Here is a 57671-nt window from a genome sequence, read left to right as displayed (position 1 = left end):
CCTGGTCAGTGGGCGCCGTCAAAGAGGCATCGGGTCGATGTCGCAGTCGGATCGCAACCCGCCGACCGCCGCGATCGTCCCCGGGTGGGTGTCGCCCAGTACTCGGCGATACCGGGTCACCGCGTCCGCGTGCAGGGTTTCCGCTTCTCGCGTCCGGCCGAGCTCGCGAAGGTCCACAGCCAGGTTCGTCTGTGCGGCCAGCGTCGTCGGATGGTCCTCCCCCAGCACTCGCTGCGCCCTGGCCAGGATGTCGGTGTCCAGCGTCTGCGCGGATTCCGCCGCACCAAGGGCGAACCGATCGCTCGCCACGTCGATCGCGCACACGATGGCGTGCGGATGATCCGGCCCGAGCCGGGTCCGGAACTGCTCCAGTGAGCGCTCGTCCAGCCGCAGCGCGGCCGCTGGGTCGCCCATCAACCGCAGGGTGACGCCAAGGTCGAGCGCGGCGGACAGGGTGTGCGCGTGCTGCTCGCCGAGGCTGTGCCGGTACAGGTCGAAGACGTGCTCGCCGAGCTTGTGCGCGTTCGGCAGATCACCCGAGTGCCGGATGTCGATCGAATGCGCCAGCGCGCAGGCCATGGCGTTCGGGTGCTGCTCGCCGTACCGGAGCCGGAAGCGGTCCAGTGCCTCACGTGAGACGTCCAGCGCGGTCTGGTGGTCACCGTCCTTGCGCCGGGCCACGGCCAGGAAGTGGTAACACAGCAGGGTGAACGCCCGGTCTTCACCGAGCAGCTCACGCGCGCGTTCGGAGACCTTCTCCTGTTCGACCCGGGCCCAGTGGTAGTCACCCAGCTCCCGCCGGGCGAGCAGCAGCGCGACGAGGGTGCTGATCGACGACGCGTTGTCGTAGCCGAGCACCTGCACCCGGCGGTCGTAGGTGGCTTCACCCAGCTCACGGGTTTTGCCGTAATCACCGGTCAGCAGCAGCGAAATGAGGTAGTCATGCGCCGAGTTGAGCGTCGCCGGGTCCTCCTCGCCGAACAGCGCGCGGGACTTCAGATAGGTCTGGCTGTTGAGCTCAAGCGCGGCGGCGAAATCACCACCGGCCTTCAGGTCGACCGCGACGGTGAGCTGCGCGTTGAGCGTTTCTTCCCGGTCGTCGCCGATGGTTTCCTTGTACAGCCGCAGGGTCCGGGTGTTGATCTCCCTCGCTTCGGCGTACTCGCCCAAGGTCCAGAGGTAGAAACCCAGCCGTTCGGCGGCCTGCAGCGTCTGGGAGTCCGCTTCGCCAAGGCGTTCCGACCAGGCTTCGACCGCGCGACGGGCGAGGATGAGGGCGCCCTGGTGATCGCCCCAGTGGTAGAGGAACCTCAGCAGGTTGATGACGAGCTGGCGGACCCAGCGGTCGTCGCAGTCGATCAGCTCCGAGGCGTAGACATGGGGCAGCACCTCGAGATACCGCGGCCACTGCTTCATCGACGTCGGGTCGTTGGGGTCGAGGTTGGCCAGCAGCATGTGCGCGCCGTGGCGCATGTCCGCCCGATGCTGCGCGGTCATGCGGTTGCGCAGCACGAGCTGGACCAGCCGGTGCAGCAGGATCGTGTCACTGCGGTGGTCGATCTTCGCCAAGCCGTAGCGGTTGATGTCACGGATCGCGCGAGACAGCCGCATGGGGTCGCGCAGCGCGGTGTCCAGTTCCGGGGAGACCGAAACGCCACGGACGCCGGTGAACAGGCTGCGGGTAATCGGTTCCGGGGCGAAGAAGGCGCATACCTGCAGCAGATGGTGCGCGGCCGGGCTCCGCGTCTTCAGCTCGTCGAACGACACATTCCAGGCTGCCGCGACGGACAGCTCGTAGTCACTCGGCGCGGAGGTGTCGAGGATTTCCGTGACCTTCTCGTCGAACAACCGCAGGTACTCCTGGACCGGCATCCCGGTCTCCGCGCGCCAGGCCGCGGCCTGCTCGATGGCGAGCGGCAGATCGCCCAGCTTCTCGGCGAGCTGGTCCGCGTCGTCATCGCCGATCTCGGGACCGCGAAGGCGGAGGAGTTCCTTGCTCTCCTCACGCTGGAAGACCTCGAGCTCCAGTGGACGCGCGATACCGCTCCAGTCCGGGTTACGCGAGGTGACGAGGATTTCGCCGGAACCGTTCACCGGGAAGAACGGCCGGACAAGGTCGGGGCTTTCGGCGGAGTCGAAGATCAGCAGCCACCGGCGGTACGGCCTGCCGAGGCGGAGCGCTTCACGAACAGCGGGCACCGCCGTGATGGCCTCCTCGCACCCTGGCAGGCGAAGGTGTTGCGCCAGTTCGGTGAGCGCCGTGCGAATCTGGGTCACTTCCGTGGCCTGGACCCACCACACGATGTCGTAGTCGGACAGGTGGCGGTAGACGTACTCGACGGCCATCTGGGTCTTGCCGATGCCGCCCATCCCGTGCAGGGCGGCGGGCAGCACGGCGGTGGTTCCCGCGTTGAGGCGCTTGCCCAGCTGGTCGAGCAGTTCCCGCCTGCCGGTGAAGTTCGGGTTGCGCGGCGGCACGGCGCCCCAGACGGGGGGCGCGTCGTCCGCGGACTGACGTTCGTGGCGGGCCGTGGTCGCCAAGGTGGCGAGCCCGCTGGACCGGAACAACGGCGTTTCGGCGCGGACTTCGGGCGGCTCCGGGACGGACGACGGCCGGGGTGCTGCTTCTCTCGCTAGGTCGGCCTGGTCGGGCGCCTGGGACATGGTGTCACTCACCGGTTCAGTAATAGTACTTTTCTTGGGGACATGACTTGATTCAGCGCTGATGGCGCGGTTATCGATCGAGTGCAAGCGGTCGGCGCGGGAGACGTACGGCCCGCTGAGCGCCCGCATGACCGCGCGTTCGAGTGCCACGTCGGCGGCGGTTTCCCTGGTGAGCACCGGATCCGGGGTGCTGTCGGGCTCGTCGAGCGCGTCCCTCATCCGGGTGAGCACGCTGCTCTGGCCGCCGAAATGCCTGGTCGCCACCCTGATGACGCGGGCGGTCTCGGACCGCCGGGCGCCGCCGAGCAGCACTTCCCTGACCAGCTCGGGAAAGTCGAACGCCGCCTGATCCCAGGGTTGTGCACGAACGGGTGCCTCGAGCAACCCGCTCGTGAACACCTCGGCGAGATGGCCGGGTTCGGATTCGGGCATCAGCTCGGCCTGCACGAGCCGGGCGACCGGCAGCGTGACCGGGACGGCGGCCAGCAGTCTCGCGAGCCGGGAAGCCGGTGGCGACGCGACGCTCAGGAAACTCCGCACCCGCTCGTCCGCCGACCGCTGCGGCGTTTCGGCCTCGTCGGCGTATTCGCCCAGCGCGACCTCGGGATCCTGGTGTGCGAGCAGCACCGTCGCGTTGACCGGGTCCGGGTGCGCGCCGGTCACCAGCCGCGCCCACCAGCCGAGCCAGCGCTCGCCGAGTTCGAGCACCGGGATGGGCACGGTGCCGGGCGGCACGGCGGCCGCCGGATCCGGCTCCAGCCAGGCGTCGGGCAACGTCAGGCCGTACGTCCGGTTGGGCCGCATCGCCGCCGCCACGGTCAGCCGTGCCCGGCGGGCGGGCGGCCCACCCCGGTTCCAGAGCCGCTGCGGAAGCAAGTTGAGCACCGCCACCGGTTCGACGGCGCCCCAGCGGGCCAGCAGGGGGGCGACCAGACCTCTTCGCCACGCCTCCCCGACACCGTCCGTGAGCACCAGCACGAGCCGCCTGCCCGACGGGTCGAGCAGTTCGTCAGGCCCTCGGGGCGGGGTATCCGGGGTGCCGCCCCGCAAGGTCGGCCCGCCGTCCTCGCCGGTGCCGAGTAGCCGGATCCCGATCGTGCGGAACGCGCCGAGTTGTTGCAGGAGCGCAAGAAACGCGGTGACCGTCGGCTTCCACAGCGCCATGGACGGACCGGTGTCCACCACCACGGTCAAGTCCAGCCAACGGCTCTTCACCGCTTTCGTCATCGGCAGCCAGAGCCCGTCCTGCACGGCTTGCTCGGCGGTGGCCTCTTCGTCGAGCTGCTGATCTTCTTCCCGCAGGGAAAAGATCTTACGTTTGAAGGGGCGGAGCGCACGAAGGATTCCCCTGGCACCAACGAGGAACGGCACCGGGGACGCCGGGAGAGGACCGGGTTCGTCGACGATCAGGTGCAGGGTTTCACCGTTATGGGTGCTGGTCTTGCCGAGCGGCAACAGATCGGGTTCCGCCGGAGTAGGTTCGCCGAGGACGTCGGCGCTCTCACGGACCGGACGCCCGCCATCCTCCGCCACCGGCGGGGAACCCGGCTCGGGCGCGGGCTCAAGGGATTGCCCGTTCGCCGTCCGCGACTGCTCGGGTTGGGGTGGCGTGGGTTCCGGTGGCTCGGGTTCCGGCCGGACCTCGCCGGTGACAGACGCGAGCCACACCGCGTCCGCGAGCTCCGACCAGATCAGGTCCTTGATGGCCGAGGCGTCCGCGAGCGGTGGTCCCGTCCTGGTTTCCGCCCCGCTGAAGGGATCCGGCCGGCCGGCGCCGGCGGAGCTGCCCACGACGTCACGGCACCATGGAGTTCAGCCGCCGCCACAGCGCGTCCACCAGTCGCGGCCAGGAGACGTCGTTTTCCCGGTAGGCACCGGAAGTCGCGAGGTAGACCGCGTCGAGCAGCTTGTCCGCGGGCAGGGGGCCACCGGCCTGGCCGCGGTTGAGGAACTCCCCGACCAGCCGCGTGCCGTGGCTGTTCTCCGGATCCACCAGGTGGGCGGCGACCATCGCGGCGAGCTGCTCGGCGTCGGGGTCCCTGGTCTCCAGCCGCAGGCAGCGGCGCAGGAACGCGGGCGGGAACTCGCGTTCACCATTGCTGGTGATGATCACGATCGGAAAAGCACGGCAGAGGACGCGCCCGCCCGCCACCGTGGCCGGGTGCTCGGGATCGTCGGTGAACACCTCGACCTCGGGGTCGCGGCCGCGGACCCGCTCCAGTTCCGGGATGACGAATTCGCCGTCCTCGAAAAGACTGAGCAGGTCGTTGGGCAGATCGGCCTCGCTCTTGTCGAGCTCGTCAATGAGCAGCACCCGCGGCAGCGTGCGCGGCAGGAACGCGGTGCCCAGCACCCCGAGCCGGACGAACTCCCCGATCGGGGGTTCCTTCATCGGCTCCGGACGCCCACCGGCGGCGGCGACCCTGGCCCCCGCGGCCTGCGCGCGGCCGATCGCGTCATAGCCGTACAGCCCCGATTTCAGCGTGGTGTGCGAGGTGATCGGCCAGCGCAGCACCCGCCCGAGCCGCAGCTCGCGGGAGATCCGGTAGGCGAGGCTCGATTTCCCGGTGCCGGGACGGCCGGTGACCAGCAAGGGGCGGCGCAGATACAGCGCCGCGTTCACCATGTCCACCTCGTGTGGGTCGACCGCGGTGGCGGACAGGTGGAATTCGACGCCGAGCCTGCGGCCGGCCTCGCCCTCGTCGGCCGGGACCACGTCGTTCACCGGGAGCGGACCGCCGGTGAAAGTACGCCACGGCGGCGCGGGCGGCAGCAATTCAGTGAGCTGGATGTCGTGCAGGGGACGGCCGGTGCCGCGATAGATCCACCAATCGGGCGCGTCGGCGCGGGAAGTCGGTGAATGGTCAGGATGCGCGGTCTCGCTCATCCGCGGCTCCCCCCGTCGGCCGCGGGTGGCCCGGTGCGGGGTCGAGAAACACCAGGCGACGTGGATCGTCCCATAATACCACCAAATCGCGCGCCGTATTCGTGCCGAATGGGCTAGCTGATTGCTGGAAAGCTGCCCGCCGTGAGACCTGCGCCCGCGCCGGTAAATCACCCAAACCGCCACTCGCGACGAACCCGCCGACCACTTCCCGCAAGGCTTCCGAGGACGCCTCGGGATGCCATAGTAGTGCCGGCAGTCCGGAGCGCAATGCCACCGTGAGCGCATCTCCATCGGGCCCGGGGTGTAATGGCGGCGACGACGCCAAGACCATGACGGTCCACTGCTGGTCACTCAGTACCGCGTCCAGCCGAAACGCCTTCTCGGCGGACATCTCCCCTTGATCATCCGCGCCGGGATCGGCGAACCCGCGATCGGCTGCTTCGAGGAAGTACACCCGGCCGGCCGACGGATCCGCCATATGGGACTCCCAGCGCTGATGCCAAACCCGATGCCATTGACGTGACGTCATCCTTTCCAGTGAGCGAATCACGATCGGGTAGTCGAAGCACAGTGGCTTCGGGTATCCCGAAGCCCGTTCCTTGCACCACAGGTGCACGGGCAGCGCGAGCAAGGGCCGCGGCAGAACGAATTCCAGCGCGACCTCCCCACGATGCTCGGACCACGCCCTTTCGGCCTCCACCACCAGATCGTCGACACACAGTTCGAGCTCGTCGACGGACACCAGCCGGATCTCCCCGCGCGGCGGCGGCCACTCGGCGGGATCCTCCTGCCGCCAGTGGGAAAGCAGGTACCGGTCCGCCGCCAGACCGTCGGGCTGGACGACGATCATCAGATGGAGCCTGGTGTTTGCCGGATCGGGTGACACCTCCTCCGTGCGCAAAGCCTCCAGTTCGGCGTCGAGCCGAAGCCTGCGCGCCTGGTTGCTGTTCCATTTCCGCAGTTCTGCCGCCTTGCCGGCGTCGAGTTCCCGCGCGACGAGTTCGAGCAGCGCCAGCGCGGGCGGCAATCCGCCGGGAGCGGCATTGAAGTCCGCGAAAAAGGAGAAGGCCTCCCAGGCGTCGGCCGGCCGGATCACCGTCTCCGGCCGGGGGGACATCCGCCGCACGAGTGAATCGAGGCGGGGTGCCGGGACACCGGTCAGCCATTCGTGTAAACGCGCCAAATCCGGAGCAGGCAGAAGATCATGAACGTGTGGTTCGTCCACGAGTTGACGCACCAGGTCGCATTCGGGGGAACCGGGACGCATCACCCGTACCACGTGCACGAGCGCATTCATACCGCCGTCGGCCTTCGCGCACGCATTGACGAGTTCGATCAGATGATCCCGCCCGGTGGCGTGGTGCGGAATCGTCAGCGGATACCCCAGATCCTCCCGAATCAGATCCAGCATCAGGGAACGGCTGGACAGATCGTCGGCGAGCCCGGAATCCGCCAGCGCGTTCACCACCGCCTCACGCACCACGAGTGCCGTCACCGCGCCAGCGCCGGATCGCACGCACGTCCCCCTTACCCCACCTGGTGGAAACGACGTGAGTTTACCCATCCAGCGGACCGCGATACCGGCGAACGAGCAGGCCGGAACCCACTCTGGCCATGTTTTGTCACAGAGTGCGGCGCGAATTCAGGCCGCGGGCCACTGCCGGACCAACGCGGCCAGCCGCCGGACCGGTCCGGAGTCGGGGTCGACCGCGCGCACGCACGCCAGCAGCCCGCTGAGCCCGTCGTCGTAGCGAAGACAGGTGCGCACCAGCGCGATCACGTGCAATCGGGGCTGCGCGTGGTGCGGCACGGCGGTGGCGACGTCCGGGTTCATCATGTCCAGCAGCAACTGCCTGCCGTGGGGCTCACGCACGAACGGCACCGCGAGCACGGCTTCGACGAGCTCCAGGAACGCGTCGGGGGACTCGGTTTTCCCGTCGGCCGCCGGGACATTTTTGTCGTGAGATCCACCGGACGACAGGCGCAGCCAAGCCTGCGTGCTTGTCTCCTTGACCACCACCGGAATCCGACGGTACGCCCCCGGTTCGGCTGCGGGATCGTGCGCGATCACGTCGTGATAGAACGAATCCGACGCGATCAGCGCCAGCGCCGCGCCGGACTGCTTGAGCGCCGCCTTCGCCTCGGGCGCATCGAGGATACGGAACGTGAAGTTGACGGCCTGGCTCACCGAACCCAGCTCGGTGTTGTGGACTTCGCCAGCGTGCAGCGCGACGCGAAGCTGCACGCTCGCCTCGGCGGAGTGCACCGCGTTGTACCGGTGCAACCGCGCGATCAACCTGGTGGGAAAGGCTTCGGCCAACACGCTTTTGGGCAGCTCGGGCGGCAACTGGACCAGCACGCCGTCGCCGGTGCCCTGCAACTCACAGGCGTCCCAGTCGAGCCCGGACTCCTTGAACGCGCCTTTCAGGACGTCGTAAAGACCGTCGTGCACGGCGAGCTGGTGTGTCATCGTCCTGGACGGGCTGGTGAAACCGGCGATGTCGGCGACGAGAATCGACCGGTGCACCGCGACTGAGTCCTGTGCCACCAGGGAATTGTTCCAGAGTCACCGCCGTTAAGCCATCTCCGGCGATATCGAACAGCGCCTGTTCGTACCGGCGGCCGAACTCGATCCGGGTGAGGTCGGCCAGCGACCACTTCGACGTTTCCTCATCCCATTTCGCCCGGTACGAGACCTCCCGCAGGTGCAGCTTCCGACGGCCGACCTTGCCAGGAGAGCCGATGTAACAGACATCCGGCACATCCCGCTCGACATGGATGGTCACCAACGGCCGTCCCGCGCCGAGCGCGGCCAGCAGCTCGCCTGGGTGGTCGAGCGGGATCTCGCCCGCCGGCGACGACGGCGGCCATTCGCCGTGCAGTTCCAGCGCACGCCGGATGAAGGCGCGAGCCGTCTGCTTCCCGGCGACGGAGATGTCGGCGATCCGCACCGCGGTGAACCCGTCGAGCACCAGCGCGGGGTCGAGCGTCGCGAGCAGCACCCACTCGGTGCCGACGTCGAGCACGTAGCCCTCGACCGGGTCCGCGCGCGGGATCACCCGTTCGATCCGGAGCAGCTGGTGCTTTTCTCGTGCCCGGCGTAGTCGCGCGTGGACGTCCATGGGGAAACAATCCCCCGTCCCGGTCCTATCGCGCAGCTGGTTTTCCTGGCGAAAACGCTCGCGCGCCGGGTCGGGACGTGCGATTCTCCGCGCGTGCCCAAGACACCCGGACTACATCTGGTCACCGAGGACGAGGACCACAAGGTCAGCACGATCGAGCTGTTCTTCGACCTCGTGTTCGTCTACGCCATCACCCAGACCACCCAGCTGATGGCCGACCACCTCAGCCTCCTCGGCATCGGACAGGGCCTCGCGATGATCGCCCTGCTGTGGTGGTGCTGGTGCGGGTACGCCTGGCTGGCCAACACCCTGCACGTCGACCACGGCATCGCCCGGCTCGCGATCTTCGGCGCCATGGCGGTGATGTTCCTGGTCTCGCTGACGATCCCGGAGGCCTTCACCGACTTCCCCGGCGGCCTGTACGCGCCGCTGATGTTCGTCGGCTGCTACTTCCTCGTGCGCCTGCTGCACCAGGTCGCATATCTGGGCGCCGCCCGCCACGATCCCGGGCTGCGGCGCGTACTGCTGCGCATGTTCGTCGGGCTGCTGCCCAGCGTGGCGATCCTGACCGCGGCCGCGTTCACGTCCGGGACGCTGCAGCTCGGCCTCTGGGGGCTGGCGCTGCTCGCGGACTACAGCAACGTGTACCTCGCCGGGCCCGACGGCTGGCGGATCAACTCGCCCGCCCATTTCTCCGAGCGGTTCGGGCTGATCGTGATCATCGCGCTGGGCGAGTCGATCGTGGCGATCGGCATCGGCATCGGCTCGTTCCCGATGTCCTGGCTGATCGCGATCGCGGCGATCTGCGGGCTGGCGCTGGCCGCCGCGATGTGGTGGATGTACTTCGACGTCGTCGCGATGGTGTCGGAGCGCAAGCTGGCCTCGGCGACCGGCCGCGAACGCGCCAAGATCGCCACGGACACGTACACCTTCCTGCACTTGCCTTTGATCGCCGGGATCGTGCTCGTCGCCCTCGGGCTCAAGAAGACACTGCTGTACGTCTCCGACACCGAGCACCACAACCCGTCGGAGGCACTGCACGGCGTCCCGATCTGGGCCCTGACCGGCGGCATCGCGCTGTACCTGGTCGCGCTGAGCGCGCTGCGCCGGCGCAACCTGGGCAGCTGGAACCGCCAGCGGCTGGTCCTCGCGGCCCTCCTGCTGGCGGCCACCCCGCTACTGGAACACATCCCGGCGACCGCGCTGATGGCCGTCACCGCCGCCGTCGGCCTGGGACTCATCACCGTCGAACGAATCCGGTTCGCGAAATGGCGCAGCGAGGTGCGGACACCTCACTCGTAAGGGGTCACACTGGCGCTCCCGACCGGCCCGGGTTAACCTACTCATGAGTAGGTAACGGGATGGAGAGGCGACAATGGCAGCCCCTAGGAAACGAGACGCGATGGGCGTCGGCCTGGCCGCGCTCACCCGGCTGGCCGGCAGCAAGGTCATCGACCGGGCCGGGCTGCGCAAGCCCGTCCAGAACCTGGTCAGCGCGAGCACCAGGAACGGCTTCCGGGTCGCCGGTGCGGCCGGTCGCTCGTTCAAGTCGGTCCAGAAGCTGGGCAAGCCAGCCAGGCTCACCCTGTCAGGTGATACCGGCCTGTTCGACCTCACCCCGAGCGAGGACCAGCAGCTCATCGTCGAGACGGTCACCGAGTTCGCGGCCGAGCAGCTGCGGCCCGCCGCGGCCGACGCCGACGCGAAGCTCCAGGCACCCGAGGGCCTGCTGAGCCGGGCCGCCGAGCTGGGCATCAGCCTGGTCGGCATTCCCGAGGAGCTGGGCGGCGTCGGCACCGAGCGCTCGGTGGTCACCAGCGCGCTGGTCGCCGAGGCGCTCGCGCACGGCGACCTCGGGCTGGCCGTCGCGGTGCTCGCGCCGTCCGCGGTCAGCACGGCGCTGGTCTCCTGGGGCGACGAGCAGCAGCAGGCGGACTACCTGCCCGCGTTCGTCGGCGAGAACGTCCCGGCCGCCGCGCTGGCGCTGCAGGAACGGACCCCGCTGTTCGACCCGTTCAAGCCGTCGACAAAGGCAAAGCGCACTCCGAAGGGCTACGAGCTCACCGGCGTGAAGGCCATGGTCCCGCGCGCCGCACAAGCCGAGCTGTTCATCGTCTCCGCGGACCTCGAGGGGCGCGGCCCGGCACTGTTCATCGTCGAGTCGACCAACGCCGGTGTCACCATTGAGGCCGAGCCCGCGATGGGACTGCGCGGTGCGGCCACCGGGAAACTCCACCTGGACAAGGTCTCACTGCCCGCGGGCGCACTGCTCGGCGGCGGCAAGATCGAGGTGTTCACCGAGTGCGTGCGGCTGTCCCGGCTCGGCTGGGCCGCCCTCGCGGCGGGCACCGGCAAGGCCGTCCTCGACTACGTCGTGCCTTACGTCAACGAGCGCACCGCGTTCGGCGAGCCGGTGAGCCACCGCCAGGCGGTCGCGTTCTCCGTCGCCGACATCGCGATCGAGCTCGAAGGCCTGCGCCTGGTCACCCTGCGCGCCGCGGCCCGCGCCGAGCAGGGCAAGCCATACGCCCGCGAGGTCGCGCTGGCCCGGAAACTGGCCGCCGACAAGGGAATGCAGATCGGCAACGCCGGGGTGCAGCTGCTCGGCGGCCACGGCTTCGTGAAGGAACACCCGGTCGAACGCTGGTACCGGGACCTGCGCGCCATCGGCGTGATGGAAGGCGTTGTTCTTCTTTAAGTGCCCTCCTCCAGGACTCTCGTGAAAGGCAAGACATGTTCAACCTTGAGGTTCCGAAGAAGGCCGGCGCACTGGTCAACCAGGCGTACCAGGCCGCGGCCGAGGTGTTCCGGCCGATCTCGCGCAAGTACGACAGCGCGGAGCACACCTACCCGGCCGAGCTCGACATGTTCGCGGCACTGCTGGACGGGCTCAACTCGTCCGGCGAGGGCGGCGCGGGCGCGGCGGGCGTACGTCGCGGCGACGACGACAACGCCAAGAAGGCGGCCAACCGCAACGGCGCCAACCTGAACATCGTGCTCGGCACGATCGAGATGTGCTGGGGCGACGTCGGCCTCCTGCTCTCGATGCCGCGTCAGGGCCTCGGCAACGCGGCGATCGGCTCCGTCGCCACCGACGAGCAGCTCAAGCGCTTCGGCAAGACCTGGGCCGCGATGGCGATCACCGAGCCGAGCTGCGGCTCCGACTCGGCCGCGATCACGACCACGGCGAAGCTCGAAGGCGACGACTACGTGATCAACGGCGAGAAGATCTTCGTGACCTCCGGCCAGCGCGCCGACTCCGTCGTCGTCTGGGCCACACTCGACAAGAGCAAGGGCAAGGCCGCGATCAAGTCATTCTTCGTGGAGAAGGGCACCCCCGGCTTCGAGGTCGTCCGCGTCGAGCACAAACTCGGCATCCGCGCGTCCGACACGGCCGTGCTGCGCTTCGAAAACTGCCGCGTGCCCAAGGAAAACCTCCTCGGCACCCCGGAGATCGACAGCGCCAAGAGCTTCGCAGGCGTCATGCAGACCTTCGACAACACTCGTCCCTTGGTGGCCGCGATGGGCGTCGGCGTCGCACGCGCGGCGCTCGAGGAGACCCAGCGAATCCTCACCGAGGCCGGTGTGACGATCGACTACGACAAGCCCGCCAACATCCAGCACGCGGCCGCGGCCGCCTTCATCCAGCTCGAGGCGGACTACGAGGCGGCCTACCTCCTGACGCTCGAATCGGCCTGGATGGCCGACAACCGCAAGCCGAACTCCCTGCAGGCCTCGATGGCCAAGGCGAAGGCGGGCCGCTCGGTCGTCGACATCACGCTCCGCTGCGTCGAGCTGGCCGGAACCGTGGGCTACACCGAGGAATCCCTGCTGGAAAAGTGGAGCCGGGACGCGAAGATCCTGGACATCTTCGAGGGGACCCAGCAGATCCAGCAGCTCATCGTGGCCCGCCGGGTGCTCGGTAAGTCGAGCGCGGAGCTCAAGTAGCTCCCGAGAGACGCGTCCGGCCCGCTCCCAGACGTGATGAACGGACCGTTCATCTCATGCGGGGCCGACTCGGGACCGGTCCCCCGCGAAGCTCCTACGCTCATCCGGACAAGAGCCCGGCGTCACGGGCCCGGAGTGGGAGGAGCTCGCCGTGGACGGTCCGGTGCCAGTAGTCCGTGCGGCCATGCCGGGGCGGGTCAAGGCCGCACTGGTGATCGTCTACTTCCAGGTCGTGGCCAACCTGGTCGGCGCCGCGCTGGCGGTCGCTGAGGTCGCCAGCCGCAAAGAGCACCACCAAGAGGTCACGGCACTCGCGCCCTTCCTGATCGGGGAAAGCGCACTCCTCGGACTCGCACTGTTGTTCTGCGCGGTGACGCTGCGCTCGTTCCGGATCAGGATCCGGCCCGCACTCGCGGTCCTCGAGGTGATCGTGGTGCTGGGCGCGCTGTACAACATCGCCAGCGGCGCGGCCCTCAGCGGTTTCGGGATCGCACTGGCCGTCGCCGCCATGGTGCTGCTGTTCAATCACCGGTCCACGGAGTGGATGTCCCAGTGATGCGCGAAGGGGCCCTTCCCGGCGGGAAGGGCCCCTGGCGACTGACTAGCTGGCGACCATCTTGCCGACGGCGTCGGCCTCTTCGATCTGGTTGGTCACGAACTTCCACGGCAACGTGACGTAGCCCTTGGTGCCCCAGCTCCTGCCCCACGAGTTGGCGACCTTCACGCCCTTGTCGCTGTAGCCGACAATCGTGACTTCGTGCCCGCCCAGCGAATCGCCGCGCAGTTCCGAAGCGGTCGGGTAATAGCTGTAGTTGGCCGCGGTCGACGAATTCAGGTCTTCAAAACTCTGATACACCTGGAATGCGAAAACCACCGGCATACCCTGCGCCAGAGAGTTCTTGACGTCGTCGACGAGCGCGCTGCCGGTGTTCAAACTCGTCGAGCCCGAAAGCTTCCAGTGCGCGGCGTTGCTCTTCTCGGCCTTGTCGGGCTGAGTGGTGTAGTCGAAGTCGCCCTGCCAGTAGTCGGACTTGGTGTCCAGGCCCTGGCTTTTGAGAATCTTGAAGTGCTGCGCGGCGTAACTGCCATTGTCGTTGCCCCGCGCGATCTGGGCGTAGGTGTACATCGGCGCGTGCGGGGCGCCCTTGATGCCCTGCTCGTTCTCCATGATCGTGATGGAAGTCCAGTCGATCGCCCAGGCCACACACGATCCGACCTGACCCTGGTCGCCGATCGAGGGCAGGTAGTTGCTGAGGTCGACACTCGACGGCAGTGCCGCGGCCGACTGGGTGGCCGCGGCGCGCAGCGGGAGGGCGTCGTGGGTACGAGCGCGATTCTTGTCGACCAGCGCGCCATAGGCGTGCTGCGCCTTGGCGGGCGCGGCCACCGCCGTGGCGGGGACGGCCATCGAACAGACGACCCCGGTCGCGGCGAGCGCGGCCAGAATCCGGGCACCCTTGGTGAACTCCACCATCTTGATTCCTTCTCAGGTTAGGCGGGCAGCAACAACCGCGAAAGCCAATAAGGCAACAGGAATACCTAGTATGGGAACGCGGTGAGGAGGGGGTTGGGGAGGAATTTTCTTTTGTTGACGCGCTGAGTACAACGCACCGCGCTCCGTGGCGTCAACCGACCTTCGGATGGCCCGTTCGGACCAACGCGGCCGGAAGCGAGGGAGCAAGAGAAGCGACTACTTCTCCGGTTCCCAAGTCCCTGAAGGCCACCTTCACAGCGTTAGACGCCGTGAAGGTGGCCTTCAGGGACCAACGCGAGCTCAGCCCCGGTCGTCGAGGAAACCGTCGAGGTAGCGCCAGGTCGTGCCGCGGGCCTTGCGCCCGGTCAGCACACCGAGGTGCCCGCCCGGCGCGGTCTCGAAGCGCACGGAAGGCGCGCTTTCGAGCAGTTCCACCACCCGTTCGACCGACGCCCGGGGCGCGATCGTGTCGTTCTCCCCCGCGACGACCAGCATCGGGACCTTCACGTCGGACAGCGAGATGACCCGGCCGTTGAGGTCGACCTTGCCCTCGGCCAGGTCGTTCGTGCGGAACAGCCGGTGGTACAGCTGCCCGAACGTCCGGCCGGGATAGGCGATCATGTTGTCCATGAAGTGGTCGACCGCCTCGATCTGCGCGAGGTAGTCCCGGTCGTCGAGATTCTTGAGGATCGCGATCGGCTTGGTGATCTCCTTGCTGAGCCCGGTCGCGCGGAACACGCGGGTGACCAGGTAGGACGGCGCGCCGCCGAACGCACGGTAGATCGGGGTCAGCAGGTGGCCGCCGGTGAGGTCCACCAAGGGCCGGAACGGCGCCATGATGGGGATGGCGGTGAAGTCCACCGGCGAGCCGATCGCGGTGACCGACTCGATCGGCAGCTCGGGTGAGTCGGCGGTGACCAGCATGGAGAAGATGCCGCCGAGCGACCACGAGACCAGGTGCACGCCCTGCCCGCCGGCGTCCTCGCTGACCTTGCGGATCGCCCGCGGCAGCACCTCGTCGATCCAGTGCTCGATGCCGAGCCGCCGGTCGGCGAACGCGACGTTGCCGTAGTCGACCAGGTAGGTGTTCCGGCCGGTTTCGACCAGGTGCTCGACCAGGCTGCAGCCGCGCCGCAGGTCGAAGCAGATCACCGGGGCGGCCAGCGGCGGCACCAGCAGGACCGGCGGGCCGGACGCGGGCGCCGCACCGGTCGTCATCCGGTAGACGGAGCGGTTCGGGCCCTGGTCGATCAGCACCCGGGGCATCGGGCGCAGGTCGGCGACACCACCGTGGAAGACCTTGCCGACGACGTTCGACGCCGCGGCGGCCAGCCGTGCGGGGGGTGAAGCCATGTCTTGCCTCCTGCTGAAGCTGAACCGGTGGAGGCAATCTTGCCGGGCTCGGGCCTTCGACTCAACACCGACACTGCCGCAAGCACCCGGCAAGCGGTCCACTTCGGACGGTGGTTAGGCCGTCCGAGTCAAGAAACGTCCCTTTCCTCCGCCGCGGGAGCGCTGTGCGCGGCCCGCGCCTCATAGTCCGCGCGAGCCGTGGAATGCACTGCAGAAGCCAAAAGCCGGTCCCCGCCGAGCGAGCGGACGAGCCATTCCCCCGCCTTGCGGGGCAGCAGCCGTGTGATCCTGCCCATGGCGTCGAGCGAAGAGGGTACGAAGACGTCGAATTTGGGACGGCGCAAGGCCGCCACGATGGCCTGCGCCACGTCCTCCGGCTGGACCGATTTGATGAACCTCGCCTCGCCGAGCCCGCTGGCCAACTCCGTGCGCACCACCGCGGGCATCACGCAGGACACCAGCACGCCGGTCCCGCGAAGCTCCAAGTGCACCGATTCCGACAGCCCGACGACGGCATGCTTGGTCGCGCAGTAGGTCGCCGCGCCGGGAAAGCCCGCCTTGCCCGCCATCGAGGCGATGTTGACGATGTGCCCCGTGCCGCGCGGCCGCATCCGCACCATCGCCTCCCGCGTGCCGTGGATGACGGCGTGCAGGTTGATCGCCAGCAAGCGCCGCGTGGCCGCGTCGTCCTCCTCGTCCAGCGGCGACAACGGCATGATCCCGGCGTTGTTGATCAGCACGTCGATCGGCCCGACTCGCTCCTCCACCTCGTCAAGGAAGGCGGTGAACCCCTTCGGATCGGTGACGTCCAGCGGCAGCGCCAGCGCGTTCCCGCCCAGCTCAGCGGCGGTTTTCTCCGCCTGGACCTGGTCGAGGTCCCCCACCACGACCCTCGCGCCCAGCCGGGCGAGCGCGACGGCGGTGGCGGCGCCGATCCCCCGCGCCCCACCGGTGATGACTACGACCCTGCCCGCAAGCGAACGCGGCTGACCGGCCATGACACGCTCCATCCTCGTCGACGAGCCTATTGGCACTACGTCAACTATGGTGCCCCGGATCACCGCCGCCCGCTACCCCACGCGTTGCTCGAGGACCTGCCCGGTCCAGCCCTTGACGTCAAACCGGACAGTCGGAGCGAAGCCCTGCCCCTGGTAGTACCGCACGAGCGAGCCGTCACCACCCGCCCAGCAGTCGACGCGGACGAGATCCACCCCCTGCCGCCCGGCCTCGGCCAGCGTGAACTCGATCAGCCGCGCACCGACCCGGTGCCCGCCGAACTTGCGCGAGGTGATCAGCAACCGGACATAGACCTCCGGCTCGGCGACCGCGGGGATGTCTTCGGACCGAGCACCCAGGACCAGCGCACCAGCCGGGACACCGTCGACCTCGGCGATGTAAAGATCCTCGCCATCCACCATGCCGCGGACGCGCGCGACCTGCCTGGGCACCGCCGAGAACGGCTCGGTACCCCATTGGCCAGCGCTGCCACGCTCGACGAGCCACGCCACGGCGTCGTCGAACATGCCCAGCAACGCCTCGTAGTCCCCCGATCCGCCGTGGCGGATGTCGAAATCAGTCATGAGCCCGTTCTACAACAGTGTGAGCACGCGCGGACCGTCTTCGGTGATCGCCACGGTGTGCTCGACGTGCGCGGCCCGGGTGCCGTCGGCGGTGTGCAGCGTCCAGCCGTCGTCAGCGTGGAAGTAGTCATCACGCCCGCCCGCCAGGAACATCGGCTCGATCGCGAGCACCAGCCCAGGCTTCAGCCGCATGCCCTTACCGGCCTTGCCCTCGTTCGGCACGTGCGGATCCTCGTGCATCGCCCGCCCGATCCCGTGCCCACCGTGGTCCTCCAGCAGGCCGTATCCAGCCTTGCGGCCGACCGACCCGACCGCGTGCGAGATGTCCCCGAGCTTGCCACCCGCGAGCGCGGCGGCGATCCCGGCGGCCAGCCCGCGCTCGGTCGTCGCGATGAGCACGGGATCGGCGTTGCCGACGACGAAGCTGATCGCGGCGTCCCCATGCCAGCCGTCGATGTACGCCCCGCAGTCGATGCTGACGAGGTCCCCGTCACGCAGCTCGTACGCACTCGGGATGCCGTGCACGACGGCATCGTTGACGCTCGTGCAGAGCACTCCCGGGTACGGCATCGGCGCCCAGCGGGGGTGATAGCCGAGGAACGACGGCTTGGCCCCGGCATCCCTGATCACCTGCGCCGCAGCGTCGTCCAACTCCTTGAGGCTGACTGTCCCTGAAGGCCACCATGACGGCGTCTAACGCCGTCATGGTGGCCTTCAGGGACCGTTGAACAAGACTTCAGGCGACGCCGAGGTGGCGTGAGATCAGCATGCGCTGGACCTCGCTGGTGCCCTCGCCGATCTCCAGGATCTTGGCGTCGCGGTAGAAACGGCTCACCGGGAACTCGTTCATGAAGCCGTAGCCGCCGAAGATCTGCGTGCCCTCACGGGCGTTGTCCATGGCCGCGTTGGAGGCGACCAGCTTCGCGATCGACGCCTCATGCTTGAACGGCTCGCCGCGCAGCATCTTCGACGCCGCCGCGTAGTAGGCGAGGCGAGCCGTGTGCGCGCGGACCTCCATGTCGGCGATCTTGAACTGGATCGCCTGGTACTCGCCGATCTTGTGGCCGAACGCCTCACGCTCCTTGACGTACTTGAGGCACTCGTCGATGCAGCCCTGGGCAAGCCCCACACTCAGTGCCGCGATCGCCACGCGACCCTCGTCCAAAATGGACAGGAACTGGGCGTAGCCGCGGCCGCGCACGCCGACGAGGTTCTCGGCGGGCACGCGGACGTCGTCGAAGGAGAGCTCGTGGGTGTCGGAGCAGTTCCAGCCGACCTTGGAGTACTTGGGCGACACGGCGAAACCGGGCGTACCGGACGGCACGATGATCGCGGAGATCTCCTTGCGGCCGTTCTCCCGCACGTCGGTGACCGCGGTGACGGTGACCAGCTTGGTGATGTCGGTGCCGGAGTTGGTGATGAACGACTTGCTGCCGTTGATGACCCACTCGTCGCCGTCGAGCCGCGCCCGCGTGCGGGTGGCGCCCGCGTCCGAGCCGCCGCCCGGCTCGGTCAGGCCGAAGCCGCCGAGTGCCTCACCGGCACACAGCGAGGGCAGCCAGGTTTCCTTCTGCTCCTGGGTACCGAAGCGGTAGATCGGCATCGCACCAAGGGAAACACCCGCTTCGAGCGTGATAGCGACCGACGAGTCGACCCGCGCGAGCTCCTCCAGTGCGAGGCAGAGCGCGAAGTAGTCGCCGCCCATGCCGCCGAACTCCTCGGAGAAGGGCAGCCCGAACAGGCCCATCTCGCCCATCTTCGCGACGATCGCGTACGGGAACTCTTCACGCTGATAAAGGTCACCGATGACGGGAGCGACCTCGCTGTGCGCGAAGTCCTCGACCGTCTTGCGCAGGGCCTCGTACTCTTCGTCCAGGCGGAAGTCGATCATGACTGGTTCTCCTCGTGGGGTAGCACGACGACAAGGGTTTCGTCCAGCGCGACCTGTTGGCCCGCCCGGACGGGAAGCTCACTGACCACGCCGTCGATCGGCGCGGTGATCGTGTGCTCCATCTTCATGGCCTCCACGATGAGCAGCGGGGTCCCCGCACTCACCGTGTCTCCGGCGGCGACCTTGACCACCAGCACAGTGCCCGGCATCGGGCTGGTCACCGGCCCGCCACCGGCCGCCGCGGCCGCCGAGGACCGCGAATTCTCACGCTCGCCGATCGCGACGCCGTGGCCGTCGCGTGAAAGCCACACCGTGCGCGCGGATCCGGCCGCGTGCCGGTAGCGGCGGAATCCCCCGGAGTGGCGGACCTCCAGCACATCACCGTCACGCCGCGCGGACATCGGCACCGGATCGCCACCGTCGACGGAAACCGTTGCGTCGGAGGGAGTTCCCACGACACGGACCGAGGACTCCACCGCCCCCGACTTCAGGTGGAAGTCGATCCCGCCGGAAGCGCCGAGTCGCCAGCCCGCCGGAACGTCCCAGGGGTCCACAATGGACGCCGTCGGCTGCAGGTCCAGCAACCGGTCCAGTGCGGCGGCGACGAAGAACTCCTCGGGCACCTCGTCCGAGACCAAAGTGGACAGTCGCCGGTCGACGAGCTCGGTGTCGAGTTTCCCCGCGCGGACGTCGTCGTCGGCCAGCAATGCCCGCAGGAAGGCGATGTTGGTGCCGACGCCCAGCAACGCGGTGTCCGCGAGCGCCAGGTCGAGCCGGTGCAGCGCGGCGGCGCGATCCGGGCCCCAGGCGATGATCTTGGCGAGCATCGGGTCGTAGTTCGAGCCGATGACCGCGCCCTTGCTCATCCACGAGTCGACGCGCACCCCGTCGCCGGAAGGCTCGTGCACCGCCAGAACCGTCCCACCCGTCGGGATGAACCCGCGGGCCGGATCCTCGGCGTAGACACGGACTTCCACCGCGTGCCCGGTCAGCTCGACGTCGTCCTGGCGCACGGTCAGGTGCGCGCCGGCGGCGATCTTCACCTGCCACTCGACCAGGTCCAGCCCGGTGACCAGCTCGGTCACCGGGTGCTCGACCTGCAGGCGGGTGTTCATCTCCATGAAGAAGTACTCGTCCGGGCTGTGCGCGGACAGGATGAACTCCACCGTCCCGGCGCCGACGTAGCCCACCGAACGCGCCGCCTCGACGGCCGACGCGCCCATCTTGGCGCGCGTCGCCTCGTCGAGCAGCACCGAAGGCGCCTCCTCGACGATCTTCTGGTGCCGCCGCTGCAGGCTGCACTCGCGCTCGCCGAGGTGGATGACGTTGCCGTGGGTGTCCGCGAGCACCTGGATCTCGATGTGGCGCGGGGTGGTGACGAACCGTTCGATCAGCAACGTGTCGTCGCCGAACGAGCTCTTGGCCTCACGCCGCGCGGTTTCGACGGAGTCGAGCAGCTCGGCCGGATCCTCGACCAGGTGCATCCCCTTGCCGCCACCACCGGCGGACGGCTTGATCAGCAGCGGGTAGCCCACTTTGGCCGCGGCGTCGGGGAAGCCGCCCTCCGGAATGTCCACATCGGATGATCCAGGGACCACCGGTACCCCGGCCTTGGAAACAGTGGCCTTGGCCCGGATCTTGTCGCCCATCGCCTCGATCGCGCTGACCGGCGGCCCGATGAACACCAGCCCGGCGGTCTCACAGGCCCGCGCGAACTCGGCGTTTTCAGCCAGGAAGCCGTAACCCGGGTGCACGGCCTGCGCGCCCGTGTCCACGGCGGCCTGGACGATCGCCGGAATCGACAAATAGCTTTTCGCCGCTTCGGCCGGGCCGATGCGGACGGCGGTGTGCGCCTCGCGGACATGCCGCGCGTCGGCGTCGGCGTCGCTGTACACCGCGACGGACCGGATTCCCAGGTCGCGCAGCGTGCGGATGACGCGGACGGCGATCTCGCCGCGGTTCGCGACCAGAACAGTGTCGAACATGCTCACATCCTGAAGACGCCGTAGTTGACCTCGGGCAGCGGCGCGTTTGCGGCGGCCGACAACGCGAGGCCGAGCACCGTGCGGGTGTCCGCCGGGTCGATCACGCCGTCGTCCCACAACCGCGCCGTCGAGTAGTAAGGGCTGCCCTGCGCCTCGTACTGCTCGCGGATCGGATCCTTGAACGTCTCTTCGTCCTCTTCTGCCCATTCGCCGCCGCGACCTTCGATGGCGTCACGGCGGACCGTCGACAGCACCGACGCCGCCTGCTCGCCGCCCATCACGGAGATCCGCGCGTTCGGCCACATCCACAGGAAGCGCGGCGAGTACGCCCGGCCACACATCGAGTAATTCCCGGCGCCGAACGAGCCGCCGATGATGACCGTCAGCTTCGGCACCCGAGCGCAGGCCACCGCGGTGACCATCTTCGCGCCGTGCTTGGCGATGCCGCCCGCTTCGTAGGCCTTGCCAACCATGAAACCGGTGATGTTCTGCAGGAACAGCAGCGGGATCGAGCGGCGGTCACACAGCTCGATGAAGTGCGCGCCCTTCATCGCGGACTCGGCGAAGAGCACGCCGTTGTTCGCGATGATGCCGACCGGGTGGCCGTGGATGTGCGCGAAGCCGGTGACCAGCGTCGCGCCGTACTCCTTCTTGAACTCGTTGAACCGGCTGCCGTCGACGATCCGCGCGATGACCTCGCGCACGTCATAAGGGGTCCGCGAGTCCGCGGGCACGACGCCGTACAGCTCACGCGGGTCGACAGCGGGCTCTTCGGTCGGCTGCACGTCCCACGGACGGGGGGTGCGCGGGCCAAGAGTCGACACGATCGAGCGAACGATGCGCAACGCGTGGGCGTCGTCGTCGGCGAGGTGGTCGGTGACCCCGGACTGCCGGGAGTGCACGTCGCCGCCGCCGAGCTCCTCGGCCGTGACGACCTCGCCGGTCGCGGCCTTCACCAGCGGCGGGCCGCCGAGGAAGATCGTGCCCTGGTTCCGCACGATGACGGCCTCGTCGCTCATCGCCGGGACGTACGCGCCACCCGCGGTGCAAGAACCGAGGACGGCGGCGATCTGCGGGATGCCGCGCGCCGACATGGTCGCCTGGTTGTAGAAGATGCGCCCGAAGTGCTCGCGGTCCGGGAAGACCTCGTCCTGCCGGGGCAGGAACGCGCCGCCGGAGTCCACCAGGTAGATGCACGGCAGGTTGTTGTGCAGCGCGACTTCCTGGGCACGCAGGTGCTTCTTGACGGTCAGCGGGTAGTAGGTGCCACCCTTGACCGTGGCGTCGTTGGCGACGATCACGCACTCGCGGCCGGACACGCGTCCGATGCCGGTGATGATGCTCGCGGACGGCGCTTCGTCGTCGTAGAGCCCGGTCGCCGCGAGCGGCGACAGCTCCAGGAAGGGCGAGCCCGGGTCGAGCAGGGTGTCCACCCGCTCGCGGGGCAGCAGCTTGCCTCGGTCGACGTGGCGCGTGCGGGCCTTCTCCGGCCCGCCGAGGCGGGCGACGGCGAGGCGCTTGCGCAGGTCTTCGACAAGCTCGGCGTGCGAGGTGACGCTGCGTGCGTACTCTTCCCCGCGCGGATCGGCGGAACTGCTCAGCACCGGCGTGTCCATGGCTCCCGAATCCAGGTTAGCGGTCGTTAACTCCGTCCGCGATGTTAGCGACCGCTAACCTGGCTGTCCAGTTCACTCACCCCGAGCCCCAGAAGTCCGTGACAAGCGGTACGGACTCAGCCGGTGACGGAGCGGAACGGTGCGTAGTAGCCGCCGGACTGTCCGGCGGCCGTCGGGTGGTAGGACTCGTCCACCGGGAAGGTGAGGCTGTTGAGGTAGGACGTGCCGCCCGAGCAGATGTTGTGCCCGGTGAACGCGGGCCGCACGTCGACGAAGGTCGCGCCCGCGGCGGAGGCCCGCTGCGAGAGGACCGAAGCGAGCGTGTCCGAGCCCGAGTTGATCGCGGTCCGCTTGGTGTCGCTCAGACCGAGGCTGCACGAGCCCGGCACCGTGTAGAAGCGCGGGTAGCTGAGGACGTACAGCTTCGCGCTCGGCGCCTTCGACTTGATCGTCCGGTAGACGTTGTCGAGCAGTGACGGCAGCGTGTTGTTGACGTAGCTCTTCGCTGTGTTCACCCGATCGATACAGGCCTGGTCACCGTTGAGCGTGCAGGTGGTGATCACGTCCGTGAATCCGGCGTCGTTGCCGCCGACGGTGACGGAGACCATGGTGGTGGACGAGTTCACCGACGCGGCCTGGTTCAGCACGTCGTTCGTCCGCGCCCCGGAGCAGGCCACGAAGGTCAGCTGGGTGCCCGCGTGGGCGTTGGCCCACAGCTGCGGGTACGCATTGGCACTGCGCTTGCAGGAGCCGGAGCTGCCGTAACTGCCGGCACCCACCCCGGACGAATAGGAGTCGCCGAGTGCGACGTAACTGGTCGCGGTGACGGCGTTGGCGGTTCCGGCGGCGCCGAGCGTCGCCAGCACAGCGACCCCCAGGGCCGCGCACAACCGAAGGAACGAGTTTTTCCGGGCAGCATCAGCCATGGGTCACTCCTTTGTGACGGTTCAACAGGTTAAGTAACTACCAGGTAGCTTCTTCACACGGAAGACTTGTTTCAGCAGGCAACCCGCTTGGCTTACGCCGGAAGCAGGCCGGCATGTTAGCGCTCGCTAACCGGCGGCCCTACTATGACCAGATGCTGGCCAACCCCACCCCACTCGTGAACGGCGAGAAGGCGAACAGGCGCGAACAAATCCTCACCGCGGCCGCCGAGCTGTTCGCCCACCACGGCTTTCACGGCGTCGGCATCGATGACATCGGGGCCGCGGTCGGCATCTCGGGGCCCGCTCTCTACCGGCATTTCCGCAGCAAGGACGCGATTCTCGGCGAGATGCTCAACTCGATCAGCCGGTACCTGCTCGAGGGCGGCACGGCCAGGGCGAGCCAGCCGGGTGAAGTCACGGAGGTCCTCGAAGCGCTCGTCCGGTTTCACGTCGACTTCGCGCTCGAGCACCCCGCGTTGATCACCGTGCAGGAGCGCAACCTCGCCAACCTGACCGACGTCGATCGCCGTCAGGTGCGAGCGCTGCAGCGGCAGTACGTCGAGGTCTGGGTGCGCGCGATCAGTGACGCGGTGCCGGGGATCGGCGAACGACCGGCGCGTTCGGCGGCACACGCTGTGTTCGGCCTGATCAACTCGACACCGTACAACCGCCATCTCGGTGACGGCGAACTCGCCGATCTGCTCTGCAAGCTCGCGCTCGGTGCGTTGCGCGCCGCGAACTGAGCAAGCTCTACCCACCCGGGTTCGGACTATCCCCAAGACCAGCGATGCTGGTGTTTGATAGGCGAGTGCAGTCCGACAGGAGCGAAGACGAACTGCGGCTGGTCGAGAAGGCGCAGCGAGCGCTGGTCGCGATCAGCCTCGGCGCCGACGCCGAAGCACTCGACGAGGTCGCGCCGACCGCCGCCGAGGCCCAGGAGCGCTCGGCGGAGACCAAGGAACTGATGCTCTTGCTCTTCGGCGAGTGCAGCACGATGGTCTCCACCCTCGGCGACGGCGGCAGCGCCCCGGTGAAGGTCCAGGTTTTCGACGAGGACGGCGAAGAGGTCTCGATCGACCAAGCGGATCCCCCGGTCCGCACCGCCGTCCGAACCCTGCTGGCCGAAGTCCACGGCAACACCGAGGCGGCCCAGGAGCAAGTGGAGATCGCACTGGCCAACGCGGCCCCTGACGAAGTCGACAGCCTGGTCCTGCAAGCCCTCCGCTGGACGATCCGCCTCTCCGCCGAGTGCCTCGACCGCGATCTCCCGGTCCCCGATTGGATCAACGAAGCGGTGGCCGACGAGGACTGAGGCTTTAGTGGGCTTTAGTGTCATGAAAGGGTCTTTCAGGGCAAAAATTGCCCTGAAAGACCCTTTCATGACACTCCAGGCCTAACTCAGCAGACCCTTGACCAGGGCCGCGATCTGCCCAGTTTCGATCAAGAAAGAGTCGTGCCCGTAGGGCGAAGTGATCACCGCGGCCTCCACACCGAGCCCCCGGGCCAAGTCCCGAGCCTGTGACACCGGATATAGCCGGTCCGAATCAACCCCGGCCACCACGGCCCTGGCGGTCACCCGCTCCAGCGCGGCTGCGACGCCGCCCCTGCCACGCCCGACATCGTGCGTGTTCATGGACTCGGTCAGCACCGCGTAGCTCCCGGCGTCGAACCGCCGCACCAGCTTGTCCGCGTGATGGTCCAAATAGGACTCCACCGCGAACCGCCCGTCCCCCTGAGGCGTCCGCCCGAACCGTTGCGCCAGCTCAGGTTCGCTCCGGTAGGTCACGTGCGCGATCCGCCGGGCGATCCCCAACCCGGCATGCGGCCCGTCACCGGGCAGCGCGTCATAAAAGTCTCCACCCCGATATCGCGGATCGGACCGGATGGCGTGCAGCTGTGGCGAAGCCCAAGCGATCTGCTCAGCGGAAGCGGCCGCCGTCGACGCCACCACGAGCACGGACGCGACCCGCGAAGGCTGTGCCACTGCCCATTCCAGCGCCCGCATCCCGCCCATGGACCCGCCGAGCACCGCGGCCCACCGCGAGATCCCGATCGCGTCGGCCAGCGCGGCCTCCACGACGACCTGGTCCCGCACGGTCACCGACGGGAACCGGCTCCCCCATGGCCGTCCGTCCGGGTCGGGGGAAGAAGGCCCGGTGGACCCCTGGCACCCGCCGAGGACATTCGGCACCACCACGAAGTACTCGCCGGTGTCCAGTGCCTTGCCCGGCCCGATCAGCCCGCCCCACCAACCGGCGCTGACGTGCCCGGGGCCGGCCGGGCCCACCGCGTGGGAATCCCCGGTGAGCGCGTGCTCGACCAGCACCGCGTTGGACGCGTCGGAGTTGAGCGTGCCCCAGGTTTCGTAGGCGAGCGTGTAGCCGGGCAGCGAACCCCCGGCCTCCAGCGACAAGGCGCCGGGGCCGGTGATCCACTTCCGCCGGCCGGGTGGGTCCCCTGCCCGCCACGCTCCTGTGACGGGCAGGGGACCTTCGCCGGAAGAACTCACAGAGCCGCCTTGGCCGCCCGGAAACCGGCCTCCAGATCCGCCTTCAGGTCGTCGATGCCTTCGAGCCCGACGGCCAGCCGGACGAGGCCGGGCGTGACACCGCTGGAAAGCTGCTCCTCCGGCGAGAGCTGGCTGTGCGTGGTGGAAGCCGGGTGGACGATCAGGCTGCGGACGTCGCCGATGTTGACCAGCTGGCTGTGCAGCTCGGTCCCGTCCACGAACGCCCGGCCCGCGTCGACGCCGCCACGCAGGTCGAACGACAGCACCGCCCCGGCGCCGCGCGGCAGGTACTTCTGCGCGGCCTGGTAAAACGGGCTCGATGGCAGGCCCGCGTAGTAGACCTTCTCGACCTCGTCGCGCGCTTCGAGCCACTCGGCGAGCCCCTGCGCGTTGGACACGTGCCGCTCGAGACGCAGCGAAAGCGTCTCGATTCCTTGCAGGATGAGGAAACTGTTCAGCGGCGAGATGGCCGCGCCGGTGTCGCGCAGGATCTGCACACGCGCCTTCGCGGCGAACGCGCCGGGGCCGAGCGCCTCCCAGTACTTGAGGCCGTGATAGCTGGGATCGGCCTCGTTGAACCCGGGGAACCGCGCCGGGTCCTTGCCGAAGTCGAACGTGCCGCCGTCGACGAGCACCCCGGCGACCGTGGTGCCGTGCCCGCCTAGGTACTTGGTGGCGGAGTGGACGACGACGTCCGCGCCATGCTCGATCGGGCGCAGCAGGAACGGCGTCGGCACGGTGTTGTCGACGACCAGCGGCACGCCGGACTCGTGTGCGACGTCGGCGACGCCGCGGATGTCGAGCACGTTGCTGCCGGGGTTGGCCAGCGTCTCGGCGAAGAAGAGCTTGGTGTTCGGGCGGACCGCGGCCCGCCACTGCTCCAGGTCGTCCTGGTCGTCGACGAAAGTAACCTCGATGCCCAGCTTCGGCAGCGTGTAGTGGAAAAGATTGTAGGTGCCGCCGTAGAGCGACGGGCTGGAGACGAAGTGGTCGCCGGAGTTGGCCAGGTTGAGGATCGCGGCGGTGGTGGCGGCCGAGCCGGAGGCGAACGCGAGCGCGGCGACACCGCCTTCCAGCGCGGCGAGCCGCTGTTCGAGCACGTCCTGGGTGGGGTTCATGATCCGCGTGTAGATGTTGCCGGGCTCGGCGAGGCTGAACAGGTCCGCGCCGTGCTGGCTGTCGCGGAAGACGTACGACGTCGTCTGGTAGATCGGCGTGGCTCGAGCACCGGTGGCCGGATCGGGCGACGCGCCCGAGTGGATCTGCTTGGTCTCGAAGGACCAGGCGGAGGTGTCGGGTGCGTCCGCGCTCATCGGGGTACTCCTAGCGAGAGGGTGTTACGGCTGTATCCGACGCTAGCCCCGGGCCCAGCCGTACCCAACCGGTTCTCACGGGCTGAGAGCCCCCGTTCGGGCGAAGTCCCGCACGGCTCGAACTGCCCCTGAAGGCCACCTTCAGGGACCTAGACGCCCCTAATGTTCCCTTCGCGACGCTCCAGCGCCTCGCCACCGCGGGCTGGTACCTCTATCGGGGGAACCAACGGGGCGTGCGGACGCCGATCCGCGCGTACCTCGCCCTCGGCCTGGTCGGGGTCGTAGCCGTCGCGGTCTGCCTGCCGCTGAAACTCCGTCGCCTACCGGCTTTCCCGGTCGCCGGTCGCCGATCCGGCGGTCACGCTGCCGGTCCTGGTGTCGGCCACGGCCGCGGCGGCGGCTCTGCTGTGGCTCCGACCGCGGCTCACCGACCGCGTGGTTCCACACCCGGAGCACCAGGACGTGAGTCAACACCCCGCGGCCGGGCTTGACGAAACCGTTCATCAGCGGCACCGGCTCGGCATCCTCACCATCGCGGCCGAAGCCGGGCAGGTCGACTTCGGCTATCTGCGCCGGACGCTCGACATGATCGCGGGCACTCTTTCGCGGCACGTCACGATCCTCGACGAGGCCGGGCTGATCGACGTCGAAAAGGGGTACGAGGGCAAACGGCCGCGCACCTGGATCACCATCAGCGCGAACGGCCGGAGCGCGCTGGCGCGGGAATTGGCGGCACTGCGGGCTCTGGTGGACAGTGTCGAGCGCGGGATCGGCGGCTCGGACACAATGTAGCCGTGGTCTCGGTGCGCAGTGTGGTCGATCGGGTGGGCCCGACGCTGCTTCACGCGCTCCTGCTGCCCGAGGACTGCCCGGCCGTGACCGACGTCGTGATCGCCGAGCCGGGTGGCCAGACCACGTTGTCCGGCGGGGATCTCGTGCTCGGGGTCGCGACGACGGAACCCGCGGGCGCGGTCGAGCTCATCCGGATCAGCTCCGGGCGGGGTGCGGCGGCGGTGCTGTTCAAACCGCCGCTGGCGGCGAAGTCCGCGGTGAAACGCGCGGCGAAGTCCGCCGGGCTGGCGCTGATCGAGGTGCACGCCGCGACCTCGTGGGCACAGCTCGTCTGGCTGCTCAGGACCGTGCTGGACGCGATCACCGACGAGTCGGACTCGCTGGAGAACGGCGGCGACCCCGGCTCCGGCGACCTGTTCCGCCTCGCCGACGCGGTCGCTTCGGTGGTGGACGCGCCGGTGACCATCGAGGACACGAACTCGCGGGTGCTCGCGTACTCCGCACGTCAGGACCTGACCGACTCCGCGCGCGTGTCGACGATCATGGGCAGGCGCATCCCGGACGACGTCCTCGCGCGGTTCCGCTCGCGCGGTGTGTTCCGGGAGCTTTCGCGCGGGCGGCAGACGATTTTCGTGCCCGCGCAACGCGATGGCACGCTCCCACGGCTGATCGTGCCGATCCGGATGGGCGGGGAACTGCTCGGCTCGATGTGGGCGGTGGTCGCCGGTCCGGTCTCGGAAGAACGCGCGGCCGCGTTCGCCGACGCCGCACCGGTGGTCGCGCTGCACCTGCTGCGAAGGCGGGCCCACACCGACGCACAGCGCCGGGCGTCGGCCGAGCTGCTGCGGGCGGTGCTGGAGGGAAACGCCAGTCCGCGCAAGGCGATCGCCGAGCTCGACCTGTCCGACGAGCCGCACCGGGTCGTCGTCATCGAGGCCACCGGCGGTGACGGCCGGGACGCCGAGGGCCTGCGGCTGGCGTTGCTGGAACGGATCGCGCAGGGCGTCGGCAGGCGGCCGGTGGCGACTGAGCTCGGCGGCCTGCTCTACGCCGTCGTCCCCGACGTCCCCGGCCCCGGCGGCTGGCCCGAGCTGCGCGACGCGCTGGTCACGCTGCCCGCTTCCCGCCGCGGCGGCACACCGCGCGCGGCGGCGGGCCTCGCCGGTGAGATCGGCGAACTGGCCCGCTCACGCGCGCAGGCCGACGAAGCGCTCAGCCTGCTCAGGGCCGGGCTCGTCGACGGCCGGGTCGTCGCTTTCGACGACGTGTGGACCGCACTGGTGCTGCATCGAGCCGCCGAAGCGGCCACCACGGCGAAGGTCGCCGATCTGGGTCCGCTCGGCACGCTGCGCGCACACGACGACGCGAACGCGAGCGGTTATGTGGACACGCTCTATGAATGGCTGCGCCATCCGGGGGACCCGCGCGCGGCGGCGAAGGAATTGAGAATCCATCCCAATACCCTCCGCTACCGGATGCGGCGCCTGCTCGATCTCGTCCCGCTCGATCTCGAAGACCCGGACGTACGGCTGGCGTTGATCACGCAGCTCGTCGCGCTGCGCTGGACCTGATCCACTAACCCTTTCCGGCTCGGTAACCGTCCTCAATGGTCTGTCTGACGGCAGCGAGCAGGTCCGCTCCGGGATAGAGCGGAAGCAGCACGCCGGGACCGCCGTTCACCCGCAACGCGGCTTCAAAACCACGTCCGGGACTTTCGACCAGGCCGACGATCACATCGGCCGGATTGCCGTCGGTGTCGATGGTCCGGACACGCCGTTCCCGCCGCCAGTCGTTTGTCATGGGACAAAGGATGGCACCGTACCGCCCAGTAAGATCAAGAACTTTATCGGATTAATCTGCAAGTTGCACAAACCGTTATTTGACACACAGTCAACACACAGGCTCGGCCTGATAACTGAGATCTTTCGCCAGCATCCGGTTCGGCACCATCCGCAGCCACACCGTCCCCAGCTCAGCGGGGCTTTGGTGGAGATAACGCCAGAACCGGCCATCCCAGTTGTCCTCGTCGTCGCCCAGGTAGCGGCTGAGCTTCCGGCGCCCACGCGATACGTCGAACGGCCGCACCTCGGCCGTCCCCCGCGCGAGCACCTGCCGGACCAACCCGGTATTCACGTCACAGATATCGACGGTGATCGCGATTATCGGATCCTGACGGACGCGCTCCAGCAGCCGCGCCCAAGGGCCGGTCAAGATCCAGAACGCGTTGTCCTCCCAGAGGAACCACGTCGGCCGGACGGTCGGCCCCTGCGTCGCCACCCGCGCGGTGAGCGGCTGGGCGAGGAACTCGTCGATGTCGAATCCCGCGTCCATCACGCCACCAACAAGGTCTTGCCGAGCGCCGAGAACTCCGTAAACCACACCGTCAACCACACCGCGCGCATGGGCACCCCTTTCCCTCGTCATCCAGAGGGCCGACTTTGCACTCTCCAGCTCACTCGAGGTCAAGAACGTTGTGCCCGGAGAACCATGAAATGGCGCGAAGACTGTTCCAACGGCATGATGACACCGCCGTCCGGGTGCTTCACCGTGGTCGGCAGCACCTTTTTACAACACCCTGTACGCCGCAACCCGCCTCTGGAGGCAGTCGTGCGCATCGCCGTCCCCCGCGAGATCAAGAAGCACGAATACCGGGTCGCGCTGACCCCGGCAGGCGCGCACGAGCTGACCCGGCGGGGTCACGACGTTTTCGTGGAGACCGGTGCCGGGCTCGGCTCGTCGATCACCGACGAGGAGTACGTCGCGGCCGGCGCGAAGATCCTCGCGACCGCCGACGAGACCTGGGGCCAGGGCGAGCTGGTGCTCAAGGTCAAGGAGCCCATCGCCGAGGAGTACCCGCGGCTGCGCAAGGGCCAGGTGCTGTTCACCTACCTGCACATCGCCGCCGACCGACCGCTGACCGACGCGCTGCTGGCGTCCGGCACCACCGCGATCGCGTACGAGACCGTCCAGACGCCGAACCGCGCGCTGCCGCTGCTGGCCCCGATGTCCGAGGTCGCCGGCAGGCTCGCGCCCCAGGTCGGCGCGTACTCGCTGATGAAGCCGAGCGGTGGCCGCGGCGTGCTGCCGGGCGGCATCCCCGGCGTGCACCCGGCGCGGGTCGTAGTGATCGGCGGCGGCGTGGCCGGCATCAACGCCGCGCGCGTCGCGCTCGGCCTCGGCTCTGACGTCGAGATCCTGGACACCAACGTCGACCGCCTGCGCCAGATCGACAACGACTTCGGCGGCCGCATCCGCACGGTGACCTCGAACGCGCTGTCGGTCGAGCAGGCCGTGCTGGAGGCCGACATGGTCATCGGCGCGGTGCTGGTGCCGGGCGCGAAGGCCCCGAAGCTGGTCTCGAACGACCTCGTCAGCCGCATGAAGCCGGGCAGCGTCCTGGTCGACATCGCGATCGACCAGGGCGGCTGCTTCGCCGACTCGCGCCCGACCACGCACGACGAGCCGACCTACCGCGTGCACGAGTCGGTCTTCTACTGCGTCGCGAACATGCCGGGCGCGGTGCCCCGCACCTCGACCTACGGCCTGACCAACGTCACGCTGCCCTACGCGGTGCAGCTGGCGGACAAGGGCTGGCAGGACGCGCTGCGCGCCGACGACAGCCTGGCCAAGGGCCTCAACACCCACGACGGCCTGCTCACCAACGAGCCGGTCGCCGTCGCCCACGGCCTCCCGCACACCTCGCTGGAGACGGTGCTCGGCTGACCCGAATCACCCCGAGAACAGGAGCGGGGGACCTTTGCTATCGCTCGGGGGCGGTAGCAAAGGTCCCCCGCTCCTGTTTTGTCTCGTGAAGGCAGGCCGCACAGGGGCTCGACCCCAAGGCTCAAGGACGAGCCTCAAGGGATAGGCGATTTCCGCGAACACGACAGCGGGAGAGATAAAGGGGCGACCCGCTCAACCAGCCTGGGGGTCACTGGGAGCGGGCCGCCGTGGTCCAGCTTAGGTAATAAGTGCCGAGTTCGCGCCCCGGGGTGGGCAAGACCAGGAAATCCCTGGTTCACCAGCGCTCACGGCGCACCGCGGGCGTGGTCCAGCTCACCGAAAAACCGGTATTTAACGTACATATCGGGCACCGTTCGGCAACCCAGGGCCAGAAGGACGTCACCGCCTGACACGTGATGAATGTCGCTGTCCGTGGTTTTCCCCCTTCCGCACGCGCCCCCGGCCCGGGTACGGCAGGATGACGCCGGATCTACCCACATGGGGAACAAAGGGGACGGTATGCACGACGGCAGTGGCCGCATCGCGGTGCAGAACCTGGGCAAACAGTTCGGCGCGGTCCACGCGGTGCAGAATCTGAGCTTCACGGTCGAGCCCGGTTCGGTGACGGGATTCCTGGGGCCCAACGGCGCCGGCAAGACGACCACGCTGCGGATGTTGCTCGGCCTGGTCACGCCGAGTACCGGGACGGCGACCATCAACGGCCGCGCGCACGACCAGCTCGGCACGCCGGCCCGCGTGGTCGGTTCGGTGCTGGAAAACGAGGGCTTCCACCCCAGTCGCACCGCGCGCAACCACCTCCGGGTGTACGCCGCCGCGATCGGGATGCCGGATCAGCGCGTCGAAGAGGTGCTCGCGCTGGTGGGCCTTTCCTCGGCCGCGGGCCGCAAGGCGGGCGAATTCTCCCTCGGCATGCGCCAGCGCCTCGCGCTCGCGACAGCGCTGCTGGGCGACCCGCAGGTCCTCGTGCTCGACGAGCCCACCAACGGCCTCGACCCCGAAGGCATCCTCTGGCTGCGCAACTTCCTGCGCGCGTACGCCCGTGAGGGACGCACGGTGCTGGTGTCGAGCCACCTGCTCAACGAGGTCGAGCAGCTGATCGACCAGGTCGTCATCATCAGCCAGGGCCAGACCCGCTACAACGGCTCGCTCGACCAGCTGCGCAAGAGCCAGCACTCCCGCGTGCTCGTCCAGCCCGCCGACGCGAACGCGCTGGTCAGCGCCCTGCAGGAGGGCGGCTTCACGCAGGTCGCGCCGACGCCGGATGGCCGGGTCGCGGTCAGCGACGCGACGGTCCAGCAGATCGGCGACCTCGCCGCGAAGGCCGGGCTCGCGGTCTACGGCATGCAGGAGGAGACGTCCGACCTCGAGCGGATGTTCTTCCAGCTCACCCAGGGCCAGTTCAGTGGCGCGCAGCCCGGTCAGCAGCAGTACCAGCAGCCGCAGTACCAGCAGGCGCCCCCTGGCTACCAGCAGCAGGGCCCGCCGCCCGGCTACGGCCAGCCCGGCCCGCCGCAGGGATATCAGCAGCCGCCGCAGTATCAGCAGGCACCACCCGGCTATCAGCAACCGGGCCAGCAGCAGGGTCGCAACGATGGCTGGGGAGGCCAGCAGTAATGGGAAACCTGATCAAGGCGGAGTTCCGCAAGACGCTCTCACTGAAGATGTGGTGGGCGCTGATGATCCCCGCCGTCGTCTTCGCGTTCCTGTTCGCGATGGGCTGGGGAGCCGTCACCAACGACTTCAGCGACTTCCTCGGCAGCCGCGACACCCGTGAGCTGACCGACGCGCTCGGCATCCAGACCGGCGTGCTGCCGGTGGGCCTGCTCGCACTGGGCCACGGGATCAACATCGGCACGATCTTCCCGATCATCTTCGGGGTGTTCGCGCTGGCTGGCGAGTACACGAAGAAGACGATCACCACGACGTTCCTCACGGCGCCGAACCGGGTGTCCGCGCTGACCGCCAAGATGATCACCTACATCGCCTGGGGCGCGGTCTACGGCCTCATCATCTCGGCCGCGGCCAGCCTCGGCACGGTGCTCACGGTGTCGAGTGCGCGGCTGCCGACAGCGGGCCAGTGGCTCGGGATGTTCGGCGCGGGCGTGCTCGCGACCGTGCTGGCCACCCTGTTCGGGATCGGCGTCGGCGCGGTGTGGCGCAGCGTGGTGGGCAGCGTGGTCACGCTGATCATCTGGATGCTGGTGATCGAGAACGTGCTCGTGTTCCTGGCCTACGGCTGGGGCAAGATCACCTGGCTCGGCGGGGTGCTGCCGAACGGCACGGTCAACGGGATCGTGGGCGCGATCGGCGCGGAGGCGTTCGGCGCGGCCGGGGTGAAGGTGCCGGGGCTGGACAGCGAGACCTCGTGGTTCCTCCAGTTCGCGGCGGGCGCGCCCGGCGCGTTCTCCTGGTGGGCCTCGGCCCTGATCTTCCTGGCCTGGACGATGCTCTTCTTCGGCGCCGGATGGGCCGTCAACCAGAAGCGCGACATCACGTAGAGCCGCCGAAGGGGACTTTCGCCACGTCGGAGCTGGTGAAAGTCCCCTTCGGCCACGGGACTGTCGGTACCCGCACCTAGGCTGGTGGGGTGACCACAGCACCACCCCGTATCCGTCAAGAAGCACCGGCACGTGAGACAGCCCCGGCTCCGGCCCAGGGCTGGATCCGCCGTCTCTCCGCGGCCTGCTGGCGCCACCGGGTGCTGGTGACCCTGTCGCTCGTCTCCGCGATCGTCGGCGTCGGCCTGCAGGCGGTCGGCCCGCTGCTGGTCAAGGCCGCGGTCGATGACGCCGTCGCCGGGCAGACGGGCCAGCTGAAGACGCTGGTCGGCGGGCTGATCGGCCTGCAGATCCTCAGCTTCGGCACCGCGTTCGTCCGCCGCTACGTCGGCGGGCGCCTCGCCCTCGACGTCCAGCACGATCTGCGCCAGCGCGTGTTCAACGCGGTGTCCCGGCTCGACGGCGGCAAGCAGGACTCGTTGCGCACCGGGCAGGTCGTCTCCCGCGCGATCTCCGACCTGCAGCTCGTCACGTCCATCCTGATGCAGGTGCCGCTGTCGGCCGGTTCGGTCATCTTCGCCCTGCTCGCGCTCGGCGCGATGCTCTGGATGTCCCCGCCACTGACCCTGATCGCCCTGGTCATCGCGCCCGCGGTGGCGATCGTCATCGCGCTGAGCCGCAAGCGCCTGTTCCCCGCCACCTGGTCCGCCCAGCAGCGCGCGGCCGACGTCGCCCAGCAGGTCGAGGAGACTGTCACCGGCGTACGCGTGGTCAAGGGCTTCGGGCAGGAGGCGCGCGAAGTCGCGAAGCTGGAGAAGACGGCGAAGAAGCTCTTCGCCGAGCGCCTGCGCGCCGCCAAGCTGTCCGCGCTGCCGACCGCGACGACGTCGGCCCTGCCCGCGGCCGGTCAGGTGGCCGTGCTCGCCGCAGGCGGCATCCTCGCGATGCGGGGCGAGATCAGCCTCGGCACCTTCCTCGCGTTCGCCACGTACGTCTCGCTCCTCATCGGCCCGTCACGGATGCTCTCCGGGCTGGTCGTGCAGGCCCAGCTCACCCGCGCGGGCGCCGAGCGCGTCTACGAGCTGATCGACGCGCAGCCCGAAGTCCGCGACAGCCCGGACGCGCGGCCGCTCCCCGAAGGCACGCTGGGCATCCGGCTCGACGACGTCCGCTTCGGCTACACGCTATCGGAGCCCGTGCTCGACGGCCTGACCCTGGAGGCCCGCCCCGGCGAGACACTGGCGCTCGTGGGCACCGCGGGCTCCGGCAAGTCGACGATCTCCCTGCTGCTGCCCCGGTTCTACGACGTGCACACCGGCTCGGTCTCGCTCGGCGGGGTCGACGTGCGAAACCTGCGCCTGCACGAGCTGCGCACCGCGATAGGCGTCGTGTTCGAGGAGGCGTTCCTCTTCTCCTCCTCCATCCGGGACAACATCGCCTACGGCAAACCGGACGCGAGCGACGAAGAGGTCTTCGCGGCGGCACGGGCGGCCGAGGCCGACGAGTTCATCCGTGAGCTGCCCCAGGGCTACGAGACTCTCGTCGGCGAGCGCGGGCTCACGCTGTCCGGCGGGCAACGTCAGCGGCTCGGCCTCGCGCGCGCCCTGATGACGGACCCGCGGGTGCTACTCCTCGACGACGCGACCTCGGCGATCGACACGGTGACCGAAGCCGCGATCCACGAGACGTTGCGCTCGGTCACCGAAGGCCGCACGACCCTGCTGGTCGCGCACCGGCGATCCACGCTCGCGCTCGCCGACCGGATCGCGGTGCTCGACGCCGGGCGCGTGGTCGACGTCGGCACCGAGGCGGAGCTGCAGGAACGCTGCCGGCTGTTCCGCGACCTCGTGTCCGGCCCCGGTGACGGCGTCGAGGAGATCCACCGCTGCGAGGGGCTGGATCGTGGCACCGCCGGGATCACCCCCGCGCTCTGGCCGGAGAACAGGACCCGTGACGACGTAGACGAGCTGGCCGCGACGGCACTCCAGCGGGCCGGGGGCGCGCCGGACGCGAACATCGGCGGTCGCGGCAGCGGCTCGGGTCTCGACCTGCCGCCCACCGCGGAGCTGCTCGACGGCGTCCGCAAACTGCCACCGGCCACCGACGACCCCGGACTGTCCGAAGTGGACATAACTACGCCCGACCCTGGATTCCGCCTCTCACGCCTGCTCCGCCCAGTGCGCTGGCCGCTCGCGGTGGTGATCGGGCTGGTCGCCGCGGACGCGCTGGCCTCGATCGCCCTGCCCGCGCTGTACCAGCAGGGCGTCGACCACGGTGTGCGCACCGGCGTCGAGTGGGTGGTGTGGCTGACGGCCGGGATCGGCGCGGTGGTGATCCTGACGGACTGGCTGGTGATCCGCGCACAGACGAAGCTGACGGCGCGTGTCGGCGAAACGGTGTTGTACTCGCTGCGCGTCCGCAGTTACGCGCACCTGCAGCGGCTTGGGCTCGACTACTACGAGCGCGAGCTCTCCGGCAAGATCATGACCAGGATGACCACCGACGTCGACGCGCTGTCGACGTTCCTCCAGACCGGGCTCGCGACCGCGGTGGTGAGCGCACTGACGGTCGCCGGGATCACGATCGCGCTGCTGGTCACCGACGCCTCGCTGGCGATGTACGCGCTCGCGGTGCTGCCGATCCTGCTCGTGGCGACGGTGTTCTTCCGGCGGCTGGCGTCGCGCGCGTACAACGAGGCCCGTGAACGGGTGAGCCTGGTCAACGCGGACATGCAGGAGAACATGAGCGGCCTGCGGGTCGCGCAGGCGTACACCCGCGAGGAGCGTTCGGCGGAGGCGTTCGCGTCCCGCAGCGACGACTACCGGCGCTCACGGCTGCGCGCGCAGGCGTACATCGCCACCTACTTCCCTTTCGTGGCCATGCTTTCGGGCATCGCCGAGGCCGTGGTGCTGCTGGCGGGGGCGAACCGCGTCGCCGCGGGCACCCTGTCGGCCGGGGTGTTGCTGGCCTTCCTGCTCTACCTCGACCAGTTCTTCTCCCCGATCCAGCAGCTGTCCTCGGTCTTCGACGGCTACCAGCAGGCGCGCGTCGGCCTGAGCCGCATCGGCGACCTGCTCCGCACGCCGACCTCGGTACCCCCTGCGGAGAACCCCGTCCCGGTGCCCGCGCGGCTGCGCGGCGAAGTCAGCTTCAAGGCGGTCGATTTCGCTTACACCGGAACGGAAGCACTAGCACTGGAGCAACTGTCGATGGAGGTGGCGGCCGGAGAGACGGTCGCACTCGTCGGCGCGACCGGAGCCGGGAAATCGACGGCGGTGAAGCTCGTCGCCCGGTTCTACGACGCGACCGGCGGGCACGTCCGGATCGACGGCGTGGACGTCCGCGAGTACGACCTGCCCAAACTCCGCGCGCGGATGGGCGTCGTTCCCCAGGAGGCACACCTGTTCTCCGGAACGGTCGCGGACAACGTGCGCTACGGCCGTCCCTCGGCCACGGACGCCGAAGTCGAGGCAGCGGTCCGCGCGGTGGGCGCGCTGGACGGCGTTTCGGCCCTGCCAGCGGGTTTCCTGCAGCCGGTGGGCGAACGCGGACGTTCGCTCTCGGCAGGACAACGCCAACTGGTCGCGCTGGCCCGCGCCGAACTGGTGGACCCGGACGTCCTCCTGCTCGACGAGGCGACAGCGGCACTGGACCCGTCGACCGAGGCGGCGGTCCTGCGCGCGACCGAGCGCCTGTCCCGCAAGCGCACGACGTTCGTCGTCGCCCACCGCCTCGCGACAGCCGCCAAAGCCGACCGCATCATGGTCCTCGACCACGGCCGCATCATCGAGCAGGGCACCCACACCGAGCTACTGGCCGCGAACGGCCACTACGCCCTGCTGTGGTCCCTGGGCTGACCACCCCGGCAGTGATTCGCCGGGGCAAAATGCTGAGAAGGCGTCCGGAAACTGATGTCATGTCGTCCAGTTTGGTGCCTAGGGCCGCGTCCCCTTCAGTCGCCACCCCAGGCTTGCCGTGTGCCCTGATGGGAGCCTTCACGGCGTTTAACGCTGTCATGGTGGCCTTCAGGGGCACGCATGAAACGGTCGTGGCGGTATGAAACGGGCGAATGGGCCGACTTTTCGTCCTTTGTGGAGGGTAAGCGGCTTCGAAGGACAGGTGCCCGAGGCTTCGAGCGGCGGCTGCTGCGACAGTTCTCAGACGCGTTCGTTGACGGAACGGGGGCCAACGGGAACCATGACCGGGATGAACGAGAAAGTCCCTGTCCCCCAACGCCAGATCAGAGCACACCACACCGAGACGACCATCCGCGTCTACCAGGCCTACGCGCCGGAGATCGCCGGACCGGCCCTGACGGCGGGCACCTTCGTCGCGCCGTTCAAGCGCGAGCGCATGACGTGGATCAAGCCGTCGTTCCGGTGGATGGCCTACCGCTGCGGCTGGGCGGCCAAACCCGGCCAGGAACGCGTGCTGGCCATCGACATCACGCGCGAAGGCTTCGAGTGGGCCCTGGGCAACGCGTCACTGAGCCACGGCGACGTCGACAAGTCCCAGCCGGTGCGCATCCAATGGGATCCCGAGCGCGACCTGCACCACCGCCCGCTCGGCCACCGATCGATCCAGATCGGCCTCAGCCGCCAAGCCTGCGAACTCTATGTCGACAAATGGATAACCAACCTCACGGACATCACCGAAACGATGACCACGATCGGCGCCTACGTCCGAGCGAACCGACTGCCCGAAGCCGCCGCCCTGCTCCCAGCGGAATCACCGTACGAGGTACCCGCCGAGCTCGCGAAGGCCATCAACCTCAGCTGACGGCGTGGCCAGGACCGGGCAGCGCCGGGAAGTCCCTCAATACACCCGCAAGCACCTCAGCTCGACTCGTGTTCGCGGACACCCTCGACGAGGTTCCGCAGCGCACGGCGCGGATTCACGCCCAGCAGCTCCACGCTGTCCATACCCGAATAGACCTCGCCGTCGGGAGCGATGCCGAGATAGAGATTGCGCCGATCCGCCTCACCTATCGGATAAAGCAGCGTCCCGGCCATGTCACCGAGCTCGTCGAATATCTCGTCTTCTCCCTTGGCCGCGGCCGGATCGAGCCGGAACGCCATACGTGCCATGCTCCTGCCCGCACCACGGCTCTCGACTTCGAGTCCGCCGAATTCGGCGAGAAACAAGCGCGCCGCGTCATGCATGGTGAACGAACCGTGCGTGCGAAGGACGTTCTCCCAGTCCTCGGTGGACACGTTTCGACCCGGATACCAGCCCGCCGCGCGCAGGACACGGTCGGTCTCATCGGACCAGTCGTCATTGTTGTCGTAGTTCACCTAGGTCACCGCCGTGATGTTGAATTGGTCCAGAAGGTGTCGGCACGACGAGCAGGGCTCCTTGATCGTTCCGTGCACTTCGTTCCCCGCCGACCGCACGTTGACAGCCGACATCGTCCCACCCCGCGGATCCACGTTGGCGTTGAGTGCTTCGGTCAAGGCCGCTGGCTCCCCGCAGCGGCCGTGCTGGTTGCCCGCCGTCCGTTGCTCAGGAGGCACTCGATCGAGTGCCTCCTGGACGTCCTTGTGGTGCTTCACCGGATCCGCGCCCTTGGCGCTGGCTCCGGTGAACGGCTGGTTGTGCCCGTCCACCACGAGTCCCGCCGCGCTGGTCGGCCGGGTCTTCTTGTTGGCACCGGGCCTGTTCTGTTCGAGGTCGGCTCGTTCTCTCGCCGCTTGCAGCGCCCGCTCACAATCAGGCGCGAGTCCGAAAGGATCCAGTTCCGCGAGCGGGTTGGCGACATATCGGCGGGGGTTGGGCCCTGGCGCCAGGCCCAGCGGATCCGCTGAGGTGTACTGCCCGGTTTCCGGGTCATAATGTCTGGCGAAGTTGTAGTTCAGCGCCGACTCGGGATCGTGGTACTGCCCCGGAAATCGCAACGGGCAGTACGCGCGCCCGGCGCCTAGCGCCTCGAGCGCCGCACCCCACAGTGTCGTCCGTGCCTGCCAGGCCAGCGCCCCCTCTTCGTCGACCAGTTCCGCGGGCGCGCCGACGAGATCTGTGACGATCGAGTAGAACTGCTCGTCGACCCACTCCTGCGGTCTGTCCCGTGCCGGAGCCCGCTCGGTCTGGGTGACCGGGCTGTACCGATCGCGCTCCCAGTTCCAGACCGTGCATCGCGGACCTTCACCGGAGACAAAGGTGGTCTGCTCGGCCAGCACGAAGCCATCCCAGGTGAACAACACACGCTCCACCACGGTCAGGCCGTCCGCGCCGAAGCGTCGTTTCTCCGTCCTGCGCCCGAAAGGGTCGTAGAAGTACGACCACCGGCCGCCATCCGGTGTGACGACACCGACCAGCCGATCGTCGCCGTCCCAGGTGTAGTGCCACGTATCCGGTTTACGGGAGAGCCGCTTCTTCTGACGCCGCAACACCCTTCCCTGCGCGTCATGGCTATAACGCACGTCGTTCACGTTATGGGGCCGTTCCACGCCGTCGAACACGGTCGGCTGCCGCCCACCCTGCGTCAGATTTCCGGCCGGGTCGTAGGTGTACTGCTCCGACCAGTTCGCCGCCTGGACGCCGGTGACCCGGCCCATCCGATCCAGTTCGAACGTCCGATCACCCGTCGCGAGATCGTCGACGGCTCCGAGATTTCCGTCCTGCCGGTAGTGATAGGCCCGATGCTGCACCAGGTTCGGAGCGGTCTCGTCCACGGCATGTCGCGCCGTCAACGTCTGTGAACGCAGGCGATTGTTCGGGTCCCACGTTTGAGCGAGCACGGCGGCGCCAGTACTGCGCTCGATCTCGCGGCCCGCGGAATCGTAGGAGAACCGGACGGTCCGGCCCGCTGTCCGCAGGAGGACAGGCTGGTCCTGAGCGTCGTACTCCCAAACACTCTCCGCATTCGAAGGTGTCAACCGGTGCGTGCGCCTGCCGAGTACGTCGAAAGCGGAACGAACCGTCCGACCATTGCATGTCTCGGCGAGGACGCGGCCGAGCGGATCGCGCTCGTAGCTCACCTCGACATCCCGGCCACGCACGTACCGCACATTGCCGACGGCATCATGGACGAACGTCGTGAGTTCGTCGCCGACCCACCGCTCGATCACCCTGCCGACGGCGTTCCGGACGAATTTCGTCGACTGCCCCACACCGTTGACGCGCTCGGCGAGCTGCCCTGCGGCATCGTGCCGATAGCTCTGCACACGGCCGGCGAAGTCGGTCTCTCGAGTCAATCGGCCCGCGGCGTCGTACTCGTAGCGCCACGACTCCCCAAGCTGGTTGGTCACCGACGTCAGGCGTAGATCGCCGCTGTAGCCGAACTGCAGGCGAGCGCCGTCCGGATCGACGCGCACAGCGGGGAGGTCGAATCCCGTGTACTCGAACCGCGTCATCTGCCCCGCTGTGTCCACATGCTCGACCAGGTTGCCTTCGCCGTCGTAGGCGCGTCGCTCGATGCCACCGTCGGGAAACGTCCGTCGGCGAAGTCGCCCTTCGACGGTCCAGGTGAATTCGGTGCGAGCACCCTGCGGGTCGTTCAGTTCGACGAGTCTGCCGAACGCGTCCCGCCGATAGCGGGTCGTCGCGCCGTCGGCGTCTGTCGTGGCGATGACCATCCCGGCGGCATTCGTCGTCGTCAGCACCGATCGCCCAGCGGCGTCGGTGATGCTGCGGAGACCGCCACCATCGTCGTAGCCGTAGGAAACCCTGGCACCGGATGGATCCGTTTCCGCGACCAGGTTTCCTCGCGTGTCGTACTCCTGCCGCCAGACGTGACCGTCGGCCTGCACCACACTGACCGGCAACCCGTGCACGCCGTATTCGGCGAGCACCTTCGTTCCGTCCGGCCTGGTGATGTCGAGTGGATTCCCCTCGGCGTCATAGGTATAACGGGTGGTGCGTCCGAGCGGGTCGGTCCGGGACAGGAGTCTGCGATAGCCATCCCACTCGTAGGTGCTCGTATGGCCCAGCGGATCGGTCTCCGCGATCACGTTGTGGGCCTCGTCGAGCCGATAGGTGGTGGTGTGTCCGAGCGCATCGGTGAACCGGGTCTGCCGGCCGACGGTGTCATAGTCGAATACGCCGTTGAGGAAACCGTCCGCACCGAGGTTGGCCACACACCGGCCGAATCTGTCGTACTCGTAGCTGTACCAGTGGCCATTCCGGTCGGTCCACCTGGTGATACGACCCGCCAGGTCGTAGGCGAACCGCAAGGGCAAGGTCGACGAATTGACCACGGATTCGAGCGAACCGGCCGGGCCGTAGGCAAAGCTCAGCAGTGTCAAGGCCTGATCGCCGTCGAGCAGCCGATACTCGGCGATCCGGCCCCCACGGCTGACCACCTCGACGTGATATCCCCCTGAGTGCCGAACCGCCAGTGGCACGCCCGCGCCGTCGCGGTCGAGATCGATGCGATTGCCGTTGTCGTCGCTGATCGTCGCCAGCCAGCACAAGTCACCCGGGCCATCGGGGAAGTGCAGTCGCCTGCGCTCCGCACGCTGCTCGATCACGAAGTCGTCACCGACCCGCGAGAGCGGCCAGCGCGGTCCCACCTCGGGCAGCACCGCACCGTCCGCAGGCGGGAACGGATAGACCAGGATCAGCCCGTCCTCAGCGACGAACACCACGCCGTGGTCGTCGAACTCCAGCCGCTGGTCCACTGTGGACGCCCAGGTGCGGCCGAACGACCGCCCCGCGCGGAAGGACGAAACATGCACGCGGCGCAGGACGAGAGGCAAGACGCCCGGCAGTTCGACGTCTGTCTGCGCGAGGACCATCTCACCCGTCGCGACGTCGATCGGGTCGTTCTCACACTTGCGCAGTGCTACGGGAGTGTCGGTGCCCTGAGGATCCGCGGGCCGGCTGCCGCCCGCATCGCTTGCCGACGAGGTTGAAGTGCTGCCCGCACTCGCCCCACCCGCAGTGTCGGGCCCTCCGCCATCAGGTGTGTGAGCGCCCGCAGGAGTGGTGTCCGCCTTGGGCGCGTGTACGTCGTCGGCCTTGCGCGCCGCCGAAGAAGGCGAAGTGTGCTCCGCGCCTTTGCCCAGCTTCTTCGCTAGCTTCGACAGCTTTTCGATGATCTCGCTGAGCTTTTCGACGATCTTGCGGACCTTCGGGCCGACGTTGGCGATCGTCTTGATCAGCTTGCGGATCAGCGTGGTGACCTTTTCGATCGTGCTCGTGATCGCGGTCGTCGCCTGCACTGCCACCAGTGGCGTGGCGAAGCCGAGCGAGCACGCCTCCTCAAGCGCCCACGAGATCAGCTTGCCCACCAGCGTGCCGATCAGGTCGCGGACGGTCTCCCGGACCGCCGCCACGACCTGGCCCATCACCATCACACCGGTCGAGATGCCGTCACACAGCGAGGCCGCTCCCGCGAGAGTGCTGGTCTGGTCCGCGACCTCGGCGCGGTAGGCGTCGCCGCCGGGGCCCGTCCAGCCGGACGTGCCGTTCTTGGCCTCGTTCGCCAGGTCGCCCGCGACGCCGTTGACCTCCTTCGCGACGTTCGCCCAGGTGTCCGAAAAGGACTGGATCACCGGCGGGTTCCCGGCGAGCCAGTCGAGACAGTCCTTCAGCGGCTGGACGTGCTCCAGCAGCCACGACACCCCGTACTGGATGAGTGTCCCGATCGGATCGGTGATCAGCGAGAGTGCCTCGAGCCCGACGCCGACCGCGCCGAGACCAGCCTCGACCCACGAACCGTCCTTGACGCCGTTCGCCAGGTCGACCGCGGACTCGGCGATACCGATGCCGGTCACGCCGGTCGTTTGGGACTGCGCCTGCGCGACGAGCGGATTCCCCTCCGGCATCGCGCTACGCCCCGGCCTTCTTGACCGCTTCGGTCGACGCCTGGTCCTGCTGCTCGTAGACCTTCGCGGCGTCACGCACCTTGCCCGCGGTGCCGGTGATCGAGCCGGACGCCGTCTGCAACGCCCGGACCCCCATCTCCTCGAACGGGTCCAGCAGCGCGGCGAACGGCTGGCAGATCACGCCGTACGCGCTGTTGTCCATGGTCACCTGCTGCGCGGCCGCCACCGCGGTCTTCATGCGCTCGGCCAGCGCGTCGACCTTCCCCGCGTGTGTACCGAGCTCCTCACCGAGGACCTGAAATCCGCCGTCCGGCACGTGAACCCCCTTCTAGCTGTCGTCCCGGCGAAGGAACGACTGATCGCTGAAGTCCTCGTCATCGCCCCCGGATCTGGTGGGCCGCCGGGGCGCGGCGGGCGGCTTTGGCGGCTTGGACGGCAGCTCCTCGGCCGTCTCGTACAGCTGCCGCTCGGGCTCTGGGGGCAGCTCGAGCTCCTCCTCGGGCGCATCCGGGAAGCTGGCCTCGGCTGTCTCGACCAGGTGCCTGCTGATGCTGTCGTCGCCCACCGTTTCGGCGATGATCTCCCGCATCCGTTCGGGGTAGCCCGATTGAGCCTTCTGGATCGCCTTCATCACGTTGGCCGCGATCTCGTCCGGGTTCATGCCCCGTACGGCGTCGGTCATCTTGATCGCGGTGGGTAGCCCGTTGTGACCCACGGTCACGCTGACCGCACCGTTCGCCACCGCCGCGGTGATCGCGATCTGCTGGACCTCGGCCTGCATCGCCCCGTACCGCTGCGACCTGGCGACCGCGTCGCGCTCCAGGTCGTCGATCATACGTTCGACTTCCGGCAGCTCCGCCACGGCGACCCCTCTCCCCGCCTCTGAGGTTTCCGCATCGGCGGGCGCTCGTCCAGCCCCCGTTACGGCTACGTCTCCCACCTGGTCTGAATCGAACCAGTGACTCATGCCCTAGTGCGCCACGCCTCACACTGGCCAGTTCGATCACACGGCTCAACGCGAGGGGGTTAGCCTGGTAGGCGCAACAGCGGACTTCAAGATCGAGACGGATAGAGGCGAGTCCAAGCCGTGTCCAGCAGCAGCCCTGCGTCACAATTCGGCGCCAACGAGTGGCTGGTCGAGGAAATGTACGACCAGTTCCTCGCCGACCCTTCCTCAGTCGATGCCGCCTGGCATGACTTCTTCGCGGACTTCAAGCCGACGCAGGCGGCTCAGACGAAGGCGGACGACGCTCGTCAGACCGTCGCCGAGGCCGACGAACGCGCTGAGAGCTCCCAGAACGGCAAAGCGGCGGCCCCGTCGGCGAAGACGGTGCAGAACGCCGAGACGGCCGCGAAGCAGTCCTCGGCCCCGCCGAAGCCTGCCGTGAGCGCCCCCACCAAGCCGGCTGCCAAGCCAGCCACGCCTGCCCCGGCGAAGGCCGCTTCGGCGAACGGGTCAGCCAAGGACGCCGAGCCGGAGTCCAAGCAGCTCCGTGGTGCGGCCGCCGCGATCGCGAAGAACATGGACGCGTCGCTCTCGGTGCCGACGGCGACCAGTGTGCGCGCGGTCCCGGCGAAGCTGATGGCGGACAACCGCATCGTCATCAACAACCACCTGAAGCGCACCCGGGGCGGGAAGATCTCCTTCACCCACCTCATCGGGTACGCGATGGTGCGCGCGCTGCGCAGCTTCCCGAACATGAACCGGCACTACCAGCTGATCGACGGCAAGCCGTTCGCGATCACGCCGGAGCACGTCAACTTCGGGCTCGCGATCGACATGAAGGGCAAGGAAGGCGCCCGCACCCTCGTGGTGGCCTCGGTCAAGGCCACCGAGGACATGTCCTTCCTGCAGTTCTGGCAGGCCTACGAGGAGATCGTCAAGAAGGCCCGCAACAACAAGCTGACCGCCGACGACTTCGCCGGCACCACGATCTCGCTGACCAACCCCGGTGGCATCGGCACCAACCACTCGGTGCCGCGGCTGCAGGCGGGCCAGGGCGCGATCATCGGCGTCGGCGCGATGCAGTACCCGGCGGCGTTCGAGGGCACCAGCGAGAAGACCCTGGTCAACCTCGCCGTCAGCAAGATCATGACGCTGACCTCGACGTATGACCACCGCATCATCCAGGGCGCGGAGTCCGGCGAGTTCCTCAAGCTGATCCACCAGCTCCTGCTCGGCGAGGACGGCTTCTACGACGACGTCTTCACCTCGCTGCGGCTGCCGTACGAGCCGATCCGCTGGGTCGCCGACATCCCCGAGGGCGCGGTCCACAAGACCGGCCGCGTCATCGAGCTGATCGACGCGTTCCGGATGCGCGGCCACCTGATGGCCGACACCGACCCGCTGAACTACCGCCAGCGCCACCACGACGACCTGGACGTGCTCTCCCACGGGCTGACCCTGTGGGACCTCGATCGCGAGTTCGCGGTCGGCGGGTTCGCGGGCCAGGAGAAGATGAAGCTGCGCGACATCCTCGGGGTGCTGCGCAACTCCTACTGCCGCACGGTGGGCATCGAGTACACGCACATCCTCGACCCCGACGAGCGCCGCTGGATCCAGGATCGCGTCGAGGTCCCGCACGAGAAGCCGGACCCGGCCGTCCAGAAGTACGTGCTGTCGAAGCTCAACGCCGCCGAGGCGTTCGAGACCTTCCTGCAGACGAAGTACGTCGGCCAGAAGCGGTTCTCCCTCGAAGGCGGCGAGACGGCGATCCCGCTGCTCGACACGCTGCTCGACAAGGCCGCCGAGTTCGAGCTCGACGAGGTCGTCATCGGCATGCCGCACCGCGGCCGCCTGAACGTGCTGGCCAACATCGTCGGCAAGCCGATTTCGCAGATCTTCCAGGAGTTCGAGGGCAACCTCGACCCCGGCCAGGCGCACGGCTCCGGTGACGTGAAGTACCACCTCGGCGCCGAGGGCAAGTACTTCCGCATGTTCGGCGACGGCGAGACCAGGGTTTCGCTGACCGCGAACCCGTCGCACCTGGAGACCGTCGACCCGGTGCTCGAGGGCATCGTCCGCGCGAAGCAGGACCTCCTGGACAAGGGCGGCGAGGGTTACACCGTGCTGCCCGTCCTGATGCACGGCGACGCGGCCTTCGCGGGCCAAGGCGTCGTCGCGGAGACGCTGAACCTGGCGCTGCTGCGCGGGTACCGCACCGGCGGCACCGTGCACCTGGTCGTCAACAACCAGGTCGGTTTCACCACCGCGCCGGAGCACTCGCGTTCCAGCCAGTACGCGACCGACGTCGGCAAGATGATCGCCGCCCCGGTCTTCCACGTGAACGGTGACGACCCCGAAGCCGCGCACTGGGTGGCCAAGCTGGCCGTCGACTACCGGCAGGCGTTCCACAAGGACGTCATCATCGACCTGGTCTGCTACCGCCGCCGCGGCCACAACGAGGGCGACGACCCCTCGATGACGCAGCCCGCGATGTACGACATCATCGACACCAAGCGCTCGGTCCGGAAGACCTACACCGAGTCGCTGATCGGCCGCGGGGACATCTCCGTGGACGAGGCCGAGGCCGCGTTGCGCGACTTCTCCAGCCAGCTGGAGCACGTCTTCAACGAGGTCCGCGAGCTGGAGAAGCGCCCGGCGAAGGCGAGCCCCTCGGTCGAGGAGGAGCAGCAGATCCCGGCCCAGGTCCCGACGGCGATCTCCCGCGAGACCCTGGAGCGCATCGGCGACGCGTTCGTCGACGTGCCCGAGGGCTTCACCCCGCACCCGCGCGTCAAGCCGGTCATGGAGCGGCGGCACAAGATGTCGCGCGAAGGCGGGATGGACTGGGCGTTCGGCGAGCTGCTCGCGTTCGGCTCGCTGGCGATGGAAGGCCGTCTCGTGCGGCTGTCCGGCCAGGACTCGCGCCGCGGCACGTTCACCCAGCGGCACTCGGTGCTCATCGACCGGAAGACCGGCCAGGAGTACTCGCCGCTGCAGAACCTCGCCGACGAGCAGGGCCGCGTGATGATCTACGACTCGGCGCTGTCCGAGTACGCGGCGGTCGGTTTCGAGTACGGCTACTCGGTGGCCAACTCCGAGGCGCTCGTCATGTGGGAAGCGCAGTTCGGTGACTTCGTCAATGGCGCGCAGACCGTCATCGACGAGTACATCTCCTCCGGCGAAGCCAAGTGGGGCCAGCGTTCCGACGTCGTGCTGCTGCTGCCGCACGGCCACGAAGGCCAGGGCCCGGACCACACGTCCGGCCGCATCGAACGCTTCCTGGCACTGTGCGCCGAGGGCTCGATGACGGTCTCCGTGCCGTCGACCCCGGCGAACTACTTCCACCTGCTGCGCCGCCACGCACTCGACGGAGTGAACCGCCCGCTGGTGGTCTTCACCCCCAAGTCGATGCTGCGGAACAAGGCCGCCACCTCGGCGGTCGAGGACTTCACCGACCAGTCGAAGTTCATGTCCGTGATCGACGACAGCCACGTCGACCCCGGCAAGGTCCGCAAGGTGCTCCTGACCTCGGGCAAGCTCTACTGGGAGCTGCTCGCCGAGCGCACCAAGCGCGAGGCGGACGACGTCGCCATCGTCCGGATCGAGCAGTACTACCCGCTGCCGAAGAAGAAGCTGCTCGCGGCTGTCGAGCGGTACGCCAACGCCACCGAGGTCGCCTGGGTCCAGGAGGAGCCGGAAAACCAGGGTGCGTGGCCGTTCTTCGGACTCAACCTGCCCCGCAAGTTCCCGGAGACCCTGTCCGGCCTCCAGGTCGTGGCACGCCGCCCGATGGCCGCCCCGTCCGCGGGTTCGTCCAAGGTGCACGAGGTCGAGCAAAAGGCCCTGATCGCCAAGGCCTTCGAGTAAGCCTGTAACTGCCCCTGAAGGCCACCTTCACAGCGTAAAACGCCGTGAAGGTGGCCTTCAGGGGCATTCGGAGGTCGTAGGCTGGCGAGATGCTTACTGGGGATGAGCCGGGCACCTGGGTGCCACCGGGACCTGGCCTGCCCAGCGACTGCGGCGTCGACCTCGACGCGCAGACACCCCGGCTGCGCACACTCGCCCTCCGCGCCGCGGCGATCACGGGGCTCTGGCTGATCGCGGTGGCGTTCGTGGTGCTGAGCGCCGTCCGGACTTCGGAGGAGGCGCAACACGAGCTGTCTGCCTGGACGCCGAGCCACGGCATGGTGATCGGCTACAGCAAGACCAACGGCACGGTCGATGTGAGCTACCCGACCGGTAAGAGCCTGCTGACCGCCGAAGTCCCGGCCAGCGGGCATTTCTACAGCATGGCGACGCCCGTGGAGGTGCGCTACGACCCGGTCGATCCGGCGCGGGTCCGCACTGTGGACGACATCAAGGTGGACGAGTTCCTGTGGCCGTTCCTCATCCCGATCGCGTTACTGCTCCTCGGGACCGGCTTCGCTGTCAAGGCGGCGCTGGGCTGGTTCCAGCGGTACCGGGCGGTGCGGCGCACCGGCTGGCATCCCGCGTCGGTGCAGGTGCACCGCATGGCCAGAGCCAGCCCGCTCATCGACGTCCAGTACCCCAAGGCCGGGGAGATCGTGTTGCGGGGAATCCAGTCGACCCGTCGCGCCCTGCGCTACGCCGAGGACGAACGTCAGCGGGCCTGGGTGGGCGGCGAACGCCGGGCGATGGTCGTGCTCTTCCCGCGTGACCACCTTGGCAAGCGTCCGTACGCCGTACCCGTTTGGGCCCGGATGCCACGCTATGGCCTGCCGCGAACCCGGCCGAAGCTGCGGCGCAAGTGATCAAGACTCGACGAAAAAGGCCCCGCCGATATTTCTCTGCGGGCCTTTCCCACGTCTCTTCGATCCAGTAATTCGTCGCGCCCTCGAACAGCGGGTGGGGTGACCCGGTACACCCACCGCCGCCAACTGGAATCCCTCGCCTCACACCAGCTTGCGAACCTGGACGCTGATGTGGCGGGCAAGCCACTCCCCCGTGTCGTTGCGAAAGCTGACGTCGATCGGCCCGAACCCGCGCCCCAGCCGGTCGTCGTGCAGCGGCCCTTCCCGGAAATCCGCGCCCAGCTTCTCCACCCACTCCTCGGCCCGGGAACCCAGGCCGAGGCCCACCACGTCACCACGGGCGGCGAAGTGCACGTAGAAATCCAACTCGGACCTCACAATCTTGACCTTGCTTTTGCCCGGCCGTCACCGGTCAGCGATACCTGAAACGGCGTTCAGCAGACACCGACGCCCCCACCATCCGGTCGGCAGCGAAGACATCTCCGACCCTCAGATCGGCGAACCCCGGCTCGCAAACCACGTAGAAGGTCACCGCGGCCTCCTCGACATAGAAGGTCTCCACCTGACCGGGCCGCAGCAAGTCGGCTATCCCCGCAAACTCGACCAGATCGGGAATGGCATTCTCAGTCCACCCGCGCATCCGCGTCACGCTGGAAACTCACCTAGATGATGCCGAACTCGCGCGACAACCGGCCTTCGTCGTGCTTCGCCTCGAGGAAATCCGTCCCGAGCTTCAACGCCCAGTCGTAAAAAATCCAGGTGGGACGTCAGGATCGTCTCCTCATTACGGTTGCTGTCACAGGCAAAGGCCCGCGCACGTTACCGGTAGTCGGCGATCTTGTCCTCGCTGACGCGCTTTCTCCTGGAACGAGCGAGTTCGGCAGCGGTCATCACCGATACCTCGGTCGAACTGGCTGGTATCCAGTAGGTGTCCAGTTCGCTCCGACTGTCCGCGATCCTCCGCTTGATCGGAATCCCGGCCGCCACCAGGCCGTCGGCTAGAGCGGCGAACTCGAGCCGATCCGAAAACTCCCCGAACTCCGCGACGAGCGAGCGCGGGATTCCTTCAGGTAACCCTGATGAGACCGAAGGTCCGCACCAGTTCCTGTTCGCTGAACGAAGTGTCCACGAACTCGTCTCCGAGCGTCGCGACCCACGATTCCGGGGGCGACGACAGGCCGGTGGTCAGGCCCAGTATCGCCCCCCGTGACGCGAAGTCGATATCCGACATCAGTTCGGCGACTTCTTGAGCTCGGCGATCAGCTTGTCCAGGTCCGGTACGCGACGTTTACCGGCATCTCCCCACTCGTTCATGCACCGTTCCCGGGCGGATTCAGTCTGCTTGGCTCTCATGGACGCATCATTCCGCAGTGCGTCCACCGCGGCATCGACCTGCTTCTGGTTGGGTACCTTTCCGTTCTTCAACGAGATGGCTGAGCCTTGGACAACGCCGTCCTTATCGACGAATATCCGCACCTCTGTCTCATCGCCCATGTGGACGTGGGCCACCTTCACAGCGTCTAACGCCGCGAAGGTGGCCTTCACGGGGCCTGGCCTGCCGAGTGACTGCGGACTGGACCTGACAGCGCAGATCCCGCGCCTGCGCGGGCTCGCGTGGCGCGCGACGGCGATCGCGGAGCTATGGCTCGCGGCCACTGGGGTTCGTGGTCTTCAGTGCCGTCCAGACGTCGCTGGCGACCCAGCAAGTGCTGGACACCTGGACGCCGAGCCACGGCATGGCCTCCCCATACCGACAGCGGCCACCGCACGGTCGAAGTGGGCTTCCCGGTGGGCGGGAGCGGGACGTACGCGGAGATTCCGGCGGGCCTGCGAAAGTACCACTCGGGCGAGGACGTCGACGTGGTCTACGACCCTGCCGACCCCACGCACGCCCGCACCGTGGAAGAGGTGAACACGGACCGATTCATGACGCTCTTCCTCATCCCCCTCGCGCCGTTAGCGACCGTGACGTACTTCGCGGGCAGGTCCGCGGCGGGCTGGTTCCGGCGCCATCGAGCGGTGCCGCGCACCGGCTGGCATCCCGCGTCGGCGCTGGTACGCCGCATGTACTGGTCCAGCCCGCTTCTTGTCGTCACCTATCCCAGAGCCGGGGAGATCGCCCTGTGGGGAGTCCCCTCGGCCCATCGCGCCCCGCGCTACGAGACGGACGAGCCCCAGCGCGCGTGGGTCGGCGGCCCGCTACGAGCCGCGGCAAAGTGATCTAGACGGTCCCGACGTTAAGCTCCGTTCCGTTCTAAGGTGGGCCGATGCGCGTTCTTCTCACTACCCAGCCCGGGAACGGGCATTTCGATCCGATCGTGCCCTACGCCGCGGCGTTGCAAGCGGCCGGTCACGAGGTGCGCGTCGCGAGCAGCGCGGCGTTCGCCAGGACAATCGAGGCGGCCGGTTTCGAACCCACCGCCATCGGCGAGAACTTCAGCTGGGACAACGCGGAGGCAACGTTCCCCGAGTTCGTTGACTACGCACGTCGGGGCGAGGGATTGGCTTACGCCAACGAGATCACCTGGACGAGATGGAACCCGACGGCGGCCCAAGACCTGCTCGCGTCCTTCGACACCTGGCGACCGGACGTCATGATCCGCGAATTCGCGGAGAACGGTGCCACGTTCGCAGGCCAGCTCGCCGGGATTCCCGTGATCTGCGCCGCTTGGGCGGCGCTGCCGACCGACGCACGGCGCTGGGAAACCGTGCTGGATTGGCAACGGGTGCTCGACCACTACGAGACTCTGGCAAAGACCTTGGGCCTCGCGCCCGACGCCAATGCGGCATGGAACCGGCAGTTGACGCTCACCGGCCTGCCACCGTCCTGGTTCACCGGGGCCGACACGGGCGGGGCGGTCCGGCACTTCCGCCTTCCCTTTGCCGAAAAGCCGGACAAGCCGGCGCCTGACTGGCTTGACGCACTCGGCCGCGACCGTCCGCTGGTCTACGCGACACTCGGGACGGTCTTCAACCGGCTGCGTAAAACCCGCCAGGCGTTGCTGGACGGTCTCGCCGAACTCGACGCGGACGTGCTGCTGACCATCGGGCGCAACGTCGACCCAACCGCGATCGGTCCGATCCCGCCAAGAATGCGCGTGGAACGTTTCATGCCCCAGGGATACGCCCTGGCCAAAGCCTCGCTGATAGTGAGCCACGCGGGCTTGGGCACAATGCTCGGCGCGATTTATCACGGCGTGCCGATGGTGCCCCTCGTTCTCGGCGCCGAACATCCCATCAACGCGGCGAACGCCGCCGGGACCGGCGCAGCGCTCCCGCTGGGCATCGACGAGATCGACGCCGCCCGGATCGCCACCACCGCGACGCGGGCGTTGCGCGATCCCGCGCTGCGAGCGGCGGCCGAATCGGTCCGGAAGGAGTGCGAGATTCTGGAAGCCATCGACGGTGTCGTATCACTCGTCGAAGACCACTATTCGCGCTGAGTGTCGGCCACGACAGCTGTCGTGAGCGGGGCCAGTGAGCGGCGGATCGCCTGGAGAGAAAGTCCGGTGGCGAGCAGTTCCTCGATGAGGTCGATGCGCAGCGCCGCGAGCAGGACGTGGGCGGCATATCCGGCGTCGCCAGCCGTCGCCCCGGGCGCCGCGTCCTCGATCAGGTTCCGCAACAGGCCGTACATCCACCTGTAGTGCTCTGACTGCCGCATCCCGGCGAAGCTCACCTCGCGCGCGCGGATAAGGTGGCGATTCTCCAGCTCGATGGTGAGCAGCGCGTCGAGAAACGCGACGATCCGCTCGCGCGACGGCGCCCCGGGCCCCAGCGGCGCCTCCCCTGTCTCCACGACCTCACGCAGGGGCGTGAGCTTCGCGACACACAACGCGTCGAGGAAGCCGTCACGGCTCCCGAAGGCCCGAAACAGCGTTCCCTTCCCCACCCCGGCCGCCGCGGGGCACCGGGCCGCACTCACCATCGTCGCGATGGTGTTATGGCTGCGCACCGGCTCACAGAACAGGCCCAGTCAGTTGTCGTTGGCGATTTGGGCGAAGGCGCTGCCGGGTTCGCGCAGGGTCTGGTGGATCGTGTCGATGCTTTCGCACGGCCAGGGCCAGCCGCAGAAGCCGCAGCGGCCTTCGATCGTCTCGCCGTGCTGGCCGACCACCTTCCTGACGACCGCCACCAGGTCGCCGACCAGCAGGCGGATCGTCTCCGTGGCCTCGGAAAGGTACGGGCCGCACTCGGCCGCGAACAGCTCGGCCTCGTCGAGGTGGGTGTAGATTTCGTTGCGCAGCAACCACATGGCGCGGGCTTGAGCGGGTTTCATCGTGGACCTCCACAGCTTAGGCAACCGATTTCACCGCTCGCATTCAATGCTTCTTTCGGTTGGCACCATTGCGTCGCTCTCCAAAATCGGCGCCGCGTGGTTCTACTTTGGCCTCATGCCTGAGCACGAAACGACCGTACGCAGCCGCGAACTCGGCGAGGGACTCCGCCGTGTCCTGGAGAAAGCCGGGCTGACGACCGGCAAGGAGGTCGCCCGCCAGCTGGAGTGGTCGCAGAGCGACGTCTCCCGGATGCTGACCGGCAAGCGCGCGGTCAAGGAGACCGACCTGGCGCTGTTCCTGGGAATCTGCAAGGTGAAGACGGCGGAGCGGCGAAGGCTGCTCAACCTCTGTCGCGAAGCGAACAAGCCTGGCTGGTACCAGCAGCACGGCTCTCGACTGCCGAAGCAGCTTCGCACCTACATCGACCACGAGGACAAAGCTGTGGTCATCAACGACTACCAGTCGACGTTGCTGTCAGGGTCGCTCCAGACTGGCGACTACGCCAGAGCAGTGATCACCCGTATCGTCAACGTGCCCGCCGATGAGGTGGATGATCGAATCGCCGCACGGTTGGCTCGCTCAAGCATCTTCAGTCGTCCGCGTCCACCTCGGTACACGTTTTTCGTGCATGAGTTCGTGCTGAGGCTGCCCGTCGGTGGAGCCGCCGTGATGTCCGAGCAACTGCACCACCTGCTGCGTATGTCAGTCCGCAGCAGTATTTCTCTCCGCGTGATACCGATGGACATCGGTGCGCATGCCGCGTTGGCCGGTTCGTTCACGTTCATGGAGTTCACAGACACCCGACCGGTCATCTACATGGAGAGCGAAACATCAAACGTGTTCTTGGAGGAGCCGAACGAAATCACAGCGTATCGGCACATCGTTGCAGCTCTGGCGGAAACAGCGCTGGACGAGGCACAATCAAGGGACCTGATCGGCAGATTGGCGATCGAGCTGTACCAGGACCCGAGAGGATCATGATGAGCACGCCTGAGCCAGGCGTCTTCGCCTGGCATACGAGCAGTTACACCGCTGGCAACGGCAATTGTGTCGAGGTTGCCGAGACCTCCACCGAGGTCCGCGTCCGCGACACCAAGGACCGCGACGGCGGCCAACTGGCCTTCGACCGGGCCCCGTGGCGCGCCTTCCTGACCAGCGGCGACGTCGACCGATAGCCTCAGAGCTGGTCGAGCTGGGCCAGGAGCTTCTTCGGCGCGATCAGGCGGTAGGCCTCGACGATGAGCTCGCGTACCTCGGCCCAGTTCACCGGGACATCGAGGTAGACGCCGACCCAGCCCGGTCCGCCGTACGGCGGCCGGAAGAACCGCTCGGGCTCGCCCTCGACCAGTGCCTCGCGGTCCCCCGGTGGCGCCGGGCACCAGAAGCCCAGCCGACCCTTCGGGTGACGCTCGGAGTAGGTGACCAACGTCTTCCTCCGGACGGCCCAAGCGGGCTCGCCGTGGTTGATACGCTCGGTCACCTCGGGCAGGGCCAGGCAGAGCTCGCGCAACCGGGGCACGGGGTCGTCAGCCACGCTCCCAGTGTGCCCGAAAACGAGTTCCGCGCGAACGGGCGTTTTGGCACACTGGCGTCTATGCTGATCCGCCGGGAAACCTCCGCCGACCACGACGCGATCCGGGCGGTCCACACCGCCGCGTTCCCCGGGCCGATGGAGGCGAAACTCGTCGACGAACTCCGCACCGACGGCGACCTGATCGACACGCTGTCGCTCGTCGCGGTGATCGACGGCCGGGTCGTCGGGCACCTGTGCTGCAGCCCCGCCAGCATCCGCTCGGATCGGACGGTCTCGGTGGGACTCGGCCCGATCGGCGTGCTGCCCGAGCACCACGGCGCCGGGGTCGGCTCGGCGCTGATGCACGCAGTCGTGGCCGCGGCCGACGCGCTGGGCTACGGCGTCGTCATCCTGCTCGGCGACCCGAAGTTCTACTCCCGCTTCGGTTTCGTCCTGGCGTCGACGTTCTCGATCACGCCGCCGGAGCCGGACTGGGCCCGGTATTTCCAGGTCCGGACGCTCGCCGCGTACACCCCCGCCGTGAGCGGCGCCTTCCGCTACGCCCCGGCCTTCGAACGCCTCTGAGCACTCGCCGTCGCTGTGCCCTGAAGGGAGCCTTCACGGCGTTAGACGCCGTCATGGTGGCCTTCAGGGACCGTGGGCGCGAGTGGGAGGTCAGGTCTTCAGGCCGTTGCGGCGGAGGAAGTCGTCGGCGATGTCGAGCGCGTTGCGCTTCTCCTCGGAGAACTGGACGTTCAGCTGGGTGAGCTGGTCGGTGGTCAGCGCGGCGGACGTCCGGTTCAGCGCGTCGACCTGATCCGGGGTCAGCGTGCCCTTCGCGACCAGTGGCACGATGTTCTGCGCGGGGAACATGCTCTTGTCGTCGGTCAGCGGCACGAATCCGTTGGCCGCGATCTTCGCCGAGGTGCTGAACAGGTCCGCGACCTGGACGTCACCGGACTTCAGGGCCGCGATCGTCACCGGGCCGCCGGTGTCGGTCGTGCGGATCTCCTTGAACTCGCAGCCGTACAACGACTTGATCTTGTCCTTCCAGCGGGTGCTCCACTGGCCGGGCCCGCCGAACACCAGGTCCTTGCAGCGCGGCCCGAGATCGGAGAACGTCCTGACCCCGGAATCGGCCACCTTCTTAGTGACCACCAGCAGGTCCTTGTCCTCCGCGGGCGCTTGCCGCAGGACCTCGAACCCACTCGGGATCTTCTGCTTCAGCTGCGCGTAGACGTCCTGGGGTGTGGTCGCCTCGGTGTTCTTGTCGAAGTAGCGCAACAGGTTCCCGCTGTAGTCCGGCACCAGCGAGAGCGACTTGTCCTGCAGGGCCTTGACGACGATCTCGCGGCTGCCGACCGGCGGCTTCACCGTGACGTTCTTCGCCCCGGCGTTGCGCAGCGCACCGGCGTAGATCTGGGCCAGCAGCAGGGTTTCCCCGACGTCGGAGGAGCCGATGATGATGTCACCGGTCGCGCCGCCCTCACCGCCCCCCGCCAGCGGATTGCCGCAAGCCGTTGCCAGCAAAGCGATCCCGGCCACCATCGCGACCAGCCTGCGCCTCATGCGGTTCCCCCCACAGTGACCTTCTTGCCCGTGGCCGCCACGGCGGCGAGGCGGACGCCCTTCGGCACCACCGCCCGCTGCAGCAGCGAGAACAGCAGATCGAGCACGATCGCCAGCGCGGTGGTGAACAACGCGCCCGCGATGACCTCGGAATAGTCCAAAATGGCCAATCCGTCGAGCAGGAACCGGCCAAGGCCACCGAGTCCGACGTACGAAGCCACCGCGGTGGTCGCGACGAGCTGCAACACCGCGTTGCGGATCCCGCCCAGCGCCAGCGGCAACGAGATCGGCACCTCGACCTGCCAGAGCCGCTGCCAGCCGGTCATCCCGACGCCCTCGGCCGCGTCGACCACGCCGTGGTCGGTCGCCTGGAGCCCGGCGTAGATCCCGGCCAGGATGGACGGCACGGCGAGCACCACGAGGCCGATGATCGTCGCCGTCAGGCTCTCGGTGAACAGCAAGAACAGGAACGTCACCAGGCCGAGTGTCGGCAGCGCGCGGATCGCGTTGCTCACGCTCACC

General features: G+C 68.2%; 50 protein-coding genes and 1 pseudogene. 20 read left to right on the top strand and 31 right to left on the bottom strand.

Annotation, left to right across the window (positions count from 1 at the left end):
- Positions 1 to 18 precede the first annotated feature (18 nt).
- From fxsT to QMK34_RS21325, 5 genes are all read right to left on the bottom strand, one after another.
- Positions 19 to 4455, bottom strand: a complete 4437-nt coding sequence (gene fxsT / locus QMK34_RS21345; protein ID WP_326415938.1) for an FxSxx-COOH system tetratricopeptide repeat protein — start codon at positions 4453 to 4455, stop codon at positions 19 to 21.
- Between the two features lie 4 nt (positions 4456 to 4459).
- Entirely contained in the window at positions 4460 to 5551 is a 1092-nt protein-coding gene (locus tag QMK34_RS21340) for an AAA family ATPase (protein WP_326415937.1), read from the bottom strand.
- Positions 5529 to 7046, bottom strand: coding sequence for a VMAP-C domain-containing protein (locus QMK34_RS21335; RefSeq protein WP_326415936.1), 1518 nt, complete (start codon positions 7044 to 7046; stop codon positions 5529 to 5531). The genes QMK34_RS21340 and QMK34_RS21335 overlap by 23 nt, the downstream gene beginning before the upstream one ends.
- Before the next feature lie 147 nt (positions 7047 to 7193).
- The gene (locus tag QMK34_RS21330) at positions 7194 to 8051 is read right to left on the bottom strand and encodes an effector-associated domain 2-containing protein (protein ID WP_326415960.1); all 858 of its coding nucleotides are present in this window, start codon (positions 8049 to 8051) and stop codon (positions 7194 to 7196) included.
- Positions 7933 to 8673, bottom strand: coding sequence for a hypothetical protein (locus QMK34_RS21325; RefSeq protein WP_326415935.1), 741 nt, complete (start codon positions 8671 to 8673; stop codon positions 7933 to 7935). The genes QMK34_RS21330 and QMK34_RS21325 overlap by 119 nt, the downstream gene beginning before the upstream one ends.
- A 93-nt stretch (positions 8674 to 8766) precedes the next feature.
- Here QMK34_RS21325 and QMK34_RS21320 point away from each other — a divergent pair, with 93 nt between their 5' ends.
- The 4 genes from QMK34_RS21320 (at position 8767) to QMK34_RS21305 (ending at position 13177) form a co-directional block, all read left to right on the top strand.
- Entirely contained in the window at positions 8767 to 9975 is a 1209-nt protein-coding gene (locus tag QMK34_RS21320) for a low temperature requirement protein A (protein WP_326415934.1), read from the top strand.
- A 100-nt stretch (positions 9976 to 10075) separates the two neighbouring features.
- A complete protein-coding gene (locus QMK34_RS21315) occupies positions 10076 to 11371 on the top strand; it encodes an acyl-CoA dehydrogenase family protein (protein WP_326415959.1) in 1296 nt (431 codons plus the stop codon).
- A gap of 35 nt (positions 11372 to 11406) precedes the next feature.
- Positions 11407 to 12621, top strand: a complete 1215-nt coding sequence (locus QMK34_RS21310) for an acyl-CoA dehydrogenase family protein (protein WP_326415933.1) — start codon at positions 11407 to 11409, stop codon at positions 12619 to 12621.
- Positions 12622 to 12772: 151 nt separating this feature from the next.
- Complete coding sequence (locus QMK34_RS21305; RefSeq protein ID WP_326415932.1) at positions 12773 to 13177, top strand: hypothetical protein; 405 nt, start codon at positions 12773 to 12775, stop codon at positions 13175 to 13177.
- A 45-nt stretch (positions 13178 to 13222) separates the two neighbouring features.
- On the opposite strand, the gene QMK34_RS21300 is transcribed toward QMK34_RS21305, so the two are convergent.
- From QMK34_RS21300 to QMK34_RS21260, 9 genes and pseudogenes are all read right to left on the bottom strand, one after another.
- Positions 13223 to 14095 (bottom strand): C1 family peptidase, encoded by an 873-nt coding sequence (locus QMK34_RS21300; RefSeq protein ID WP_326415931.1) that lies wholly within the window; start codon positions 14093 to 14095, stop codon positions 13223 to 13225.
- A gap of 300 nt (positions 14096 to 14395) precedes the next feature.
- Positions 14396 to 15448 carry an alpha/beta fold hydrolase gene (locus QMK34_RS21295; protein WP_326415930.1) on the bottom strand — a complete coding sequence of 351 codons (1053 nt, stop codon included), beginning with the start codon at positions 15446 to 15448 and terminating at the stop codon, positions 14396 to 14398.
- 128 nt (positions 15449 to 15576) lie between these two features.
- A complete protein-coding gene (locus QMK34_RS21290; protein WP_326415929.1) occupies positions 15577 to 16446 on the bottom strand; it encodes an SDR family oxidoreductase in 870 nt (289 codons plus the stop codon).
- A 72-nt stretch (positions 16447 to 16518) separates the two neighbouring features.
- A complete protein-coding gene (locus QMK34_RS21285) occupies positions 16519 to 17028 on the bottom strand; it encodes a GNAT family N-acetyltransferase (RefSeq protein WP_326415927.1) in 510 nt (169 codons plus the stop codon).
- A 9-nt stretch (positions 17029 to 17037) separates the two neighbouring features.
- Positions 17038 to 17694 (bottom strand): annotated as a pseudogene (gene map / locus QMK34_RS21280) (type I methionyl aminopeptidase); the annotation flags it as partial.
- Between the two features lie 70 nt (positions 17695 to 17764).
- Positions 17765 to 18919, bottom strand: coding sequence for an acyl-CoA dehydrogenase family protein (locus QMK34_RS21275; protein WP_326415926.1), 1155 nt, complete (start codon positions 18917 to 18919; stop codon positions 17765 to 17767).
- On the bottom strand, positions 18916 to 20904 hold the full coding sequence (locus QMK34_RS21270; protein ID WP_326415925.1) for an acetyl/propionyl/methylcrotonyl-CoA carboxylase subunit alpha: 1989 nt from the start codon (positions 20902 to 20904) through the stop codon (positions 18916 to 18918). Before QMK34_RS21270 ends, QMK34_RS21275 begins: the two co-directional genes overlap by 4 nt.
- 2 nt (positions 20905 to 20906) lie before the next feature.
- Positions 20907 to 22520 carry a carboxyl transferase domain-containing protein gene (locus QMK34_RS21265; protein WP_326415924.1) on the bottom strand — a complete coding sequence of 538 codons (1614 nt, stop codon included), beginning with the start codon at positions 22518 to 22520 and terminating at the stop codon, positions 20907 to 20909.
- Between the two features lie 116 nt (positions 22521 to 22636).
- Positions 22637 to 23446: an SGNH/GDSL hydrolase family protein gene (locus QMK34_RS21260; RefSeq protein ID WP_326415923.1), complete on the bottom strand. Its 810-nt coding sequence runs from the start codon at positions 23444 to 23446 to the stop codon at positions 22637 to 22639.
- A 152-nt stretch (positions 23447 to 23598) separates the two neighbouring features.
- Here QMK34_RS21260 and QMK34_RS21255 point away from each other — a divergent pair, with 152 nt between their 5' ends.
- Together QMK34_RS21255 and QMK34_RS21250 are read left to right on the top strand one after the other, a co-directional pair.
- The gene (locus QMK34_RS21255) at positions 23599 to 24189 is read left to right on the top strand and encodes an SACE_7040 family transcriptional regulator (RefSeq protein WP_326415958.1); all 591 of its coding nucleotides are present in this window, start codon (positions 23599 to 23601) and stop codon (positions 24187 to 24189) included.
- Between the two features lie 65 nt (positions 24190 to 24254).
- On the top strand, positions 24255 to 24758 hold the full coding sequence (locus QMK34_RS21250) for a hypothetical protein (RefSeq protein WP_326415922.1): 504 nt from the start codon (positions 24255 to 24257) through the stop codon (positions 24756 to 24758).
- A gap of 81 nt (positions 24759 to 24839) precedes the next feature.
- On the opposite strand, the gene metX is transcribed toward QMK34_RS21250, so the two are convergent.
- A complete protein-coding gene (gene metX / locus QMK34_RS21245; protein WP_326415921.1) occupies positions 24840 to 25955 on the bottom strand; it encodes a homoserine O-acetyltransferase MetX in 1116 nt (371 codons plus the stop codon).
- Positions 25952 to 27268 carry a bifunctional o-acetylhomoserine/o-acetylserine sulfhydrylase gene (locus tag QMK34_RS21240; RefSeq protein WP_326415920.1) on the bottom strand — a complete coding sequence of 439 codons (1317 nt, stop codon included), beginning with the start codon at positions 27266 to 27268 and terminating at the stop codon, positions 25952 to 25954. The genes metX and QMK34_RS21240 overlap by 4 nt, the downstream gene beginning before the upstream one ends.
- 462 nt (positions 27269 to 27730) lie before the next feature.
- On the opposite strand from QMK34_RS21240, the gene QMK34_RS21235 reads away from it, so the two are divergent.
- Positions 27731 to 28060 carry a transcriptional regulator gene (locus QMK34_RS21235; protein ID WP_326415919.1) on the top strand — a complete coding sequence of 110 codons (330 nt, stop codon included), beginning with the start codon at positions 27731 to 27733 and terminating at the stop codon, positions 28058 to 28060.
- A 2-nt stretch (positions 28061 to 28062) separates the two neighbouring features.
- Positions 28063 to 29631 carry a helix-turn-helix domain-containing protein gene (locus tag QMK34_RS21230; RefSeq protein WP_326415918.1) on the top strand — a complete coding sequence of 523 codons (1569 nt, stop codon included), beginning with the start codon at positions 28063 to 28065 and terminating at the stop codon, positions 29629 to 29631.
- Positions 29632 to 29635: 4 nt separating this feature from the next.
- Here the strand turns inward: QMK34_RS21230 and QMK34_RS21225 are convergent, their stop codons facing one another.
- Together QMK34_RS21225 and QMK34_RS21220 are read right to left on the bottom strand one after the other, a co-directional pair.
- Complete coding sequence (locus QMK34_RS21225; RefSeq protein ID WP_326415917.1) at positions 29636 to 29860, bottom strand: hypothetical protein; 225 nt, start codon at positions 29858 to 29860, stop codon at positions 29636 to 29638.
- A 90-nt stretch (positions 29861 to 29950) separates the two neighbouring features.
- Positions 29951 to 30391, bottom strand: a complete 441-nt coding sequence (locus QMK34_RS21220) for a pyridoxamine 5'-phosphate oxidase family protein (RefSeq protein ID WP_326415916.1) — start codon at positions 30389 to 30391, stop codon at positions 29951 to 29953.
- 276 nt (positions 30392 to 30667) lie between these two features.
- Here QMK34_RS21220 and ald point away from each other — a divergent pair, with 276 nt between their 5' ends.
- The 5 genes from ald (at position 30668) to QMK34_RS21195 (ending at position 39081) form a co-directional block, all read left to right on the top strand.
- A complete protein-coding gene (gene ald, locus QMK34_RS21215; protein WP_326415915.1) occupies positions 30668 to 31783 on the top strand; it encodes an alanine dehydrogenase in 1116 nt (371 codons plus the stop codon).
- Between the two features lie 519 nt (positions 31784 to 32302).
- Complete coding sequence (locus QMK34_RS21210) at positions 32303 to 33418, top strand: ABC transporter ATP-binding protein (RefSeq protein WP_326415914.1); 1116 nt, start codon at positions 32303 to 32305, stop codon at positions 33416 to 33418.
- Positions 33418 to 34302: an ABC transporter permease subunit gene (locus QMK34_RS21205; RefSeq protein ID WP_326415913.1), complete on the top strand. Its 885-nt coding sequence runs from the start codon at positions 33418 to 33420 to the stop codon at positions 34300 to 34302. Before QMK34_RS21210 ends, QMK34_RS21205 begins: the two co-directional genes overlap by 1 nt.
- A gap of 89 nt (positions 34303 to 34391) precedes the next feature.
- Positions 34392 to 38159, top strand: a complete 3768-nt coding sequence (locus QMK34_RS21200; RefSeq protein ID WP_326415912.1) for an ABC transporter ATP-binding protein — start codon at positions 34392 to 34394, stop codon at positions 38157 to 38159.
- 349 nt (positions 38160 to 38508) lie between these two features.
- Positions 38509 to 39081 carry a DUF4291 domain-containing protein gene (locus tag QMK34_RS21195; protein ID WP_326415910.1) on the top strand — a complete coding sequence of 191 codons (573 nt, stop codon included), beginning with the start codon at positions 38509 to 38511 and terminating at the stop codon, positions 39079 to 39081.
- Between the two features lie 56 nt (positions 39082 to 39137).
- On the opposite strand, the gene QMK34_RS21190 is transcribed toward QMK34_RS21195, so the two are convergent.
- From QMK34_RS21190 to QMK34_RS21175, 4 genes are read right to left on the bottom strand one after another with little or no spacing between them, the layout of a single operon-like run.
- Positions 39138 to 39596, bottom strand: coding sequence for an SUKH-3 domain-containing protein (locus QMK34_RS21190; RefSeq protein WP_326415909.1), 459 nt, complete (start codon positions 39594 to 39596; stop codon positions 39138 to 39140).
- Entirely contained in the window at positions 39597 to 44069 is a 4473-nt protein-coding gene (locus QMK34_RS21185; protein WP_326415908.1) for a DUF6531 domain-containing protein, read from the bottom strand. It abuts the gene before it with no gap.
- 4 nt (positions 44070 to 44073) lie between these two features.
- Complete coding sequence (locus tag QMK34_RS21180; protein ID WP_326415907.1) at positions 44074 to 44385, bottom strand: type VII secretion target; 312 nt, start codon at positions 44383 to 44385, stop codon at positions 44074 to 44076.
- Between the two features lie 12 nt (positions 44386 to 44397).
- Entirely contained in the window at positions 44398 to 44931 is a 534-nt protein-coding gene (locus tag QMK34_RS21175; protein WP_326415906.1) for a YbaB/EbfC family nucleoid-associated protein, read from the bottom strand.
- A 225-nt stretch (positions 44932 to 45156) separates the two neighbouring features.
- Here QMK34_RS21175 and QMK34_RS21170 point away from each other — a divergent pair, with 225 nt between their 5' ends.
- Both QMK34_RS21170 and QMK34_RS21165 read left to right on the top strand, forming a co-directional pair.
- Entirely contained in the window at positions 45157 to 48882 is a 3726-nt protein-coding gene (locus QMK34_RS21170; RefSeq protein ID WP_326415905.1) for a multifunctional oxoglutarate decarboxylase/oxoglutarate dehydrogenase thiamine pyrophosphate-binding subunit/dihydrolipoyllysine-residue succinyltransferase subunit, read from the top strand.
- An 89-nt stretch (positions 48883 to 48971) separates the two neighbouring features.
- Positions 48972 to 49787, top strand: a complete 816-nt coding sequence (locus QMK34_RS21165) for a hypothetical protein (protein WP_326415903.1) — start codon at positions 48972 to 48974, stop codon at positions 49785 to 49787.
- A 141-nt stretch (positions 49788 to 49928) separates the two neighbouring features.
- On the opposite strand, the gene QMK34_RS21160 is transcribed toward QMK34_RS21165, so the two are convergent.
- From QMK34_RS21160 to QMK34_RS21145, 4 genes are all read right to left on the bottom strand, one after another.
- Entirely contained in the window at positions 49929 to 50153 is a 225-nt protein-coding gene (locus QMK34_RS21160; protein WP_326415901.1) for a hypothetical protein, read from the bottom strand.
- 46 nt (positions 50154 to 50199) lie between these two features.
- Complete coding sequence (locus QMK34_RS21155) at positions 50200 to 50436, bottom strand: hypothetical protein (protein WP_326415900.1); 237 nt, start codon at positions 50434 to 50436, stop codon at positions 50200 to 50202.
- A 417-nt stretch (positions 50437 to 50853) separates the two neighbouring features.
- Positions 50854 to 51018 (bottom strand): hypothetical protein, encoded by a 165-nt coding sequence (locus QMK34_RS21150; RefSeq protein ID WP_326415899.1) that lies wholly within the window; start codon positions 51016 to 51018, stop codon positions 50854 to 50856.
- Positions 51018 to 51332, bottom strand: coding sequence for a hypothetical protein (locus QMK34_RS21145; protein WP_326415898.1), 315 nt, complete (start codon positions 51330 to 51332; stop codon positions 51018 to 51020). The genes QMK34_RS21150 and QMK34_RS21145 overlap by 1 nt, the downstream gene beginning before the upstream one ends.
- A gap of 231 nt (positions 51333 to 51563) precedes the next feature.
- Between QMK34_RS21145 and QMK34_RS21140 the strand changes: the two genes are divergently transcribed.
- Both QMK34_RS21140 and QMK34_RS21135 read left to right on the top strand, forming a co-directional pair.
- Positions 51564 to 52007 (top strand): hypothetical protein, encoded by a 444-nt coding sequence (locus QMK34_RS21140; protein WP_326415897.1) that lies wholly within the window; start codon positions 51564 to 51566, stop codon positions 52005 to 52007.
- Between the two features lie 98 nt (positions 52008 to 52105).
- The gene (locus QMK34_RS21135; RefSeq protein WP_326415896.1) at positions 52106 to 53230 is read left to right on the top strand and encodes a glycosyltransferase; all 1125 of its coding nucleotides are present in this window, start codon (positions 52106 to 52108) and stop codon (positions 53228 to 53230) included.
- Here the strand turns inward: QMK34_RS21135 and QMK34_RS21130 are convergent.
- Positions 53218 to 53715, bottom strand: coding sequence for a TetR/AcrR family transcriptional regulator (locus tag QMK34_RS21130; RefSeq protein ID WP_326415894.1), 498 nt, complete (start codon positions 53713 to 53715; stop codon positions 53218 to 53220). The two genes, QMK34_RS21135 and QMK34_RS21130, sit on opposite strands and share 13 nt — an antisense overlap.
- Positions 53716 to 53763: 48 nt before the next feature.
- Complete coding sequence (locus QMK34_RS21125) at positions 53764 to 54066, bottom strand: hypothetical protein (protein ID WP_326415893.1); 303 nt, start codon at positions 54064 to 54066, stop codon at positions 53764 to 53766.
- Between the two features lies 1 nt (position 54067).
- Between QMK34_RS21125 and QMK34_RS21120 the strand changes: the two genes are divergently transcribed.
- Positions 54068 to 55048 (top strand): helix-turn-helix domain-containing protein, encoded by a 981-nt coding sequence (locus QMK34_RS21120; protein WP_326415892.1) that lies wholly within the window; start codon positions 54068 to 54070, stop codon positions 55046 to 55048.
- Positions 55048 to 55242: a DUF397 domain-containing protein gene (locus tag QMK34_RS21115; protein ID WP_326415891.1), complete on the top strand. Its 195-nt coding sequence runs from the start codon at positions 55048 to 55050 to the stop codon at positions 55240 to 55242. Before QMK34_RS21120 ends, QMK34_RS21115 begins: the two co-directional genes overlap by 1 nt.
- Before the next feature lie 2 nt (positions 55243 to 55244).
- On the opposite strand, the gene QMK34_RS21110 is transcribed toward QMK34_RS21115, so the two are convergent.
- Positions 55245 to 55601, bottom strand: a complete 357-nt coding sequence (locus tag QMK34_RS21110; RefSeq protein ID WP_326415890.1) for an MmcQ/YjbR family DNA-binding protein — start codon at positions 55599 to 55601, stop codon at positions 55245 to 55247.
- Between the two features lie 60 nt (positions 55602 to 55661).
- Between QMK34_RS21110 and QMK34_RS21105 the strand changes: the two genes are divergently transcribed.
- Positions 55662 to 56165, top strand: coding sequence for a GNAT family N-acetyltransferase (locus QMK34_RS21105; protein WP_326415889.1), 504 nt, complete (start codon positions 55662 to 55664; stop codon positions 56163 to 56165).
- Positions 56166 to 56255: 90 nt separating this feature from the next.
- Here QMK34_RS21105 and QMK34_RS21100 read toward each other — a convergent pair whose 3' ends face one another.
- Both QMK34_RS21100 and QMK34_RS21095 read right to left on the bottom strand, forming a co-directional pair.
- Entirely contained in the window at positions 56256 to 57149 is an 894-nt protein-coding gene (locus QMK34_RS21100; protein ID WP_326415888.1) for an ABC transporter substrate-binding protein, read from the bottom strand.
- The coding region (locus tag QMK34_RS21095) for an ABC transporter permease (protein ID WP_326415887.1) at positions 57146 to 57671 on the bottom strand (526 nt) is incomplete at its 5' end. The genes QMK34_RS21095 and QMK34_RS21100, both read right to left, overlap by 4 nt.

Source organism: Amycolatopsis sp. H20-H5, assembly GCF_035828755.1.
In the GTDB taxonomy this organism is placed as follows: Bacteria; Actinomycetota; Actinomycetes; order Mycobacteriales; family Pseudonocardiaceae; genus Amycolatopsis.
Note: the sequence above shows the minus strand (reverse complement) of the source record. Positions and strands in the feature narration are given on the sequence as shown.

Excerpts from the sequence above, each read along its gene's own strand:
- QMK34_RS21340 (WP_326415937.1), bottom strand. The coding sequence starts at position 5,551 with ATGAGCGAGACCGCGCATCCTGACCATTCACCGACTTCCCGCGCCGAC.
- QMK34_RS21325 (WP_326415935.1), bottom strand. The coding sequence starts at position 8,673 with ATGGACGTCCACGCGCGACTACGCCGGGCACGAGAAAAGCACCAGCTG.
- QMK34_RS21315 (WP_326415959.1), top strand. The coding sequence starts at position 10,076 with ATGGGCGTCGGCCTGGCCGCGCTCACCCGGCTGGCCGGCAGCAAGGTC.
- QMK34_RS21310 (WP_326415933.1), top strand. The coding sequence starts at position 11,407 with ATGTTCAACCTTGAGGTTCCGAAGAAGGCCGGCGCACTGGTCAACCAG.
- QMK34_RS21300 (WP_326415931.1), bottom strand. The coding sequence starts at position 14,095 with ATGGTGGAGTTCACCAAGGGTGCCCGGATTCTGGCCGCGCTCGCCGCG.
- QMK34_RS21295 (WP_326415930.1), bottom strand. The coding sequence starts at position 15,448 with ATGGCTTCACCCCCCGCACGGCTGGCCGCCGCGGCGTCGAACGTCGTC.
- QMK34_RS21290 (WP_326415929.1), bottom strand. The coding sequence starts at position 16,446 with ATGGCCGGTCAGCCGCGTTCGCTTGCGGGCAGGGTCGTAGTCATCACC.
- QMK34_RS21285 (WP_326415927.1), bottom strand. The coding sequence starts at position 17,028 with ATGACTGATTTCGACATCCGCCACGGCGGATCGGGGGACTACGAGGCG.
- QMK34_RS21275 (WP_326415926.1), bottom strand. The coding sequence starts at position 18,919 with ATGATCGACTTCCGCCTGGACGAAGAGTACGAGGCCCTGCGCAAGACG.
- QMK34_RS21270 (WP_326415925.1), bottom strand. The coding sequence starts at position 20,904 with ATGTTCGACACTGTTCTGGTCGCGAACCGCGGCGAGATCGCCGTCCGC.
- QMK34_RS21265 (WP_326415924.1), bottom strand. The coding sequence starts at position 22,520 with ATGGACACGCCGGTGCTGAGCAGTTCCGCCGATCCGCGCGGGGAAGAG.
- QMK34_RS21260 (WP_326415923.1), bottom strand. The coding sequence starts at position 23,446 with ATGGCTGATGCTGCCCGGAAAAACTCGTTCCTTCGGTTGTGCGCGGCC.
- QMK34_RS21255 (WP_326415958.1), top strand. The coding sequence starts at position 23,599 with ATGCTGGCCAACCCCACCCCACTCGTGAACGGCGAGAAGGCGAACAGG.
- QMK34_RS21240 (WP_326415920.1), bottom strand. The coding sequence starts at position 27,268 with ATGAGCGCGGACGCACCCGACACCTCCGCCTGGTCCTTCGAGACCAAG.
- QMK34_RS21225 (WP_326415917.1), bottom strand. The coding sequence starts at position 29,860 with ATGACAAACGACTGGCGGCGGGAACGGCGTGTCCGGACCATCGACACC.
- QMK34_RS21220 (WP_326415916.1), bottom strand. The coding sequence starts at position 30,391 with ATGGACGCGGGATTCGACATCGACGAGTTCCTCGCCCAGCCGCTCACC.
- QMK34_RS21210 (WP_326415914.1), top strand. The coding sequence starts at position 32,303 with ATGCACGACGGCAGTGGCCGCATCGCGGTGCAGAACCTGGGCAAACAG.
- QMK34_RS21205 (WP_326415913.1), top strand. The coding sequence starts at position 33,418 with ATGGGAAACCTGATCAAGGCGGAGTTCCGCAAGACGCTCTCACTGAAG.
- QMK34_RS21195 (WP_326415910.1), top strand. The coding sequence starts at position 38,509 with ATGAACGAGAAAGTCCCTGTCCCCCAACGCCAGATCAGAGCACACCAC.
- QMK34_RS21185 (WP_326415908.1), bottom strand. The coding sequence starts at position 44,069 with ATGCCGGAGGGGAATCCGCTCGTCGCGCAGGCGCAGTCCCAAACGACC.
- QMK34_RS21165 (WP_326415903.1), top strand. The coding sequence starts at position 48,972 with ATGCTTACTGGGGATGAGCCGGGCACCTGGGTGCCACCGGGACCTGGC.
- QMK34_RS21150 (WP_326415899.1), bottom strand. The coding sequence starts at position 51,018 with ATGTCGGATATCGACTTCGCGTCACGGGGGGCGATACTGGGCCTGACC.
- QMK34_RS21130 (WP_326415894.1), bottom strand. The coding sequence starts at position 53,715 with ATGGTGAGTGCGGCCCGGTGCCCCGCGGCGGCCGGGGTGGGGAAGGGA.
- QMK34_RS21125 (WP_326415893.1), bottom strand. The coding sequence starts at position 54,066 with ATGAAACCCGCTCAAGCCCGCGCCATGTGGTTGCTGCGCAACGAAATC.
- QMK34_RS21115 (WP_326415891.1), top strand. The coding sequence starts at position 55,048 with ATGAGCACGCCTGAGCCAGGCGTCTTCGCCTGGCATACGAGCAGTTAC.
- QMK34_RS21105 (WP_326415889.1), top strand. The coding sequence starts at position 55,662 with ATGCTGATCCGCCGGGAAACCTCCGCCGACCACGACGCGATCCGGGCG.
- QMK34_RS21100 (WP_326415888.1), bottom strand. The coding sequence starts at position 57,149 with ATGAGGCGCAGGCTGGTCGCGATGGTGGCCGGGATCGCTTTGCTGGCA.